The 43118-nt window shown below is 49.5% G+C and carries 39 protein-coding genes and 3 pseudogenes; 1 reads left to right on the top strand and 41 read right to left on the bottom strand.

The window, feature by feature from the left end; all coding sequences use genetic code 11:
- The first annotated feature begins 137 nt into the window (after nt 1–137).
- On the top strand, nt 138–872 hold the full coding sequence (istB, locus tag ACTNBK_RS11325) for an IS21-like element helper ATPase IstB (protein ID WP_016146601.1): 735 nt from the start codon (nt 138–140) through the stop codon (nt 870–872).
- A 246-nt stretch (nt 873–1118) separates the two neighbouring features.
- Here the strand turns inward: istB and ACTNBK_RS11320 are convergent, their stop codons facing one another.
- The 41 genes and pseudogenes from ACTNBK_RS11320 to ACTNBK_RS11120 form a co-directional block, all read right to left on the bottom strand.
- Nucleotides 1119–1502 (bottom strand): GTP pyrophosphokinase, encoded by a 384-nt coding sequence (locus ACTNBK_RS11320; RefSeq protein WP_441146143.1) that lies wholly within the window; start codon nt 1500–1502, stop codon nt 1119–1121.
- A gap of 58 nt (nt 1503–1560) precedes the next feature.
- Complete coding sequence (gene brxL, locus ACTNBK_RS11315) at nt 1561–3681, bottom strand: protease Lon-related BREX system protein BrxL (protein WP_441146141.1); 2121 nt, start codon at nt 3679–3681, stop codon at nt 1561–1563.
- A 23-nt stretch (nt 3682–3704) separates the two neighbouring features.
- Nucleotides 3705–6227, bottom strand: coding sequence for a BREX-1 system phosphatase PglZ type A (pglZ, locus tag ACTNBK_RS11310; RefSeq protein ID WP_441146139.1), 2523 nt, complete (start codon nt 6225–6227; stop codon nt 3705–3707).
- A 54-nt stretch (nt 6228–6281) separates the two neighbouring features.
- Nucleotides 6282–6503 carry a DUF3791 domain-containing protein gene (locus ACTNBK_RS11305; RefSeq protein ID WP_013274273.1) on the bottom strand — a complete coding sequence of 74 codons (222 nt, stop codon included), beginning with the start codon at nt 6501–6503 and terminating at the stop codon, nt 6282–6284.
- 3 nt (nt 6504–6506) lie between these two features.
- Nucleotides 6507–6746, bottom strand: a complete 240-nt coding sequence (locus ACTNBK_RS11300; RefSeq protein WP_005539002.1) for a hypothetical protein — start codon at nt 6744–6746, stop codon at nt 6507–6509.
- Complete coding sequence (locus ACTNBK_RS11295) at nt 6743–7225, bottom strand: DUF3990 domain-containing protein (RefSeq protein WP_013274275.1); 483 nt, start codon at nt 7223–7225, stop codon at nt 6743–6745. Before ACTNBK_RS11295 ends, ACTNBK_RS11300 begins: the two co-directional genes overlap by 4 nt.
- A gap of 21 nt (nt 7226–7246) precedes the next feature.
- Nucleotides 7247–10843: a BREX-1 system adenine-specific DNA-methyltransferase PglX gene (gene pglX / locus ACTNBK_RS11290; RefSeq protein WP_441146136.1), complete on the bottom strand. Its 3597-nt coding sequence runs from the start codon at nt 10841–10843 to the stop codon at nt 7247–7249.
- A 20-nt stretch (nt 10844–10863) separates the two neighbouring features.
- Nucleotides 10864–14517: a BREX system P-loop protein BrxC gene (brxC, locus tag ACTNBK_RS11285; protein ID WP_441146134.1), complete on the bottom strand. Its 3654-nt coding sequence runs from the start codon at nt 14515–14517 to the stop codon at nt 10864–10866.
- 18 nt (nt 14518–14535) lie between these two features.
- Nucleotides 14536–15111, bottom strand: a complete 576-nt coding sequence (locus ACTNBK_RS11280; protein WP_005929853.1) for a DUF1788 domain-containing protein — start codon at nt 15109–15111, stop codon at nt 14536–14538.
- 1 nt (nt 15112) lies between these two features.
- Nucleotides 15113–15721: a DUF1819 family protein gene (locus tag ACTNBK_RS11275; RefSeq protein WP_101871401.1), complete on the bottom strand. Its 609-nt coding sequence runs from the start codon at nt 15719–15721 to the stop codon at nt 15113–15115.
- Nucleotides 15702–15929 carry a DNA-binding protein gene (locus ACTNBK_RS11270; RefSeq protein WP_441146131.1) on the bottom strand — a complete coding sequence of 76 codons (228 nt, stop codon included), beginning with the start codon at nt 15927–15929 and terminating at the stop codon, nt 15702–15704. The genes ACTNBK_RS11275 and ACTNBK_RS11270 overlap by 20 nt, the downstream gene beginning before the upstream one ends.
- Nucleotides 15930–16238: 309 nt before the next feature.
- The gene (locus tag ACTNBK_RS11265; protein WP_441146129.1) at nt 16239–16898 is read right to left on the bottom strand and encodes a vWA domain-containing protein; all 660 of its coding nucleotides are present in this window, start codon (nt 16896–16898) and stop codon (nt 16239–16241) included.
- Nucleotides 16899–17007: 109 nt separating this feature from the next.
- Nucleotides 17008–18024, bottom strand: a complete 1017-nt coding sequence (locus ACTNBK_RS11260) for an O-acetyl-ADP-ribose deacetylase (RefSeq protein ID WP_441146127.1) — start codon at nt 18022–18024, stop codon at nt 17008–17010.
- 177 nt (nt 18025–18201) lie between these two features.
- Nucleotides 18202–19665 (bottom strand): relaxase/mobilization nuclease domain-containing protein, encoded by a 1464-nt coding sequence (locus ACTNBK_RS11255; protein ID WP_441146125.1) that lies wholly within the window; start codon nt 19663–19665, stop codon nt 18202–18204.
- 59 nt (nt 19666–19724) lie between these two features.
- Nucleotides 19725–19994 carry a protein BART-1 gene (locus ACTNBK_RS11250; protein WP_215696707.1) on the bottom strand — a complete coding sequence of 90 codons (270 nt, stop codon included), beginning with the start codon at nt 19992–19994 and terminating at the stop codon, nt 19725–19727.
- Between the two features lie 16 nt (nt 19995–20010).
- The gene (locus tag ACTNBK_RS11245; RefSeq protein ID WP_117963948.1) at nt 20011–20316 is read right to left on the bottom strand and encodes a hypothetical protein; all 306 of its coding nucleotides are present in this window, start codon (nt 20314–20316) and stop codon (nt 20011–20013) included.
- 151 nt (nt 20317–20467) lie between these two features.
- A complete protein-coding gene (locus tag ACTNBK_RS11240) occupies nt 20468–20800 on the bottom strand; it encodes a plasmid mobilization protein (RefSeq protein WP_117963949.1) in 333 nt (110 codons plus the stop codon).
- A pseudogene (locus ACTNBK_RS11235) lies at nt 20797–25239 on the bottom strand (SNF2-related protein); the annotation flags it as partial. The gene ACTNBK_RS11240 and the pseudogene ACTNBK_RS11235, both read right to left, overlap by 4 nt.
- Before the next feature lie 315 nt (nt 25240–25554).
- The gene (locus tag ACTNBK_RS11230) at nt 25555–25758 is read right to left on the bottom strand and encodes a hypothetical protein (RefSeq protein ID WP_117445223.1); all 204 of its coding nucleotides are present in this window, start codon (nt 25756–25758) and stop codon (nt 25555–25557) included.
- A 4-nt stretch (nt 25759–25762) separates the two neighbouring features.
- Nucleotides 25763–27016 carry an ATP-binding protein gene (locus ACTNBK_RS11225; protein WP_117445222.1) on the bottom strand — a complete coding sequence of 418 codons (1254 nt, stop codon included), beginning with the start codon at nt 27014–27016 and terminating at the stop codon, nt 25763–25765.
- A 185-nt stretch (nt 27017–27201) separates the two neighbouring features.
- The gene (locus ACTNBK_RS11220) at nt 27202–27420 is read right to left on the bottom strand and encodes a transposon-transfer assisting family protein (protein ID WP_117445221.1); all 219 of its coding nucleotides are present in this window, start codon (nt 27418–27420) and stop codon (nt 27202–27204) included.
- Nucleotides 27417–29543, bottom strand: coding sequence for a YodL domain-containing protein (locus ACTNBK_RS11215; protein WP_117445220.1), 2127 nt, complete (start codon nt 29541–29543; stop codon nt 27417–27419). The genes ACTNBK_RS11220 and ACTNBK_RS11215 overlap by 4 nt, the downstream gene beginning before the upstream one ends.
- A gap of 59 nt (nt 29544–29602) precedes the next feature.
- On the bottom strand, nt 29603–29911 hold the full coding sequence (locus ACTNBK_RS11210; RefSeq protein ID WP_117445219.1) for an immunoglobulin: 309 nt from the start codon (nt 29909–29911) through the stop codon (nt 29603–29605).
- Nucleotides 29908–31176 (bottom strand): DNA topoisomerase, encoded by a 1269-nt coding sequence (locus ACTNBK_RS11205; protein ID WP_441146145.1) that lies wholly within the window; start codon nt 31174–31176, stop codon nt 29908–29910. The genes ACTNBK_RS11210 and ACTNBK_RS11205 overlap by 4 nt, the downstream gene beginning before the upstream one ends.
- Nucleotides 31094–31402: pseudogene (locus ACTNBK_RS11200) on the bottom strand (AAA family ATPase); the annotation flags it as partial. The gene ACTNBK_RS11205 and the pseudogene ACTNBK_RS11200, both read right to left, overlap by 83 nt.
- Nucleotides 31403–31416: 14 nt before the next feature.
- A complete protein-coding gene (gene mobQ / locus ACTNBK_RS11195; protein WP_131743550.1) occupies nt 31417–32931 on the bottom strand; it encodes a MobQ family relaxase in 1515 nt (504 codons plus the stop codon).
- 239 nt (nt 32932–33170) lie between these two features.
- On the bottom strand, nt 33171–33467 hold the full coding sequence (locus ACTNBK_RS11190) for a DUF3847 domain-containing protein (protein WP_022030174.1): 297 nt from the start codon (nt 33465–33467) through the stop codon (nt 33171–33173).
- A gap of 131 nt (nt 33468–33598) precedes the next feature.
- On the bottom strand, nt 33599–34432 hold the full coding sequence (locus ACTNBK_RS11185) for a methyltransferase domain-containing protein (RefSeq protein WP_441146120.1): 834 nt from the start codon (nt 34430–34432) through the stop codon (nt 33599–33601).
- A gap of 185 nt (nt 34433–34617) precedes the next feature.
- On the bottom strand, nt 34618–34914 hold the full coding sequence (locus ACTNBK_RS11180) for a hypothetical protein (protein WP_022030173.1): 297 nt from the start codon (nt 34912–34914) through the stop codon (nt 34618–34620).
- Nucleotides 34915–35047: 133 nt separating this feature from the next.
- Nucleotides 35048–35242 carry a transposon-encoded TnpW family protein gene (locus tag ACTNBK_RS11175; protein ID WP_022030172.1) on the bottom strand — a complete coding sequence of 65 codons (195 nt, stop codon included), beginning with the start codon at nt 35240–35242 and terminating at the stop codon, nt 35048–35050.
- Between the two features lie 78 nt (nt 35243–35320).
- On the bottom strand, nt 35321–37195 hold the full coding sequence (locus tag ACTNBK_RS11170; RefSeq protein ID WP_022030171.1) for a recombinase family protein: 1875 nt from the start codon (nt 37193–37195) through the stop codon (nt 35321–35323).
- 32 nt (nt 37196–37227) lie between these two features.
- Nucleotides 37228–37524, bottom strand: a pseudogene (locus ACTNBK_RS11165) (VirD4-like conjugal transfer protein, CD1115 family); the annotation flags it as partial.
- Entirely contained in the window at nt 37521–38003 is a 483-nt protein-coding gene (locus tag ACTNBK_RS11160) for a PcfB family protein (RefSeq protein ID WP_215665465.1), read from the bottom strand. The gene ACTNBK_RS11160 and the pseudogene ACTNBK_RS11165, both read right to left, overlap by 4 nt.
- An 18-nt stretch (nt 38004–38021) precedes the next feature.
- A complete protein-coding gene (locus ACTNBK_RS11155) occupies nt 38022–38657 on the bottom strand; it encodes a DUF3846 domain-containing protein (protein ID WP_002576407.1) in 636 nt (211 codons plus the stop codon).
- Between the two features lie 10 nt (nt 38658–38667).
- Nucleotides 38668–39174: a hypothetical protein gene (locus ACTNBK_RS11150; RefSeq protein ID WP_195638405.1), complete on the bottom strand. Its 507-nt coding sequence runs from the start codon at nt 39172–39174 to the stop codon at nt 38668–38670.
- A gap of 13 nt (nt 39175–39187) precedes the next feature.
- Entirely contained in the window at nt 39188–40114 is a 927-nt protein-coding gene (locus ACTNBK_RS11145; protein ID WP_215665464.1) for a ParB/RepB/Spo0J family partition protein, read from the bottom strand.
- A 75-nt stretch (nt 40115–40189) separates the two neighbouring features.
- On the bottom strand, nt 40190–41035 hold the full coding sequence (locus ACTNBK_RS11140) for an ATP-binding protein (RefSeq protein WP_215665463.1): 846 nt from the start codon (nt 41033–41035) through the stop codon (nt 40190–40192).
- Nucleotides 41032–41706 (bottom strand): helix-turn-helix domain-containing protein, encoded by a 675-nt coding sequence (locus ACTNBK_RS11135; protein WP_097772875.1) that lies wholly within the window; start codon nt 41704–41706, stop codon nt 41032–41034. Before ACTNBK_RS11135 ends, ACTNBK_RS11140 begins: the two co-directional genes overlap by 4 nt.
- A complete protein-coding gene (locus ACTNBK_RS11130; protein ID WP_171032223.1) occupies nt 41687–41854 on the bottom strand; it encodes a hypothetical protein in 168 nt (55 codons plus the stop codon). The genes ACTNBK_RS11135 and ACTNBK_RS11130 overlap by 20 nt, the downstream gene beginning before the upstream one ends.
- Nucleotides 41851–42681 carry a phage antirepressor KilAC domain-containing protein gene (locus ACTNBK_RS11125; RefSeq protein WP_215665462.1) on the bottom strand — a complete coding sequence of 277 codons (831 nt, stop codon included), beginning with the start codon at nt 42679–42681 and terminating at the stop codon, nt 41851–41853. The genes ACTNBK_RS11130 and ACTNBK_RS11125 overlap by 4 nt, the downstream gene beginning before the upstream one ends.
- A gap of 195 nt (nt 42682–42876) precedes the next feature.
- Nucleotides 42877–43118 (bottom strand): hypothetical protein (locus ACTNBK_RS11120; protein WP_441146115.1); only part of this gene is annotated, 242 nt, incomplete at its 5' end.

Genomic DNA, 43118 nt, shown 5'->3' with positions numbered 1-43118 from the left:
GGACAGCCTGCGGCAGTGTTATTACATGATTGCCAAGAAGGAGTACCGCCCAGATCCGCTTAAACTCTCCGGAGCCCCATTGCTGAACTACAATCCAAACCTCTCAGCCTATGATGGCCTGATGGGAGGTGAGGCTCATGGCTGAACAGATTGAACAGCTCATGCGGCAAGTGAAGCTGGGCGGCATGGCGAAAGGCTGGCGGAGCGTCCCCTACGAAAATACCGAGCAGTATGTGACCGATCTCTTGACACTGGAATTGCAGGAACGAGAAACCAACCGGATTAACCGCATGGTAAAGACGGCTGGTTTCCGGGTGATGAAGACACTGGATGATTTTGTGTGGAACTCCGCCATTGAACTTCCTGGCGGCTTGCCACAGGAATACATGACCGACCTCCAGTTCCTTGCCCCAAAAGAGAACCTGATTTTTATGGGGAGCGTTGGGACGGGAAAGACCCATCTGGCTACGGCTATTGCTTTGAAAGCCTGCCAGGAGGGGCGGCGTGTCCGTTTCTTTACTGCGGCTGAGTTGGCAAACATACTGCTGGAAAAGAACACCAAGGGAACCTTGAACAATTACCTGGGTACGCTGAAAAAGGTAGAGCTTGTTGTGATTGACGAGATTGGTTTCGTCCCTCTGCACAAGGACGCCGCTGAACTGCTGTTCCAAGTGATTTCCGATTGCTACGAGCGCAAGAGCCTGATTATTACTTCAAACCTGGAGTTCTCTCAGTGGAACACTGTCTTTGGGGACAACCGCCTGACTGCGGCGCTCGTTGACCGGCTTATCCACCACAGCCATATTGTGATTTTCTCTGGGGAAAGCTACCGGCTTACCCAGTCCCTAAACCGCCAGAGGGCATACACTTAGGGTACTCAAAATTAGTGCAAAAGGGCTTTGGGCACCGATGTGAGCACTTGGCCCCTATTGGCACCGATGCGAGCGTTTGGCCTCCGGGGGACCGATGTGAGCATTAGGCCCCCAGGGCACTCACTCTTGCAAAAGGCCCTCATCTTTCCGGGTACTCAAAAGGTGAGCATTTGGTACTTGGGAAAAACATTGCTCACGACATGAAATCTGGTGCTGAAGGTGCTCACTTTTTTGGGGCCCTTTTGCTCACATTTTCGTTTGACAAACACAATCCTGTTTGGTAATCAAATCTGATATCATATAAATATCGTCAATAAACGCACAAACTATTCGAACGCCTGCTACATCATTGAGATATGTCTGTATATTTTCTGTTGTAAATTCATATCCCATCTTCTGCAGTTTATTGTAAATACTATTGGGCTTCTTAATTCTTGTTTTTATAAAAGAAATAGGATTTCGATTGTTCTCAACTGAAAATTCATCATCCAAAACCTCAAGCTTAGTTTGTATCTCCCGAATAGCACAACGATACATCATCATTAAATTATAAAATTTTGTAGCATTATTTAAAAACTGTAGTGATTCCGGACTGTCCATCCTGAGTTTTTTTACTTCATCTTTTGTCATGGAACTTTCCTTTCTACCTCATCCCTGATTTCAAAACATTCTTTCATTCAGAGACCTGTTACTCTACCCCCAACGCCTTAAACACCGCATCTTCCGCGCTGCTGTAGAAAATCAGATTAAAACTACCCACCAGCTCCGGCGGCACGGTGCCAAGGTCTGCTGCACTGGTAATCGGAAGCAGCACTTTCTTTGCTCCGCTATCGAGACACACCTGCAAACTATTGGCAAGCTCGTCCACTTTCAGAATCGTGCCGCTAATACTGATTTCTCCCAGCACGGCAAGTGTACTGACCGTAGGCCGTCCAAGAGCGATGCTGCATAGTGCAATCAATGTAGGCAATGCCAGCTTTCCGGTCATGCCAATGCCCTGCAAATCCTGATAGTTGATGATGTAATCCCGCATCGTAGTACTGATGCTGCCACTGATGCGATTTCCGTTAGCTTTCAGGAAATTGAACGCCGTATTCGTGGATTCCTTGCAGTCACGGTCGCTGCCAAGGCCAGTACGTTCAAATTTTCCGTTGCCGGGCAGCATCTGGCTTTCGAGGCGGAATACACCGATCATACCGGACTTACCCTGACTTACGGTATATACCTGTCCAGGATTGCAGATACCATCAGGAATGAGTTTGCCGCCGCCCTGCTCTGGCACGGAAACAAATTTTTCTTCAAAGGTATCAAGATCAATATAGCTGAAGTTCACATCATAGAATTCCATTCCACCCAGTTTTTTCAGCTGCTCCTTGACGCGACGGCGCATTTCCAGCGCAAATACAAGAATTTCTTCAATCTGTTCCTTCGTGAACTCCCCATCCGGATACAGCAATTTCACATAGCCGCCTACAATCTTGCGGACAGCAATCGTATCGCGCTGGTTCAGGTTCTTTCCAAGGCGGAAATACTTATCTAACGCATCACCATACTGTTCCTTCCGCAGTTCTCGGATAAACTCTGCCAGATAATCCGTGATAAAGCCGTAATCATTGGTAAAATGCTCCGGACGGAACTTCGGAATCTCCCAGCCTGGAATGTAGCAATGCAGACGATCAAGAAAGGCGGTGTCCGTTCCCATCTCCGGCGGGAACGGGTCAAACAGAGAGGAAGTCTTAAGCAACACATCCACGCTCTGATTGATGTTTCCTACAAAGACCATAGATGCCGATGCTGCCTTTTCCTCTTTGCCACGGGCAAAGGAGCCGGAAGCCATATAGTCTTTCATAATCTGAATGCCGTCTTTGTCCTTAAACTTGATTCCGGCAACCTCATCAAAGGCAACACAGTCCCATAAGCCTACCAAACCTACGGTTTTGCGCCCCATATTGTAAAACAGATTTGCAACGGTCGTCTGACCACCGGATACCAGGATACTGTTCGGGCTGATTTCTTTATAGATATGGGACTTTCCTGTGCTGCGCGGCCCCAACTCACAGAGATTGAAGTTGTTCTCCACCAGCGGTAACATACGCGCAAGCAGCAGCCACTTTTCCCGATTATTCAGCTGTTCCGGCTCATATCCGCAGGAACGCAGCATAACATCCATCCACTCTTCCTGTGTGAATGCCTTGCGTCCCTCTCGAACTTCTTCAATGTCGATATGGGGCATCTGAATCGGAGTCAGCTTATGAATGCTGATGGGAGAGATGTCCTTCTGCTTTTTCTGTTTAGAGGAAATCGGCTGTCCATCTATATCCGTGATTCCAAAGCTGCTGTCTCCCTCAGACTCATATTCCAGCTGCACGATGCACCAGATACCGCCGCAAAGCAGCCGGTCATATTTTTCCGGATAATCATCCGTAATCGGCACATTGGTGAGACCAAGGTTAGAGAACTCTGCAAAAAAGCAATCCTTTTTGATGTCGAGATGTACTGTCACCATATCAATAATGGTATGGCTCCCGTTCTTGCGCAGTTGTGAGAGAATTTTCTGAGCCTCATCCGGGCGGACAAAATTATCTGCCAGAATGCGTTTTACATTCTGAACGCCCTGCTCAATGATTGTCTCATCGTCTGAACTACAATACTGACCCAGCAGGAACTCCAGCACATAGACCGGAACATTCGCTCCTTCTTTTATTTTCTTTGTCAGGTCTTTGCGGACGATCCGACCGTCAAAGTTGCTGCGCAGCTTTCGACGCAGTTCTTCACGGGTATCGTCTACCGCCATATCCATCATTTCCATACGGAATTCCTGCCTCCTCTGTATCAGAATCCGAATCCAAAGTCATCTGCAAAGGCAATGTCCATGATGACAGGCTGCCTCCACTGCTCCAGACCGCTTTCTTCGTCATAAACCACAAGGTAATACTGCTTGTCCTTGTCGTATTTCTTATTCTTGAATGTGAACCGCATCCGGAAGATACGCTTCTGCGCATTTTCCTCACGACTGTCCGCCACATAACTGTTTTCGTTCGAGATTTTCTCATTGTCTTCCGAGAGGAAGAAAATGCGGTATTTTGCAGCTTTTACAGTATCGCTAACGGCATCCGACTGAATAAAGTCCATGGACGTGATCAGGTTCGTAATCTTATGGACAATGCTGACCAGAGCAATCTCTGCATTCTTTGTTTCCATATGACCGCGCTCCATCTTAAACTCCAGCACTGGCACCAGCATTTCCTGCGGTGAGGAACCGCCATGCACATAGTTAGCACCGCCTCCGGCCACCTTAAAGACATTGCTGCTGACTGGATAGGACACCACCTTGCTGTCCTCATTCCCCAGAACGCGTCCCATGCTCATATGGTCGATGCCGTCATCTTCCAGTGCCGCCTTGGAAACAATAAATCTGCGATTGACAAATGCTTTGTCCGCGCTTTTCCCGGAAATCTTGTCACTTTCTGTCAGCTTATCACGCTTGTAAATAAAGCCATGATCGGCAGTGACGATAAAATGATAGGTGTTGCCGCTGACGGAGATTCTATGAATCAGATCCATAATTTCCTGAACGGCTTCCTCACACGCATGAAATACCTCATCCTCGGTATTTGCCTTGTCTCCACGCGCGTCGATCTGATTATGATATACATAGATAATCTGTCGTTTTGTCAGCACATCTCGCAGCTCTGCCACTTTCAAATTTTTGATATCATCGAACTGTACACAGACACTATCCGGGTTATAGCTTTGCAACACCTGCTGCCGACCTGCCAGATTATCGCAAAGGATACCATCTGCCAGTACCTGAGAATCATCCGTCATTTCCAGTGTCTTATGCGGCAAAAGTGCTGCCATACCGAGCCTCGTATAAGACGGAAGAACACTCAACTGTACAGAAAGTTTTGCCGTGCATTTCGGGTCATCCTGCATTCTGGCAAACAACTCCTGTCCTACCTCGTAACGCATGGCATCCGAAATGATGACCACGGTGCGTTCTTTGGTATATCGCAGATTGGCATTGTAAAAATCCCGCTGCAACGGAATTACCGAAAATGCGGTATCCTGCTGGATTCCAGCATTCCAGGCAGGGAGCAGGCAAGCCAGATATTCGTTCGTGTAGATATTTTCCACCAGTTCCCGAAGCGGCTCAAAGCTTTCCGTGCTCTCCAGCTGGTCGTAATAATAGTAGAATTTTCGATACTGCTGATCCATATTGTAATCCGCAGCAAGATATCGGTCGATAATTGGCTTTAAGCCATCTGCGGCATGGTAATCCGCTTCCTTCACCATGTTGTACGCACTAAAAAGCAGCTGATACGTCTTCCCGGTTTTTCTTCCAAAGTGCATTTTAGCCCGTTTTTCACAGAGTTCCGGAATGGTAAATCCGTTTACGATTGCGCCGATATCTTCCGAAACAAGTCTGCCAATGAGCCACTTTACCAACACCTGATCCACGGCAAGGAAAGTGTCGCACTCCACCAAATCGTCCACTCGCATTCCTGCAAATGCCGAAAGAACATTCAGCCCTTTGGCAACGTGCGCTGACAGAGCATCGTATTTGTCCCGGTACAGGACGCTGTTCATCAGGCTATCGAGGAATGCGATGATATTGCCAGACTTGTAGGAGACAAAACTCTTCCATGCTTCCGGAAGCTCTGCCTGCACATATCGCCCAGTATAAGTAACGAACAATGTTACCAAAAGCCGTTCCAAACTCGGTTTTGTATCGGTGTATCCGAAATGCTGCTCACAGAGCTGCCAGAACGCAGACAGCAGGTCGTATTTTTCAAACTCCTGCAAGAAAGCATTGTCCACCAGCTCGCCATCCGTCAACACGATGCGCACGACTTCCTCAAAAGAGCAGGTACGCGCCTTGCAGACTGCACTCAGCAGACCGACAAGGATATTTTCTTCATTAAAGTTCTCGATTTCCAGATCATAGAACCGTTGAGTACGCTCTTTATTGGCGAAAAACTTGATGTGCTTCTCAATAACCGGCTTGTACTTTTCCTCAATACCGAGGTCAACCGACAGGAGGGAAGCACGGTCGGCAAAGAACCGTCTGGAATACAGCATTGTGTCTTCCAGATGGTTGTCCCTTACATCCGGTTTCGGAAACGGTGCATAGATCAGATAATTCGTGGTCTTATCCACACGCTCCAGAAAATACTTTGTATAGAACTGGTTATCTGGCTGGAGATGGTAGATCTTCGCATTCTGAAGCTCCGCTGTCTCCATATCCTCTGCAAATTCTGCCTTGTCATCGTACCAGAAAACCAGTTTCCGGGTCTCCCCGGTAAATTCCGCATTCAGGCGGTCTATAATTTGTTTCAGGTTCAATTCTGCCATATCAATTTCCTTTACTTGATAGATTCCGCCCTTTGGGGAATATCATACAGGCAGTTACGCCTTGATCCGTTTATTGCCTGTGATGCTGCTAATATAATCGTCAATATCCTGCACGATGCAATGATCCCCCATTGTGTGCAGTGATTCAAAATATTTTGTGATATACCCATAGATGCCATACTCTTCAAAGGTCTTTGCCACATCCGCACCAGAAAGCCCTTTGAAATGACGGTACCGCTCCATGCAATAAATCAAGAAATTGGATTCTTTGCTCATCGCTTACGCCTCCTCTGGGTAATCATAGGAGCCTGTCAGAAGTTCATCTTGATACATGGTATACAGCGTCATCGGGCTGTAATGCCACAATTTTGATTTTTCATCCGAAAGCTCCTGATAGAGCTTGGACTGATAAAAGCGGGAAATCGCCTTTTCATCATCCACATTGCTGTTTTTTGTAATCTGTTCGATGATGGGCGGCACAATGATTGCAAGCATTGCGCTGAACTGATCTTCGTTCATACAAGCTCCCTCCCTTCAAAATGCAAGTATTGCAGAGACTTCTCAGTTGCAAACACCAGCTGGTTGAACAATTTCCGAATCTTGAGTGCCGCCAGTGTTTGTTCCTTATCCAACACTCCGGTCATATACAGGGTAATGGTGCGGTACACATCGTCATTTGCCACAGCACCATAAATCAGGTCATGCTGCTTTCCCTGATAGGTTCCCTGACGGTTCTCAGCTACAAAATCCAGCCACGCTTCATCTGGGCTGTCAAAGCGCAGCAAACTGCACTCCTTGAAAGCCACTGCTTCCTCTACGGAATAAATATTCAGCGTAGCAGCTCCTGTTTTGCGGCGGTCAGTGACCTTTTGAGCGAAGTTCACTGCCTGATCGCGGTTGGTGGTGGTATAAAATCCAAAACCGAAGTCCAGATAGCGATTTTGCCGGATAAGTTTCGGCTGTTCTACGATAACATTGCTTCCGTGGTACAAAATCATTGCAAACGCCTCCTGTTCCTCTTATTTCTTTTCCTTCACCATGATATTCTTGCTGTCTGCCAGCACCTCATAGAACTTGCCGTCCTGGGCGGTCTGGAGCTTACGATAGTTGACCTTTACGCCGTCATCGAGGTCAAGCTCGATACGGGAAAGTGCCAGATGGCTGATCTTCTCATCGTATTCCCGGCATTCCTTCAGCTGCTTGGCAAGTTTATCTTTGCGCTTAGAGGCTGCTGCCACCTCGCGGGCATTCCCGCTATGATCCATCATATCCTGCATCCGGTTGATCTCGGATTCATATACGCGCTGCATCTTGTGCAGGTAGTCGATACGCAGGTTACCGATGGTATCCGGCGTATAGCGATGCAGGTAAACCAGTGCCTTGAAACCGTTCTGTTTGCCGCTGTCAAACAGCCAGTAGATCGGACGCTTGCCAGAACCAGTGACAGAGTAAGTCTGGCAGTGATCCTTGAAGAAGTCGTTCAGGAAGTAATTGCGGATGATCTCCCGGCTGGTGCTGCCCTTATTGCCGAGGGCTTTTGCGATATAATCGAGGTTTGCTTCCAGAGTATCAGCACCGTACACTGCTTTCAGCCATGCACACAGGCGCGATACAATATCATCGTCCAGATATTCTTCATCGGTGATGGGGATAACATTGTCGGCATCCGGAATATAGCTCTGGTATTTGCTGCTATCCCACTCGCCGCCTGCATAGGCCAATCCTTCCACATCCAGCGAGTAACGACCAAACATACAACCCACGGCGTAGCTGAGCAGACTCTTGATATCCCGCTGCAAGTCAGCCTTGCGTACAGTCACATCTTTATCTTCCACTTCTGGGGTCAACTCATCCTGCAAGCCGTAAATGTCAATAAAAATGCGGTTCAGTTCTTCCTCGTTGACTTTCAGCTGATTAAAACGGTCACCGCATTCTGCCTGCCACTGAGCAAGGGCTTCGGAAATCGTGGAAACATTACGGAGCAGTGGGTGCTTCTTAAAACCCAACGAAGTTTCAAACGCATTCCAATCGCATTTTGAAAGTTCAATATTGTTTTTGGCCTTTTCTATTATCGCATTATCACCAACACATAAATCAGGCAATGTCTTAATAACACCGCATTTATAATTTATTGTTGGCATAGTTAACTTTGCGATTTCGCCAAACAATTTAGAATTCAAGTAGGCAATGCAGGAAATAATATTGGGGCCCACAGCAACTTGACCGCCAGCATCAAACAAAAATCCAGAGGGGTAGTATCTTATGCCAAATCCCCCCATAGTAACTGCTGTCCATGTTCCACCTTCTCTAAAATAAATTCCCTCACTAGGGCGAACATGCCCCTTTAGCATCGCCATTTTCTCTCTGTATACTGAATCAAAACCAATAACCCAATCATTATTTCCAAACCATTTTCTGTACGCTCCCCCCTTATTGTAGGGTACCCATCGACCATATTTGTCGATGTCCTTATAAGAGGCTGCATTTTGTACAATCGTATTCGAGTTAACTTCACTCCACAGCCGCAAAAAACGCTCATTATCCGCAGTGTGAATTCCTTCTCTCATCATGTATTTTACATCGAGAGCGTCTCTATTTAAAAAGCACTTCAAAATTGTATCACTTGCCCAATATGCTATTGGCTCTCCAGGAATTATTCTGAAGCTATTTTGATTTGTAATATACCTATTCTTTCCATCAAGGAACATATCTTCTTTCCCCTGCTGAGAAGTAGGTTCAATCAAGCGACAGTAAGTGCCCTTATAACCATCCACATGGTTTGCACAGCGCACAAAGGCTGTGGTCTGCACCACCTCACCGCCAATTTCCTCAAAGGCTCTTGCGCCAAGATGCGCCATATTAACAGTTTCTGTCAGCATCATCTTTTCCCGCAACTTTTCAAAGCTGGACAAGAACATCCAGCTATGTTGGGTGATCATTGCCTGAAAACCATTATTTACAGTCATCTGACGGCAACGCTCAATAAACACGGCAAACAGGTCAGCCTTGCTGTCGGGGTAATTCTTTTTGACAAAATTATTGACCTTTGCGCTCAGGTTACTGGTTCCAGCATAGGGCGGATTCGTACAGGTAACCCAATGCTTCCGTGCCATTGTCTCGCCAATATCAATGAGCCGATTCAGCTGCTCGGCGGTATCTTCCACGCCCACGCTGTCCATACTGATCTGGCCGTCGGTATCCTCCGCTGCCGCAAACCGGCGCAGCAAATCCCAGTTATAGCTCTCCACATTCGGGATAGAGCCGTATTCCTTGGCATCGGTCAGGGTGTCCAGCAGACCTTCCAGCTGCATCTTGGCGGCGTTCTTCTCAATATCGTCCATCCCTGCGCCGAAATACTTCAGGTGCGCACGGTTAATGCTGTTGCTCTCCTGAATGGCATAGACATGGCAGGTGTTCTCACCGTTTAAGATACGGCGGTTGTACTGCCGTGCTTTCATCATCACGGCAAAGTACGCCAACTGATAGGCACGGTCATCAATATCCAGACCGTAGATGTTATGTTCCAGAATGCTCTTCGCAGCATCACGCTGGCTGTAACCGGCACTCTCGTAAATCTGCATCAGCACATCAAAGGCATATACCAGGATATGGCCGGAACCCATGCAGGGGTCGATAAGCTTGATGTCTTCCGGATTCAGTGCGGCGTACTCTTTACGAATTTCTGCCAGTTTTGCCTGCACTTCCGGCTCCTGCTGTGCCTCTTCCAGATAGTATTTCCAGTTTTCTTTCAGGCCGCACTCCGGGTGTCCTTCTACCCACAGACGACCCAGGCTGTTCTCCACCATGTAGCGGACGATCCAGTCCGGGGTGAACAGCTGGGTTACAGCAGGGATTTCCTCTTTGGTGATCTTGCCGCTTTTGGCAAAGGCAGCGGCCTTCGGTTCAGTGTTGTAATACTGGTACAGCCAGCCGATGATCTCCACCTGACCACCGCGCTCGATGTTGAAGTCATCCTCCGGGATATCGTGGATCAGATGATAAACCACACCATCCTGGTCAATGACGGACAGGCTGAGCAACAGCTCGGTGTAGTTCTTTGTCTTTTCAAACAGAGCCGGCAGAATCTCGTTCAAGGCGTTGCACTGCTTCAGGAACAGGATACGGAACACCTCGTCCAGCTCGTTGTCCTGCTTCAGCTGGAAAATCAGAGCTTCTTCCTCCGCAGTAAAGGGCAGCTCTGCGTCAAACGGCGTTGTGACCAGATCCGGCTCCAGCTTTCCGCTCTCGGAAGAAAGCACTCGAATATGGGAAGGCAGATAGTCATTGACCTCCATGAAACGGATGGCGATCAGGCGGTTAAACCATGTATAGGCAACCTCCTCGATCACATACTGATATGCGGTTTTGTAGTCGGTATCCTTTTCCTTCTGCTGGATGACCTCTATCAGCTTGTCACGCTGGCGCACGGCCTCACCGGAAATCGAATACGGTTCTGCGGTGCCGATATCGAAGAACTGAGTGCCGCCGAAGCTCTGCGGCAGCGGCTTGGCAATACCGTCCTCCGTAATACCGATCAGGCGGGCATCATAGCTAACATCTGCAATCAGCTTATTCCGCGCCCAAATCGCAAAATTCTTTATGGCTGTCTTGTTCATGGAGCCAATCCTCCTGTCATTTATAGTTCAATGTTGACGATTGTATCTTCGTCCATCTCTTTCAGCAGATTTTCACGCAATGCGGCAAGGTATTTATCAACGTCGTCCTTACTCTCCAACCGCCACGATGCAGTCTTGGCAACCGTCTTGATGGAAACATTCTTCGTGGTGCGCACCTTATATACCAGCTGCGGTTCTGCGACCTTTTCTGCCGGTTTCACGGTCTCGCCGCGTTTTTTCGCCTCTTCTTCCTGACGCTTGCGCTCTGCCTCGGCCTTTGCCGCAGCTTCCTGCACAAGACGGATATCCTCTGCGTTCATCTCATTGAGCAGGCGCAGCTTCAGTGCTTCTGCCTTATCTGCATAGCTACGCAGAGTGGAGACATTGTTGCAGTGCTCCGCACCGTCCATGATCTCCTTAAACAGTTCCAGATAACGGTTAAACCTTGCATCCTTATAAGGCTTGGTGTTCAGCACTTCAAAGACGCGGTTCCGATCCTGATTGATGGAATCCTTGACCGGCTCTGCCTGCTCTTCCAGAATGCGCATATAACAGTTCATAAACTTCTCGCGCAGCTCCGGCAGCTTCGGAATCTCCTTGTAGGGCTTCGCCATCCGGACGATGGTACGCATCTTGGTCACCACGTCTTCCAGTTCTGCATCCACGATGTAGGTCTTGCTGTCCTCGTAGATATTCAGCATATCCAGCGCACGGGTGAAGATGGTCAGCTGCTCACTGCCAAAGAAATCACGGATAGGCTCATAGTCCTCGCCAAAATCCATCAGATCGTCCTGCTCGTCAAATACAGTCTTAAAGAATTCCAGCGGTGCCTGAATCTGCACCAGTGCGGAAAGCCGCTTCTTGCCCTTTTCCAGAAGTTCCTTTCCTGGATAGGCGTAATTCTCATATTTCGGTTCCAGCCGCTCAATCTCAGTGATTCGATTCTCGCAGTAATGCTGGAAGTTCTTCATGATGGTATCTTCGTCATCGGCAGGCGGTGCCACCTTGAACAGCTCTTTCATCACGGTGCGGACGGCCTTTTTCTGGTTTTCCGGCACACGGACGCGCACTTCCGTCAGCAACTTATCCACGAACTGCTTCTTCGTGATGTAGCCGATGATTTCTTCTTCGGAGCGGTTGTTCAGATTGACACTCTCACCATTGACCGTAAAGGACAGATCTCCACGCTTAAAGAGACGTGCCACCAGCCAATGGATGTCATCTTCCACAAAGCCATAGGGTGCTTTCATAAAGCGATCCTTGATCGTTTTCATAGAAGTTTTCATGTGCATCCGGGAGTTACCTGCCACGAATTGCAGCACATCATCCAGCGCGTGGACATTGGATTCTCCGGTATCTCCCAGTGCCAGCGACAGCTGATTGCTGGTCTTGAACATCTTCCGGATGTCTGCTTCGCCCATCGCTGCGTCGATGTAGGACAGCTTGTGGTAAACCGTCTGCACCAATCTTCCGATTGCCTCGTTGATGCGGCTGGTCACTTCCTTGCCGGAAGTGTGCAGCACATCGCCATTGACATAGATGGTAGCCTCTTTCAGAGCTTCCGTCAGGTAAAGCTTGGCGTTACCGTTGCGTTCCCGCATCTCCACGCGCTTTGCCTCCTTAATGGTCTCATACTTGGCAAGCTGCACAGAGGTATTCTTGCGCAGGAACCGCTCAATTTTTAAGTATGCTCGCATTTCCGTCAGGAACGCATCATCATTCGGCAGAACCACAAGGACTTCCTTGCCCTGGCCAGAGAGTAGGCGCAACGTACCATCATCGGTGCCACCCTCATACCACGGGGTCAACACACGGAGGCCGATATCGTAATTCTGGTTTGCCTTATAGGGGCGGTCATCCACTGTCTGATTGAAGGAGAACGCATACCGTCCACCAAAGCTTGGATACTGATACTTCTTGCTGGAGAAAATGTCCTCATAGATCATCTCCGCAATCTTCGTGATGACCTCCGGCATCTCCACATTTTCTTTTTCGATTTCGTTGTTGATTTCCTGTTCCTCATCGGTCAGGAATACATAGATGGAGCCATTCTTCTGGATCAGCATCTGGCGCATCAGCACTTTCAGTGCATCCTCCACCTGTGCCTTTAAAGAAATACGATCATCGTCAATGCTGGTAATCATCAGGCTGACGATGTTGTCCACATTGGCTTCAATCTCCAGAACATATTTAATCAGGAAAAGGGTCTTCAACACATTGATGGCAAAGACATCTTTTTCCTTCTTTTCCGGGTTGATGTAGCTGTTGTCATAAGCGCGAATGATCACGCTGCTGTGGCTGTGGTCGAGGAAGTTCTCCAATGCATCATAGAACCGATAGAACGGCACGATTGCCCCCATCTCATCGTCCATCAGCTGCATGGCAGATTCTTTGAACAGAGCCAGCATGGAACGTTCACCTTCGGACAGGTGCTTGCCGGATGCACCGTGGGTACGGATGCTGGTCAGCACGCTGGCAAGCAAATTAAACTGGTATGGAACAAAAGGATAAACCTCTGCAAAGTCTTCTGCGTTGGCGTACAGTTTTTTCTCCACGCCGTCGTTGAAGACAATCAGATTTTTGATGATGGTTGCTTTCTGGTCATAGAGCAGACGCAGGCTCTGTGCTGCTGTCTCGGTCTTATCCAGAATACGCTTTTTGATAACAGCGTCCACATTGGCAGAGGACAAAGAAAGACGTGTATCGAAACGTCCTTGAATCTTGGAGAAGTCGTTACCCTTCACCTTGGTAATGGAGTCGATATCCTGCTGGCTCGTTACGATTACCCAAGCCTTGCCCATGCATTCCTTGCCCAGTTCTTCCGTCACTGTCTGAAGGTTCAGCATCAGTTTGGAATCATCACCAATGTACTGGCCAATCTCATCTACAAGGAAAACCACATGGTGGTTGTTACCTTTTTTCTCAATATAGGACTTTACACGCTTGGCGAAATCCTCAATACTGATCTGGTAGCCCTCGGTTGCTTTCTCACACCAGTTACGAGCAGCCGATTCGCTCATGAAATCCATGTCAGAAAGAACATCGACAACGGAATCCTGAATGAAATCGAAGTCCTGGCGAGAGCTTTCCCACGGATCTCCATACTCTTCTTCAAACTTTTCCTTAAACTCTTCAAAACGACCTTCCTCGGAAAGCCTGCGCTCCAGGTCGGCAAGGTGCGGCATGGAACCGCAGAAGCCCTGCATCTCATTGAAGACCTTCAGGAATACGTTCACAATGGCATCTTTATTTTCTTTGCCATTCGAATCGCTTTTGGAATCAATGTTGAAAAGAATTACGTCCGATGGGGCGTTTGCTGCCAGCTGCATATCTGCCAGCACCATCTGATTGGTAATCTTCTGATCCTCAATGAAGTAGTCGATGGCATGTTTGTCTCCGACCTGTTTATTCTGAAGCAGATAGGACAGGATTTTCAGGAAATGAGATTTACCACTTCCAAAGAAGCCGGAAATCCAGACACCCATTTTCGGTGTGGTTCCCTGAATACCTTTTTTATATGCTGCAAAGAAATCCGCAAAATGACGCTGAAGCTCACGGGTCACAACATACTCTTCCAGCTCCTGCGCTACATTTGTTTCTTCACCCTGACCGACAATGATAACGCCCTGTATCTCACGGTCAATTTTCTTTCGGAACATGTCCTTGATCTGCATAACTGTTTCCTCCATCCATTACTTTACCAGTCGGAATGCCCGGTAATAGTTATCGTCTTTAATCTCATTGAACAGGATCAGCTCCTGCTCATTATAGGTTCCCGGAAAGAACATCACGACCGGGCAGCGCACAAACGCTTGGTGCAAGTTGTTAAGCACCTTGTGGGAGCGCAAAATCGGATAGCACTTGCCGATACCGGTCAGGAACACAACTGCATTCTCCGGCGTATGTTCTTTGATATATTGCACGATCAGGCTGTCATCGTCATTCACCTTCATGGAGTTGGTCACTGCCTTGACGATACGCTCGATTCCTCGCTTTTTTTCAAAGTCATAGCACTTTTCCATAAAGTTTTTCTTTTCCAAAAAGTCAATGATGATATCATACAGGTCAAAGACCACAAGCTCAAAATCATCATCGCCCCGGTCGTTCTTATTTTTCAGATACTCTACACGCTCCCGAACTTCCAGTTCCTTTTCCGGTGGATAATCAAACACCCAATAGTTGACCTCATTTGCGCGGCCTGTTCCTTTTCGGAAAGACGGCTTATGGATTGCAAGCTCCATCTCGTCCAGTCTTTGGCTTAAATCCATTTCATCTTACCCCCGTCAGTGTTTTTACCATGATGCCAAGGTCATGGTCATAAAGCCAATGCTCAAATGCAATATCAAGAATTGGCTTCAGTATTTTTCTTGTGCTGTTTGCCTGGTTGCTTTCTAAAAGTCCTGCTTCATAAAGCTGTGTCTTATAGCAGGAACCGAGACGGCGCAGCGTATAGTCTTGAAGAGAAGCCACTTTCTCACTCTGTTCCTGCTTATTTTTGAAAAATATCCGGATATCTGCATCCGTCAGCTCATCGGAACCAAGAATCATTTTTTCCCGCACTACTTCATACACAAAATCAAAGAACAGCGTGTCATGCAAAAGAGCCGCAGTCAGCACAAATAATTTTTGTGTAGCAAGATCACTGCTCAGAAAGATTGGATAAAAGCTTTCATCTAATGTCTTGATACGGGCTGTTACGGTAGAATAAATCTGCTGCGCTCGTAGTTTTGTCGGTGCACCATAGATGTTTGTCTCTTCATTCAACTTTTTAATATCTGCAAAGCTCTTACCCTCGCTCAAAAGCTGCACGGTTTTCCGAAATTCCATGAACCAGAACGAAAATTTCACGGCTCCAGCACTATACGGTTTTCTTTCCATTTTCGTTCTCTCCATTTCCGGATTTTGTTTTAATGTATCTGCCGCTTTTGATTCTGGCATCCTTCGGCTTTTCGGCGTTAATAGGAATGACCCACTGATGGCCTAAACGCTCGGCACCATCAATTCGCCCTTCTGTGCATAATGTCTGTACTCTCCTTGTGCAGATGCCCCATTTTTCAGAAGCCTGCTTAATCGTCATGAAATCCATACGGAACCTCTTTTTCGATGTCTAAAGTCACTCGCAGCAAGTTAAAATTTCTCATTTATATTCTACTCCAAGAAACGAACAAAATCAATCGAAAGTTCTTCCAAATTTTGAACGATTTTTTTAGAATCCACTCTTCTGCAAGCAGGGCTTTCGTGACACGAAAGCGATTTTCTGCTTGTTGGGGAAATTCCCCAATCCCCATAGAACGCTGCCTGCGGCATCGGGCTGCGCATCCGTTCCGGATGCTTTAACGGCAGTTCCTGCCATAGAAAAAGCCAGAGTGAATTATCACCCCGGCTTCAAAAATATTTACTTGTGCTTGCGGCCTCCACGCTTTTTGTAGTCCTCGTCTATACGCTTTTTCCAGTCTGCACTCAGTGGGGCACTGCACCGGACAGAGCTGATTGCTTCGCTGACCACCTCATAATTCAACGCAGTTCCTTCGCTGTCGCACTGATAGTTGACTGCACGATCTGCGCCGATTCCGAACTGGCTTGCGGTCTCTACTGCGTCAATATTGGCACCAAGGAACAAAAACTCCCACCCGTATTTTGCTTTCTGCCGCTCGATCATCTGCTTCACTTTTTCGCTGTTGTAACGGCGGCTGGCATTTTCCATTCCGTCCGTAGTGATTACAAACATGGTGTGTTCCGGCACATCCTCCGGTCTTGCGTACTTATGAACATTTCCAATGTGATGAATCGCACCGCCGATGGCATCCAAGAGTGCTGTGCATCCGCGAACCGTGTAATCACGGTCAATCATTGGTCGGATGTCCCTTACATTTACACGGTCGTGCAGGACTTCGCTCACATTGTCAAACAGTACCGTTGAGATCAGCGCTTCGCCCTCTGTTTTTTTCTGCTGCTCAATCATAGAATTGAATCCGCCGATGGTGTCCCGTTCCAGTCCGCTCATGGAACCGCTGCGGTCTAAGATAAAAACGATCTCTGTTAAATTCTTTCTCATACACTTGTCCTCCCAAAAGATTATGGCTGCTCGGTTTCGTACCTTACAGCCATAGTATAGCGATTTTCTTTTGTGGAGTGGTCGCATGGAAAGCGACATTTCTTTGTCCTTATGCTCCGATCAGACTCTGGTCAAAAGCAAACAGTGCCTCGTTGATTTCATACACATTGTAGTTTCCCCGTTCGACAAAATATTCTACAATGATATCGAATTTGCTCGAATGGGAAAGGGTAAATCCTGCCTTACCCAGCATCTCCTGCATCTGGGCAAGCGGCAGTTCCAAAGCCAGGGCAAATGCCAGCACCGTAGGTTTGGATGGCTTATAGAATTTATCCGAACGGATCTTCGAGAAGAGCTTCCGGTCAATGTTTGCCTTCTTGTAGCACTGGGCATCCGTCATGCCGCTTTCGTCAATCTTCCGCAGCAGCATTTCCGAAAAACTCTCATCAATCTCTCCCAGTGCCTCTTCCAAGGATTGACTGCTGCAAGATTTACAGATTGCTTCGGACGGCAGCGGGGCAGGTGCAGCTTCAAAACAGGATTCCTCTGACAATACTTCGAGCCGCCGCCTCTGTTCTGCCCGTCTGTCGGTATGTTCCTCCACATACCGGTCATCTATGTACGCCGCGATATCAGCAAACAGTTTTCCGCTAATTTGATATGCCTTTCGGTCAAAGATAACGATGTAGACCATCATCTCATTTTCCAGCAGGAATGTACTGATGGTATCGACTGCAACCTTCAGAGCCTGGTCTTTCGGATAGCCGTAAATGCCGGAGGAAATCAGCGGAAAGGCCATCGACTGACAACCATTTTCTTTTGCCAAGTTCAAAGATGTCCGATAGCAGGATTCCAGAAGCTCCTGTTCCCGATGCTTGCCATCCCGCCAACGCGGGCCGACTGCATGGATCACATATTTGCAGGGTAAACGGTACCCCTTTGTGATTTTTGCGCTGCCGGTCTCGCAGCCATGTAGCATACTGCAGTCTGCAAGCAGCTCCGGTCCGGCGGCACGATGAATGCAGCCGTCTACACCGCCGCCGCCCAAAAGAGACGTGTTAGCCGCATTGACGATTGCGTCAACGCTCATTTTTGTAATATCGTTCCTAATAATCTGTAAGGGCACAAAGCATACCTCCCATTCATCAATTTAACTTTCTATCTGTATTATAACTTCTTTTATGTTGAGATACAAAATTCAAGTCAAGAGCAATCAATAAGCAACATCATCACAAATATTTTTTCACACAAAAAAAGCCCGGTGCAGCATGAGCATTACCCCCACACTGCACCGGACATTCCATCATCTACTATTCTCTTTATTTTCTTCCTGCCGCACTTCCTGCTCATGCAGCTGCTCTTTCTTCTGTTCGTCCTCTTTCAGGATTTCCTGCACAATCTTCTGTGCCACAAGCCAATCCTGCATTTCCGATTTGGTCTTGCGATACTCTGCATAGGAGCTTTTCTTTCGTTCCAGAAGTATCGCATACTCTGTGTTCAGCTCGCTGATGCGCGGGAGCTTTTTGTCAGAACCGTTCTCTTTCTTATAGGCATCAAATGCCTTTTTCGCTGCGCTGCGTAAGACCAGCATATCTCGATGGGCTTCATAGAACTCTCGATTGTAGCCGGATGCTTTATACGCGGCAAAAACATCTTTTGTCTTGGCATAATTGATTAGATGCTTCCGCAGCACCGACACTTCCGACATCCGTGCCTCATCTGCCTTTACAGATTCCAGCAGCGCATCGCATTTTTCAGAAATCCCATCTGCTTTTTCTTTCAGCTCTGCATAGCTCTTGATTCCATGCTCTTCCATGAACATCATAGCTTTCGCCATCTGCTTCAGATTAAAGACTTTCGCCCAACGCGCATATCCCGCGCCTTTGCCCGCCTGCATTTTGGCACGGACATCAATCAGGAACGACAGCTCCGCCTTCTGATGCACCTGTGCTGACCGTGCGCTTGTGCGGGTTTTCTCTGCAAATTTGCTTTTGTGAACCGCATTCCCGGCAATCACTCCACAGAGTTCTTCAACCGAATATCCTTTACCAAGAGAACGGAAACGAGCAAATCTGGCGTGGCCTTTCCCCCGCAAGGCAGGCTGTTTTCCATCTTTATACTCGTACCCTGCTTCCTGCAAAATTCCAATCAGTTCCTGGAAGTCTTTTGGCTTTCTTTCCAATGCTGCATCAATGGCCTCACAGATTTCATCCCGCTGCGACTTTTTCTCCGGGTATTCCGTTCTCTTCTTCCGCTCCCCGTAGGGCTTTCGGACAATGACCGACAACCGGTGTTCCAGGCAGACGATATCACTGAGCCTTGCCAGCGCAAGACCGGATAAGCGAAAATCTCGGAATTTTCTGGTGCAGTCTAATGTAGTTGAATTAAAAATAATGTGGTTATGAATGTGCGCGCGATCAACATGGGTAGCCACGATAAATGCGTGTTTTCCCTTGGTGAATCGCATGGCTGTCTCATACCCGACCTTGTTCGCCTCCTCCGGCGTGATTTCTCCGGGCTTAAAGGATTGCCGAATCTGATATGCAATCACATCATGCGCCTGGGTTCTACCGGTGATATGCTCATACTGCCGTTTAGAAAGCAGAAATTCTTCATCACAGGTCTTTGCGTCACAGGCATACGCGCTAATGTATTTTCCATCTTCCGTCTTTGCTGCATTCTCAGAATAATCAGTACGGTCAGCCAGACACTGCGCTACCGTCTTTCCTTTATTGATATGCAGCGCAATTAGTCTTGTAGCCGCCATTCCTTATTCCTCCATCTAAAAAGAGCTACCCGAAGGCAGCTCTTACCAATTCACTATTCTCATTTTAACATCCGTTCTCGGTCATAAGCTCCCTGCAAATAAACGGCCTGCTTGATGATTTCTTCCATGTCGAAATAGATGCACATGATGCTTTCATAAAGCTTCCACACATTAGATTCGCTGCCGCCCACCATTTCCATCAGCTGGTCTTCCATCTTCGATTGCTCAGACTGTTTTTCCTGATAAGCAGTCTCATCCACAAAATGATTCTCTCCATCTGTTTCCTCGTATCGTAAATCATAATAATCTTTCATAAACTGAATCTCCATCAAATCCCTCCTGAACTCAAATTGTCAAAACATCCTCTACACGCTCACATAGCCGCTCCATCAGTTCCATAATGCCACCCGCACCAACCGCAGCTGCGAACAACCCCATCTCAATCAGGGTCAGCAGGAACACATCCGTCCAGCTCGCCCGAACCACCGAATAGATGCCGCAGCCAAGAACGAACAGCATAACCGGCGAAAGCACCCACAGGGATAGCTGCATCAGCAGATTCCAGATAAAGCATAGAAATCGCAGCAGAAACGCAACCGGCAGCAACAGGATTTTCAGCACCAGCTTCAACAAAAAACATACGATCTTCATGGATTTCACCCCTTCGTTTTTCTTTTCATCTTCATTTTATCGTACCTGCTTGCCAAACACCACGATGTCAACAGGTAGACCAAAAAATATGTAACGGCACAGACAGTTTCATCTGTGCCATGTGCTGTAGAAATCCCGCACATTTGCGCCGTCAGCGAATACCAGAAAGCCTCTTCAGGATCAGCTTCTGCATCTCCCAGAGTTCATCCAGCCGTCTCTGCAAATCCCGGATATCCTCCGCATAGATGCTTCCAGATTCATTGGCGCGTTTTGCGTACTGATTCAGGTTGTTGCTGCATCGGCGAAGAAGGATGGATACCTGCGCCACATCCGACAAATCAAGATTTACGCAGTACCCGTCCATCGCCATCTTTCTCATATAGGCACCGGTATTGCGAATCCCCAATTCCTTCTGCTTTTCACGAATCCTCGCCAGCTCTTCCGGGTTTACCCGGACATTGATCCAGTGTTCCCGAACACTCATAGTGCCACCTCCTCATCATCCCGATGTGTCATCGGCGGAATGCGCCCTGCACGGTCACGCAGCTCTGCCAGGACAGACGGCTTTTCTGTTGTATTCTCACGGTCAGGATCATCATTTCCACGGTCATCCATATTCAGCAGTGCGTCCAGTTCTGCCAGTCTTGCGCTCTTCTCTGCCAGTTCTGCCTCCTGGGGAAACGGTTTTCCAAGCTCGGCCTGCGCAGCTTCCTGCTGGCTCCTAAGACTGTCCAACTGCTGTTCTGCCTTTTCCAATCTTGCAGGAATCCCGGCAAGAGCATTGTCCAGACGCTGGATATTACCCGCAGCACTGGTGCCGATGGGTACCCGGTGGGTCATCTCGCCTTTCAGCAGTACCTGATACTCTTTCTGGAAGCTGTCAAATGCCAGTTCCATCTTGAAACCTCGATAACTGCCAAGCGGTACCGGCTCCAGACTCTGATTGGCTTTACAGATTGCGAGGATTGCTTCACCGGCCTCGGCTTTTTCAGTAAATTGCGCGCCATTCACCTCCATGCCGCAGAACCCCTCTTCCGGCAGCGGATGTGCCGCCACCGTCCGGATATCCGACTGAAAGCCCTTGATGAACCCCTGCGTTTTCTCAATCTCAGCTGGAAAATATTTCATCAGCTTATCCTCCAATCGGTACTGCTGACTCTGATGGTCTGCCTTCAATACTTTCAGCCTTGCAACATCTACATCCAAGTCCATTTTTTCCTTGATCTGCGGGTCTCCTGCACAAAGTGCTTTGATCTCCGCATAGGAAAGTGCCTGTTCATCCACATCATCACAGGAACGAACCGGAGATTTGCTGGTCATGATCTGACTGATAAACTTCTGCTTATTCTCCAGTGTCTGATAGAGGTAGGCATCAAAGGTTCCTTCCGTCACATACTGATAAACCTGCACCTCTTTGTTTCGGTTGCCCTGACGGATGATACGTCCATTTCGCTGGGTCATGTCCGCAGGCCGCCAACCTACATCCAGATGATGCACGGCCACCAGCCTGTCCTGCACGTTCGTGCCTGCGCCCATCTTCTGTGTCGAACCTAACAACACCCGCACCTGCCCAGTACGGACTTTGGCAAACAGATCCTTCTTTTTTGCCTCGGTATCAGCATCATGGATAAATGCGATTTCTTCCTCCGGTACGCCGGACTGGATGAGTTTGGCGCGGATATCCTCATAGACATTGAAGGTTCCATCGTTCTTCGGCGTGCTGAGGTCGCAGAACAGTAACTGGGTCAGCTTATCCGACTGTCCTTCCTCATAAATCCGAAGCACATTCCGCACACAGGCGTTGAGCTTGCTATTTGGGTCATCCGGCAGGAGCGGATTCATCAATCGCTGATCCAGTCCCAGCTTTCTGCCATCCGATGTGATTTTCAGCATGTTATCGACCGACGGGTCTACCACACCGGAATGCACAGCCGCCGCCCGTTCCGAAAGCTCCGCCACCATCGCCTGCTGATGCTCCGAAGGCTGCACCACCACGGTTTCAAATTTTGCCTCCGGCACCGGCAAATGCAGCTGATCGGAAGTCTTGATATCTGCCACTTCCTTGAACATATTCATCAGCTCCGGCAGGTTGAAGAATTTTGCAAATCTTGTTCTTGCCCGGTATCCGGTTCCTTCCGGTGCCAGCTCAATGGCTGTGGTGGTCTCACCAAAGGTAGAAGCCCAGCTGTCGAAATGGGTCAGCCCTTTCTGCTGCAACGTGCCGTACTGGAGATACCGCATCATGGTGTAAAGCTCCGTCATGCTGTTGCTAACCGGGGTGCCGGTCGCAAAAATGATGCCGCGCCCGCCTGTCAACTCGTCCATATATTGGCACTTCATAAACATATCCGAAGATTTCTGCGCTTCCGATGTGGACAAGCCTGCAACATTGCGCATTTTTGTGTAGAGGAACAGATTCTTAAAGGCATGTGCTTCGTCTACAAACAGTCGGTCTACGCCCAGCTGCTCAAAGGTAATCACATCGTCTTTTCGGTCGGTTGCCCGGAGTTTCTCCAATCTCGCCTCCAATCCTTTCCGGGTCTTTTCCATCTGTTTGATGGAGAAACGTTCGCCATTCTGGGATTTCATCTCAGCAATGGCGTTTTCGATTTCATCAATCTGGGCAGTCAAAATCCGCTCCTGCCGTTCTGCGGACACCGGAATTTTCTCAAACTGGGAATGCCCGATGATGACTGCATCGTAATCACCAGTAGCAATTCGTGCGCAGAACTTCTTTCTGCGGGCCGTTTCAAAGTCCTTTTTGCTTGCCACCAGCAGTTTTGCACTCGGATACAGGCGCAGAAACTCGTTTGCCCACTGAAGGGTCAAATGATTCGGAACGACAAACATGGATTTCTGGCACAGTCCCAGCCGTTTTGCCTCCATAGCAGAAGCGGCCATCTCGAAAGTCTTACCGGCACCCACTTCGTGGGCCAGCAGTGTATTGCCACCGTACAGCACATGAGCAATGGCATTCTGCTGGTGTTCCCGCAGCCGGATTTCCGGATTCATGCCGCCAAAGCGGATGTGGGAGCCATCGTACTCACGAGGACGGGTACTGTTGAACAGCTCGTTATACTTTTCCACCAGGTCCGCACGGCGATAAGGGTCTTTCCACACCCAGTTCTGGAACGCATCCTTAATGGCCTGCTGTTTCTGCTGGGCGAGGGTGGTCTCCTTTTTATTCAGAACCCGCTTCTGCTTGCCGTCTGCATCCTCCACGGTATCGTAAATACGAATATCCCGCAGATTCAGCGTATCCTCCAGAATTCGATAGGCATTGGCACGGCTGGTGCCGTAGGTCATATAGGCATGAACATCATTCCGGCTCGGTGTACTCTTACCGGTGATCTGCCATTCTGCCGTCATGGGAGAGAATTTCACTTCAATATTTCTGCGCAGATAGAACGGCGGTTCAAAGGTTTCTTCCATAAACTGCTGGATATAATCCCGATTGACCCATGTGGCACCAAGGCGCACATCAATCTCCGACGCATCCAGGTCTTTCGGCTGTGCTTTCTTCAAATATTCCGTGTTTACCGCAAAGGCAGGGTCAGAAGCCGCAGCCAGTTCTGCCACGCGGAGTTTTTCCCGGACATTGCCGGACAGATATTCATCAGCCGTCACCCAGCCGGTTTCCTCGCCGCCCTGCGTCATCGGGTCTTTGAAAATGACACCATGCAGTTCCTGCTGGATTTTTTCAAATTCTCCCGGTGTACCTAAAAGCTCCGACATATAGGGCAAATCCACTTTGCCGCGCTCTCCGATGGAGATTGCCAGAGCCTCTGCCGGAGTATCTACGCTGGTAACAGCCCGTTCCGGTCGAATCGTCCGTTTGGTGAACATATCCGCCTTGGATTCCAGCCTGCCGTTTTCATCTACATTTTCCAGAGAGCAGAGCAGATAATAAGACGAATCTTCTGAAAAAGCCTGCGCATTTGCACGGGAGTTGATAAGCCCATACTGATCGGCGAATCGGTCATAGGCTACATTCAGTTCCCGCTGTTTCTGGGCAATCGCTTCCTCCGGGTAATCGTTCAGCTGATAGTCGATCAGTTCCTGCACAATGGTGCGAAGCTCCACCATGCCTTTGATCCTGCCGGTGGCTGTCGCAGAAAGGTCAGCCTTCCGCATGATGCTGTTCTCACGGAAGTAGACATCCCCATCCACTACGGCATAGGAGAAGTTCTTGACATTGGGGTCTGCCGGAATAGTTTCGCCCTGCAAGGACAACTCCTCCTCCGGTGCCAGCTCCTGTGCTTCATAGTGACCGCCGATGTGCTGCACCGCCTCATGCAGCTGGTCTCCCAGATCCTCATCCGGAATCGGAATGACCGTACATTCTTCCTTGCCGTACTGGGTACTTTCCGTTGTAATCTCACCCAGCACCATTTCCGGGTGGTCAACAAAATAGCTGTTGAGGGTAATACCCTCCGATATCAGCCCCAGATGCACCCAATCCGGTTCGATATCAATGGGATGGTCTCTCTTTTGCAGAAAAATGATATCCGACACTACATCTGTACCGGCATTGGCACGGAATGCGTTGTTAGGAAGTCGAATGGCTCCCAGCAGTTCTGCCCGTTGCGCCAGATACTTTCGCGCGTCCGGATTCTTGGAATCCATCGTGTAGCGGCTGGTAACAAAGGCCACGATGCCACCGGGACGAACCTGATCCAATGCCTTGGCAAAGAAATAGTTGTGGATAGAAAATCCGAGTTTATCATAGGGCTTATCGCTGACACGGTAGTTGCCAAAGGGCACATTGCCCACGGCCAGATCATAGAAGTCGCGCCGGTCGGTGGTTTCAAAGCCTGCCACCTTGATTTCTGCCTGCGGATACAGCTTTTGCGCAATGCGCCCGGTGATGGAATCCAGTTCCACACCATACAGTCTGCTTCCCAGCATGGAATCCGGCAGCATATCGATGAGCGCGATGCCCTTAGAACCGCGCCGCACATACCGGCGCATCGTATTGTTCCAGACGTCGAACTCCGCACAGGCGGTTGCGTCCGGGCGCTGGGCATGGATCATGACCTGCTCGTGATACGGGTATTTGTACAGCCTCGACGCGGTGGCGAGGAAGGACTGCCAGCGCTCCAGGCTTCCGGTCAGCTGCCGCTGAGCTTCTTCCGACATTCTTCGGTACTCCTGCAATTTGCTTGCCATAGATCACGTCTCCTTTCCAAAAAGAAAAGAGCGCCCACATGCCATGGACGCTCCCGATTTGAATTGTATTCAGTTTTTCCGTCTGATCTCAATCATCCGGCGCGGCTTTTTACCCGGCGCATTGTGCCGGAGTCCGAACACCATATCCGGCGTCCGTTCAAAAAAGCCAATATCTTTTTTCCAGCTCATCCCGCATTTGCAATGCTGCAGGCCGATGAACTGCTGTTTCATCTTTCGTCCGCAGTTCGGGCAGACCTTATTGCTCTTTCCCATCGTCTTAAATATCCAGACTGTTTTCATTCAGCAGGAAATCATAGACGCTCATAATCAGGACACCATTCTCATTATAATACGGTGCCGGAGTATCCTTGGTGATGATAATTCGCTTGAAGAAATCTCCGGTCAGCATCAGAGAACGCTGTTCCTGCTCCATCTTCGCCTGATCCGGAATCGCGTAAGCGGACTGGATATAGTAGCGTTTGGAGCCTTTGTTGCAGACGAAGTCAATTTCCAGCTGTTTGCGGATGCTGTTGCCCTTTTCGTTGGTATCATACTGCATGATAACACCCACATCCACATTGAAGCCGCGGATTTTCAGCTCATTGAAAATGATGTTTTCCATGCTGTGCGTTTCTTCCAGCTGTCTGAAATTCAGGCGGGCATTTCTCAGCCCCATGTCGGTGAAGTAGTATTTCACCGGGGTATCAATGTATTTTTTGCCTTTTACATCATACCGGACAGCGCTGTCGATCAGGAAGGAATCGCAGAGATAATCAATATACTTCTTGATCGTATTGCTGCTGATTTTCTTGTTCTTGACCGACCGGAAGGTTGCGGCAAGTTTTTCAGGGTTTGTCAGCGAACCGATTGCGGAGGATAGAATGTTCAGAAGCTCTTCCAGCTCCGCCTTGTTTCGGATGTTGTGCCTTCCGACAATATCCGAAATATAGGTCTCCTCAAAGAGAGATTTCAGAAACGCGATTTTCTGATCCGGAGTGGTAAAGCTCAGCACCAGCGGCAGACCGCCGTACAGCATATACTCATTCCAACCATCCTGCTTCGTGCCGGGATAAACCGACATGAATTCCGCAAAGCTGAGTGGGTACATATGCACTTCATCGCCGCGTCCTCTGAACTCTGTGATCACATCCTTGGAGAGAAAGCGGGCATTACTTCCGGTCACATACACATCCACATTTTTCATTCGGGTCAGGCTGTTCAGGATTGCCTCAAATTCCCCAAGCAGCTGCACCTCGTCAAGCAGCACATAATACATGCCGTCGTCTTTGATCTTCTCCTTCAGGTAAGGATAGAGCACATCGGGATCGCGGTACTGCTTGTTTTCATAAGCATCAAACGCAATCTCAATGATGTGGCTTTTTTCTATTCCTTCTGAAAGCAGGTAATCCTTGAAGAGAGTGAACAGAAGATAAGATTTTCCGCATCTCCTCATGCCGGTTATCACTTTAATCAATCCGTTATGCTTCTTGCTGATCAGCAGATTCAGGTAACGGTCTCTTTTAATTTCCATGCAGCGCACCTCCTATTGCGGATTTTTGCGGTTTACTGCAATTATCCGCAATAGTATTATACCACGCGCGAAGTCATTTTACAACCGGTCTACGAAAGATTTTTGCGGTTTCCCGCAAAAATCTGAAATAGGAATCAAGCCGTATTCCGAAATCCGGTGCGCCTGCACCTTTTTTCGGAATAGAATCAGATATCGAAATCGGGGTAGAGCTCCAGCTGCCCGAACTCCTCATCGGTCATTGTTGCCAGTTTTGTAAGCGTTGATTCGGTCAGCGACAACAGCTGCACCTCGTCGCGTTCCAGGTACTTCTTCATTTCCGTGAGCTTCTGTATCAGGCCGGTGCGGCTGCTGCCGGCGCTGTAGATGCACATCAGATTCATCTCGTCATTGGTGAAATTCATCATATCAGATCCCTTTCTGCGCTTTTCGTCTGCGCGGTCTTTTCGCTTCTGGACGGCGCGGGTGCATGGAGCATTGCCAACACGGAAGGCTTTTTGCCCGGTTCAGAAACCTGCTTATCTTCCTGAACGACCTGTCTGGCTGCTTCAAACAGAGCCGATAAATCGGGAGCCTTGGGTTTGGTCTCCGGCTGTTCCTTTGGACCGTTGTTGATGATGCCGTCGATCATCCCGTAATCGTCCTCCATGGACATCTCCGCATTTTTCAGGTAATTGTCCGGAAGAAACGCCGGAAACTGAACAAAGCCCACGCTGTCCACATAATGAGAGCTTACCGCACCCTGCTGCTTTAAGACAACAATGTCGCTGACAGACAGGCTGTGCCCGGTAAAATCCTGCGGGTGGGCAGTGTTGAACTTCATGTACAGGTCATCCAGGCGGGCTTCTGTACTGCCGTCAGACGGAAGAGAGCCGGAATAAACCGCCTCATAATGGTCAAATGCAGGCTCAAGACCATGTTCCCGGAGATACTGAGAATTCATAAAGCGAAGCTCGGCCAGTTCCGGATCTCTGCGGAGCTGATAAATGCAGTAGCTGTCTGCCGGATTCTGCTGGAAGGCTTTCTGCCATCTGTTTTCCGTGGCGACAGGAAACTGCTCCTTTACCGCCTCCCAGTCTGCGCGGTCAATGCCGAAAATGCCGTCATGATTCAGAATCTCCGTCTGTTCAAAAGCCATCGCCTCGGTATTGTCCCCATAGAGAAGATATACCGGCACATCGCGTTCAAACAGCTCCATGGCGCGTTCCTTTGTCAGCGGGAGCATCGCATCATCCGTATAGCCGTAAGCGTTCCGCGCCTCCACGGAAATTGCCGGGTCAGCCGGAGTATCCGTCTCCGGCTCCGGGTTTTCCTGCACAGGCGGCTCAATGGCAATCACCGCATCCTGCGCGGCCTGCAATTCATCCAGTATCCCGATGTCCGCAACCTGAAGCGGGGCGTTCTGCCCGATTCCATGGGAGTTGCAGATTTCCAGTGCCGATTCGGCCAGCGTGCTGATCTCCATATCCAGCTGACCGCCGTCGAGTTCCTTCATGGATGCCTTATCGTAAATCGTGTAATCCACGCCGGTGTCCGTGCGCTGAACATGAAGATACCGGTCATCCACGGCATAAAGGCGCTCCATCGCCATGGCAGGTTCAGCAGCAATCAGCTCCGCCTCGCGCTCTTTCAGGATTTCCGCATAGTGCCGGTCGATATCGTTGATAAGGCCGTCGGCGGTCTTGCTGATCACCTCCAGGCTTTCCCGCAGCTCCGGCAGGGTTTTATCCTTTGACCAGGACGCGATATAGCCGAAACTGTTATCACCGGTGGCGATGCCGTAATAGGCGCACACTGCATAGGAGATGCTTTCCGCCTGCACCTCTTCGGTACTGCGGGAGAGTTCTGGTGTTTTCTCCTCAGTATCTTTGGTTCGATTGTGAAGCAGCGCGTGCGCCATCTCATGTATGACCGCAGATACCGTCTGCACCTCGCTCATGCCTTTGCGGATGGCGATATCCTGATGCTCCAGATCAAAGTAACCGTCCATACCGCCGCCCATTACCTCAATGGAAATGGGAACCGGAGAGGAGCGGCGCAGCGCCTCCATGAACACATCGTAATTCGCCACATTGCCCGACAGGTCATGGGCCAGCTGAGGCAACGGCCTGCCCTCGGTCTGCGAAACGTCGAACACCGTCACCGGCTTGTACATGGGAATCTGGATGGTCTTTTCCTCCGTAATGATTTTCCCGTCCGCATCCAGCATGGGAAGCTGCGTATCCGGGTCGAGCTTTTCCTGCTCGATTTTCTTCTTGAAGGGAGTCGGGGCAATGATTTTTATGCCGTGTTCTCCCTTGATGACATTTCTGCCGAACTGATTCTTCCATTTGTTGAAGCCCGCCACCAGCGTGGCGTCCGGTTTCTGCATGTGGATCAGCACCTGATTGTTTACACTGTAATGGTGAAACCGGCTCATGGTCTGAAGATACTGCGCATAGCTCTCCGACTGGAACAGCTCTTTGATGCCGTCCTCAATACTCGCCGTGATCTCCTTCAGCCTGTCCCGGCTGCTCTGTTTTTCTGCCATATACCATCCTTTCCGGGAAACAGGGCGCAGAGCCGAAGCCCTGCGCCTATCTCCCTGCATTATTCGTCCGAATCGCGGCCTTTACTTCTGTCCGGCGGGACGGTGCCGGCCTCCTTTGCACGCCTGCTGGCCGCCTCGCGCCGCGCTCTGGAAAACGGCTCACGGACGGAAACACAGCTTTTCGGCACAATATAGCTTTTCGCACCGGCAGAGGAGCGTTTTTTCTCCTCATACACTTCTTCCGGACATTTTTTGCAAAGGGCGTCCAGCTTTTTAATCAGCCTCCTGTCATAGGTGTAGACGCTGGCGGTATCGTCTGCATCGGAAAACAGGATGATCGTTTCGCGTTCTGCGGGGCTCAGCTTCATGCGCCGGTTTTCTCCCTGTCAAACTCCAGAGCATAGCTGGATTTCTGCCCGTCGTCCGTCAGTACGAGGTAGGCGGAATAGCTTTTTCCGGTCTTTTCGGAATACATGCCGCTGACAAAAGTTTTTCCATCCTTCAGAAGCGCCTCCGCCATCTTTTTTGTCAGAATGATGTGCTTTGCGGACAGATAGCGGTTGTCCTTCCAGAGTCCGAAGCGGCAGTCGCGGCGCTCACAGAAAAAGCCGGTCTTGCTCTCCGTAACCGGACCGCCGCAGCGAGGGCATTTTCCAACCACCGGGCGTCCTGACGGGAACAGCACCTCTGCACCGCTCACAGGTTCGTAGTCGCGCACCAATTTGGAAACCATGCGGCTGATCTGCTCCATGAACGCCTCTGGGGAGAGCTCGCCGCGCTCGATCTCTTTCAGCATGTTCTCCCATTCCGCAGTCAGAAGCGGAGACTGAAGCTGTTCCGGAAGCACCGTGATCAGGGAGATACCGATGTCCTGCGGAACCAGGCTGACCGCCTTTTTATTCTTCTTTCGCTCCACAAAACCGGAGGAAACCAGCTTCTCCAGAATCCCGGCGCGGGTGGCGGGTGTGCCCAGCCCCTTGCGCTCGGCATCATCCGGCATCTCTTTCGCCCCGGCATTTTCCATGGCGGAAAGCAGCGTATCCTCGGTGTATCGGGCAGGCGGCTTTGTCTTTCCTTCCTCCAGCGAAACATCAAAACTGTCAATGGACTGTCCTTCCGTCATCGGAGGGAGTACCCTTTCCTTCTGTTCGCCCGCCGCATAGCTTTTCCAGCCGGTGTTCAGCACCGTTTTTCCCTTTGCGGTGAATACCTGCCCGCCGCATTCAACAGTTACTACCGTTTCCAGATAGGAATACGGCGCACTGACCGCCATCAGCACCTGACGGGCAACCAGCTTCAAAACCTCGCGCTCCCCGGCCGTCAGCGCAGAGAGTTCAGCTTCTCCGGCAACCATCGTGGGAATGACGGCATGGTGATCAGAAACCTTACGGCTATCACAGACCTGCTTTGCAGATACATCTCCGACCGATACGCCGAGAATCCCGGCGGCGCAGGCAGCGACGGCCGGAACCCCGCTTTCCATATCGTCCGTCAGGAAGCGGCTGTCGGTTCGCGGATAGGTACAGAGCTTTTTCTCATACAGGGACTGAAGGTAGCCGGAAGTCGGAGAGGGGCGCGGAGCTTGGTCTATCCGGCGGCGGTGCGGCTCCCTTTTCTCCTGTGAGAAGTTCAACGGCTTCGGTAAAACTCTTGCCAAAAAACTCCATGACAAAATCAATGGGGCCGCCGCCCTTGCTCTGGCTGTGGCGATACCACTTGTTGCCCCGGACGGTCAAGCTGTCGTGCCGTTTCCATCGGTATTCCTGTCCGGCGCGTTCCAGCGGTTCCCCCTGCGATTGCAGGAACAAAACAAGGTCGGCTTGGTTCGCCCGGTCTATCTGTTCTTGGGTGTAGTACAAAAAACTCACTCCTTTCATCGGTCTATGTCGTGCCGCTTTGTGCGGGTCTGTGTCTGCTCCGGCTGGTCGGCGCGGAGTGCAATATCCACGCATTTGCGGATTTTTTGAAGTTCGGAAACATCGGCGCGGGTATCTTTCAGTTTGGCATAATCGCTGTCCCTCTGTGTTTTGAGGTCGGCATATTCCTGTTCCCATTCCGCAATAGGCAAGGTCTTTGTTCCTTTCGGCAGATTTGCATGGAGATAGCGGCTTGCTGCGTTCCATAGGGTCAACTCGGCGCGGTGGGCTTCCTCGTACTTGTCGCGCTTGTTTGTCCAGCCGTTTTGCAGCTTTTTCAGCTCATCGTGAACGGGCTTGTACTCGGTGTAGTTCTTCCCGTATTCAATCAGCTTTTGCAGCTTCTTCATGCGTTCCTCGGCGGTTTTCATTCCTGCCCGGATAGTGTCGGCCTGTTCGCTGACAGAGGAAAGGGCTGCGTCCAGCTCATCAAGGGTAGAGATACCATGCTCGGTCAGATAGTTGACCGCTGCCGCTATGGTTTTCAGTTCATCGGCTGTGTGCTGTTGTTGCCAACGCTGCGAATACTTCCGGCTCTTTTCTCTCTGAACGCTCAAATACTTCATCAGCAGATTTGCAAGGCCGGGGGATTGTTGCGGCTGTTCCGGGGCGGTTTCCCACGCTTTGAACAGGTCGGCAATCCATTCTTTGAGCTTTCCAATCTGCGCTCGGATTTCCCGTATAAGGCGGTTTGCCTTTTGGATATTCCGGTTCAGTTCGCCTTTCTCGGTGGCAATACCTTTCTTCTCCATCTGGCAAGCCGCCACGCCCATGTGGACGGTGGGTATCTCGCCAATGCCGCGCTCGGCGTTGCTGCGGTGGTCGATACGCTCCGGGCTTCCGGCTCGTTCAAGGTAGGCGTTTGAAATATCCGCCCATGCCTTACGCCACAAGAGGGCGTTGCCCTTGTCGTTCCAGCCGGTCAGGTCAACTTTGTGCGTCTTGTATCTGCCGCTTGGCAAGCGGATACGCTCGCCGTTTTCATCAAGGTCATATTCCTTTTGGGACTTTGCCGCCCATGCGCCGCGCTCGTCAAGGGGGCGCATGGTAAGCATGATGTGACAATGGGGATTGCCCTTGCCGGTGTCGTGAATGGCATAATCAACGCACATTCCTCTGGAAACAAATTGAGAGGAACAGTATTCCCGGACAAGCCGGATTTGTTCCTCTCTGGATAACTCTATGGGGAGCGCCGCGTCAATCTCTCTGGCAAGCTGGGCGTTCCCGGCTTTCTCGTAAAGCTCCACGCTGTTCCACAAGGTTGAACGGTCAGAGAAAGAGGGCGGGGCGTGGGGTGGCAGCATAATTTCCGTATGGACAACACCGCCTTTGCGGGTGTAGTCGTGTGTCATTCCGTCCCACTCATTTGTCAGCTTTTCGCCGCTTCGGTAGGCGGCTGCGGCAACGGCTGATTTGCCCTTGCCCCGGCTGACAATGCTGATATTACAATGATAGATGGCTATGGGTATCACCTCCCGGATAAAATGAAAACCCGCAAAAATGGTACAGACGCCAAAGGCTGGTATACTGTTTTTGTGGGTGTGCAGGGATAGCCGCGTAAGCGGCGCAAGGGGTGCAGCCCCTTGTTGCGGCAAAGCCGCCAATGTCGGTCAGAGAGGGAAGCAAGCGGCTTTCTCTCTGTGCCGACAAGCCCTCGGCAGAGCGCACGCACCCGTAAGGGTGTATAAGTGCGCCCTTTGTACCAAAGGGATTATTCGCTTTTCCCGCCCTCGGTGCGTTTTTTCAGATAGCCCCGCGCTTCCTCGCTCGTCAGGGCAAGCCGGAGAAAGGCGGCGGCTTCTTCGTCGGTCATGGTCTTTGCTTCTGGCACAATGCTCTCAAAGACCGCACCCCGGACGATCAGCCGATGGCTGCGCGTCCTGCGTTCCTCTTGGGATAACTTTTGCCGCAACACCTTTTCCCGATTTTCAAGCTGCCGGATTTTCTTCTTCCCGTCCTCAATCTCGGCTTGCAATTCCTCGCGTTTTTTTTCTCTCGGTTTCGTCATGGGTGGTCACTCCTTTCTACCTGTCGGCATAGAAAAAGGACAGTCGATTTCCTCGGCTGTCCTTTTGATTAGGGTGTTTGGTTTACTCCGTTCTGCTCAATAAATGGGAATATTAAATATCAATACGCCCTTTAATACATTCCTATTAAAACATCAGCTTCGATTGTCAAATGTGTGAGAGTACGCCAATCAACGCAATCTTTTTCAACGCAAAAGAGAAGCGGCGTCATTTCAATAAACGACATTCTTTGTTCTGATGACAACTGTACGGTGGCTGAAACCGTTTCTCTTGAAATGGTTTTAAGATATTTCTCAAAATATTCAACGACAGACTCATTTGAATAATCTGGATTTTTCAAGTGTGCTTGCACTTTAGTCCTGATTTCCCTCAAATGATTTTTCGTAGGAATTACTTTCACAACATATCCGTTAGGAGATAGCAATCGCTGAAATTCTTTGTAGTGTGCAGGCGAAAATATGTCTAAAATACAATCCATACTTCCGTCTTTCAAAGGGATTTTTGATAAGTCAGTAACAAACCACTTCACTGCTTTGCGCTTGTCTTTTTTTGATGCAATCTGTATTGCCTCCCTTGACAAGTCAAAGGCAAAGATGTTTCGTTCTGTTCTTTGCTGTATCTGCCTTGCATAGAAACCCTCGCCGCAACCAACATCTAAAATGTTTCTTATAGATGGCGTATCAGAAATAAACTGTATGATTTTCTCCAACACAACATCATACATGCCATACTCCAAAATTTGGTGCCGGTTTTCAAAAGACCGCTTGCTGTAGTTGGTTTTGGGCGATGATTTTAACAACAAATTTACATACCCATATCTTGAAATATCAAAGCAATGTCCATGTCTACAAATTAGGCTATTGCCTTGTATATCCATTGATTTTGTGCAAATTGGGCATTGAAAATAAACCTTGCTGTCTGCAAAGCGTGATAAATTATTATTCATTTGTTTTTCCTCCGTAATTACATCTCTGCTTCAATAAGCGAGTTATGCAATACGGATAACCGCAACATAACTCGCGGTTTTATCTTAATCTCATAAATGTAACAATTGTGTTGTCCTCCAATCAATTCCGCAGTATTACTCTGCTTTTAGAAAAAGTATAGCACAAAACTATGAACATTTCAACTCTATTTCAGCCTGTCGGCGACGTTGCTCTCTCTGGCATACCGCCGCGCCGCTTCCCGCCGTTCCTCGCTGTATGGGGCGGTCAGACGGAAAGAGAAGCGGCCTTTCTCAATGTCAAACTCCATGCAGCCCGTTTCCGGGTCTGCGTCGGTCTGGCGGCACACATCGGGGTGCTGCTCGGCATAGGCGGCAAGCCGCTTCTTCAAGTCGGTGTTGTGGGTACGGATATGGATCAACGGGTCTTTCTCATCAAACCAGATGTCTGTGATCTTTTTTTGCTTGGGAAGCCCTGTTCGCATAAACTCTCCTTTCTGCGCCCTCGTTTGGAGAGAGGGGCATTTTTGAGGGAATTTTCCCGGCTCTTGACTTGGGGAAAATGGGGATTTTCAAATAGAAACCGCCCCGGCGAACCATTCTTCGTCCGGGCGGTTCCTATCGCGTGATTTTCGTTTTTTCCGGCTCTTGACCGTCCTGCAAGCTGTCGGCAAGTATCACTTTGAGCAGCTTGTCGCGGAATGTTTCTGTGCCGCTGTGGTTGAAAAACAACTCCGCAACGATGGTCTGTCCGTCCCTCTGTGTCGTGATAACACTGTCGGGGGATTGAGGTGTCCCGTTCTGTTCTGCCATAGGCGGCTCCTTTCTCTGGGTGCAAAAGAGGGATTTCCCGTAGCCCGGAAAATCCCTCTTGGTTGTCAGTATTCGGTTTTACTGTGCGGGTGCTGCGGCGGCTTCCTGTGCCTTTTTCTTTGCCCGGTATTCCCGTGCTTTCATGCGGTCATACTCCCGTCGCTTTTCAAGGTTACGCGCCCGGTACTCCCTTGAATACTGCCGGTGGTAGGCGCGGCTCTTTTCCTTTTGGGCTTCCTCGATTTTCTCCCGCATTTGCCGGATTTCCTGCTCCGTTGGCTCTGTAAGCTGTGTCACTTCGTTCTCAAATTTGCCGATATAGTTGAAATATATCCCGATGTGCTGAATGGCTTGTTTTGCCCTTTTCTTGTCGCGCTCATGCACTTCAATCCGGCTGATAAACTCGTTGAGAATGGCGGGGGTCAGGTCGGTAAAGGCAGCGTAGCGTTCCGTCAGCTTCAAAAACTTCTGCGCCCGTCCGCCCGCGTTCTCAAAAGCGGATAGCTGCTCTTGCAGCTCGGCAAGCTCCGCTTTCAGCGCATAGTATTCTTCTGAATACTTCTGCGACATTTGCTCATAGCGGTCTTGCGGGATCGTGCCGAGGGCGTTGTCCTCATAGAGCTTGTTCAGCACCTTGTCAATCTGTTCAAGGCGCGTCGTGATTTGCGGGATACGCTTCTGCTGTTTCTTGGTCTTGTCGGTCTGCTGCATGGCAAGGTTCTTTTTCACTAAGGCTTCAAATTCCGCCCAGTTGCTGATAGAATAGTCCTCGATTTTCTTCAGCACTTCCGCGATGGTCTGCATGAGCAAATCCGCGTCAATGATGTGCGGGGAATTGCATTTGGGGTTTTTGGCTTTTCCCTTGTGGTACTCGCTGCAATAGGCAACATGACGCTTGCCGCCATTCCGATAATCTATGCGAATGTGCATTTTCGCACCGCAATCCTTACAGAAAAGCAAGCCCGACAAAGGGTGGATTTCCCCGTCCCCGTTGGGGCGTTTGACGGGCGCATTTTCCAAAATCCGCTGTACGGTTTCAAAGTCGGTGCGGTCAATAATCGGCTCATGCACATTTTCGGTTATCTGCCATTGGCTCCGGTCTACATAGTGGTTCCGCTTGTCGCGGAAGTGCTTTGTGGTCTTGAAGTTGACAACATCACCGCAATACTCCTGCCGTGTGAGGATATGGGTCAGGGTGGCTTTGTTCCACTTATAGCGGTTGGCCTCATTGAGCGCCCTGTTTTTACAGGTTCCCCGCCCGCGCTCTTTCATGTAGAATGTGGGCGTTGGGATTTGCGCCTGCGTGAGATATACGGCAATTTGGTTTCGGTTTTTTCCGTCCAGAAACAGGCGAAAAATCAAACGAACAACTCCGGCGGCTTCCTCGTCGATAATCCAAAAATCCTTGTTGTCCGGGGATTTGACATAGCCATAGGGGGCTTCGGTGGCAATCGGCTTTCCACTCATGCCCTTCGTCTTAATGCCGGTCTTTACTTTCTTGCTGATGTCCTTTGCGTACCACTCCGACATGATGTTGATAAAGGGCGCAAACTCCAATGTATCGGGCTTTTCGCTGTCTATCCCGTTGTTGACTGCGATAAAGCGCACATTGTTCCGTCTGAATATCTCCATCGCATTGCCGACTTGGAGATAGTCACGCCCCCAGCGTGTCAGGTCTTTCATAATGCAGACACCGATTTTCCCGTTCTCTACATCGTCCATCATGCGGGAGTAGGCAGAACGGTCAAAAAATCTGCCGCTTTCGTCATCGTCAATGTAGTGCCGGATATTGGTTAAGTGCTGCCCTCTGGCGTAGTTCTCCAAAAAGATTTTTTGGTTCTGTATCGAGTTACTCTCACCGCCGTCCCTGTCCTCGTCGCCCACGGAAAGGCGGGAGTAAAGGGCTGTAATTTTACTATAATCAGTCATGTGCATAACCTCCTGTGCGTCCATATAGGCTTCCTTTACACTTAAAATTATGCACTCCAACGAGCAGAGCCGTACTCCATGCCATGACGATATTTCTTGGCATTTTTTCCTTTCAGGTACACGGCAAGCCGCAGACCTGCTCCGCAGCACACACCAATCAGCAAATCCATCGGATGCAGACTTGGCATCGGATTGGAAAAAGCTACACCCAGGGCAGAAAGAAAGCCGAGGACCTTTTCAGACATGTCTGCGCCCTCGGCAATTCTCCACGCTTCTCCCAGATTGGTACATACAAGACCGGCAATGAAGTACGGCAGGTTCAGGATCAGCAGCTTCTTGGTCTTATTATTCATAGATCACGCTCCTGACTTTTGTGACGAACCTTATCCGGCAGAATTGCAGCAACCAACTCTTTGAGCTTGTTAAGCTGCTCCAGAACACTCGGTTTTTCCTTTGCTTTCAGCTTGCGGTTGGTGAATTCCTCAAAAGCGGAAGTCAGTGCATCCGCATCCTTCGCCTTAAAGAACACCGTGTATTTGGGTGGAACCACATTTTGGTCTTTCGTAATGGCATAATCCACGCCGTATTTCCGCGCTACCTGTTCAAAGCCTTTCAAATCCGTTTTCTCAATGGGGATACTGCTGACTCCCTGATTCTGACCGATCAGTTCTTTGATGCTCTGCTTTCCAACCGGAAGCTGTGCTGTTTTCTGAGCCACTTTCGACTGATGGTGCCGTTTCCACGCATTATAGCCATTCACAATGGTGCGAAAGGTCAGTTTCGTGGTACTGATTGCCAGATTGACGGTACGATTTTCAACTTCTTCCTGCATGAATCTCCGCCTCCTTCCTTACAAACTGTCCCGGTCCGGTGCCGGTTTACTCTTTTCCTGGGGCTTTGCAGCCTTTTCCTCCATCTTCTTCACCATGTCATCCGGAACCGGAATCGCCATGATGCTGCGCCCCATGCGAACGAACATCTGGGGCTGATGGAACTGCTCCTCAAATTTCTGCATCTGCTCCGAGGTCAGAGAACCAAAATCATCCTCTGTCAGCCCAACCACCAGAAAATCACCGGCATAAATGTCCTGCATATCTCCGTCTTCGGTGTAAATTGCACGGTTCAGCGGCAGTCCATTGATTTTACCGGATTCATTCAGAATAATGGCTACTTCATCCTCAAATGGGTAGGTTACTTCAATATCGCCGCCAACCATTGCCTGCAAATCTTCCAGCTCCGTGCCAACACTGATTTTCTTCGGGTAAGCATTGGGCTGTACCAGCAGCACATCCATTGTCCTGGTCTCTGCCAGTTCATGTTCTCCCACGGTCTTGAAGTCCACACCGGTGAAATCGCCGGAATCCAGAACATAATCCTGATTATTCCACGCCTGCGTCACCATGCGTTCCGCGTCTTCCTGTGAGGCAGCTTCCACAGAAACCTTTCTCTGGAGAGTCTCTGTAATCTCCACATCAAATTTCTTCATAGGCACCTCCTTAGATCAGGCGCAGTGCCGGAACCAACTCGCCGCCAATGGAAACCACCGTCAGGTTTTCGTTCACATAGTCGATGGTGCGTTCCAGCGTAAACAGATTGATGCTGCATTCGTTGCCGTTCTGGTCGATTTCCGAAACTTCCGCAGCTCCCAGCAGATAGCGGGTTCTGTCAGTCTCGATCACATCGCTCTTATCATAATGGAGAAGCAGTTCCCCATCTGCCACCAGATCAGCCTCCATCTCATCGTAAACATCCTCAAAGATGTCTCGACTGCCAGCCTCGGTCAGAAGTTCGCCGCCAGCCCCCGGCAGGATCACCATCACAATGCGTTCCTTCGGGTGATCTTCACGGATTGCCTCCAGCATCACCCAGTTATGAAGCATCGCAATGGACTTCTCAAACATGGAATCATCCATCGGATTCGGCTGCGATGCACCGTGCGGGCAGTTCTTGCAATCCATGCTGCACACTGCGTTGTTCTGATTCTTCTTAAAGTTCATCATCATAAAAATCTCCTTCTCATCGTTCCATATCTCGTTGTTTACTTCGCTGCCACTTTTCCAGCAGCCGGATAATCGTGTCCTGCATCTGCTTCGGCGTATAGGATTTCGGGAAATACTTCCGAAGAACCTCGTTTTTAATCGTCACATGGTCAAGCTCATCCTTTTTGATTTCATTCATCACTTCACACATGGCATCCAAGGTACAGCCGCCCTCCTGCGAGAGCTTTTTCAATCGCTGTGCCTGCGACAGGGATGGGGATGCCTGTGCATAGTCCATTGCCTCCAGAAATTCTTTCTGTTCGGACGGTTTCAGGTAAGACAGCTCTACCGCCGGATTAAAGGCGATTTTCTTCTCATCCACCATGTCCAGAATTTCTGGAATCAGGTTGGTAAGGCGGATAAAACGTTGAATCTGCCTTTGACTTTCTCCCATCTCCTCAGACATTACTGCCACCGATGTTTGTAACTTCTCGCCAAGTTGGCGAGAAGTTGTCTCAGGCTGTAAATCTGACCTTTCTCCCTGATGCTTCATCGCCTCCAACTTCATCTTGTAGGAAAACGCTCTCTCGCTGGGAAGAATATTCTCCCGCTGCAAGTTGCTGTCCACCATAAAGATGATTGCTGCATCATCGTCCATTTCCTTAACGATGACCGGCACAGTCTCCAAACCTGCCAGCTGCGCCGCATGAAGTCTGCGGTGTCCTGAAAGAATTTCAAATCCGCCTTCCGGGTCAGGTCGGACAATCAGTGGTGATACCACACCGATCTGCTTGATGCTCTCTACGGTCTGTTCCATCAGCTCGTCATCCAGCACCTTAAAGGGATGCCCTTCAAAAGGATGCAGGTCAGAAAGCGGCATCTCCGTCCTCTTCTCCTTAGCCGCAGCGTCGGCAGCTGAGCCACTGCGGTTTTCTGTTGTAATACTGGTTTTTGCTTTTGCCATTCAGCTTCTTAACCTCCTTCCAGCGGTGATAGATGTCATTCTTACCTGCGAAAAACGCCTTTTTTGCCTTGCACTTCATAGATCAAGTACCTCCTTAACGACCTGCTGTTTTTCTTTTCCAATGCTCTTTCTGCGGTCCTCTCCGCTGATTCGCACCGGCGTACACATTTCCAGAATCCTGCTGTAAATCCGGGCGTATGCCACATCCTGCGGATTGCGGATTTCTGCAATTTTCAGATTGGTTGTGATAATGACTGGAAGCCCGGACTTATACCGCTCATCAATGACAGCGTAGACCTGCTCCAGCGCATATTCGGTGCTGCGCTCAATTCCCAGATCATCCAGAATCAGCAAAGAATAGTTGGAAAACGAAGCAATATACCTGTATCGTTCTTCCGAATACATGGCTCCCATCTGGTTCAAGATTTTGGAGAAGTTCGTCATCAAAACCGGAATGCCCTGTTCCAACAGCGCATTGGCAATACATGCCGCCACAAAGGACTTTCCAGTTCCGACATCTCCCCATAACAAAAGGCCAAGGTTTTCAGCCTTGACCTTTTCCCACTGCTCCACATAACGTTTTGCCATTTGGATATCCTTGTTGTCTTCTGCAACGGCAAAATTCCATTCCAGAAGATGCTTTTCCTGAATCCCCGTTGCTTTCAGCTGCCTGATTTTACGCTGCCGCTCCAGCAGCTCATCCTGGCGTTTCTTTTCCGCCATCGCTTCCTGCTGACATTTGCAAAGGCAGGGAACAATCTTGTCTCTGCCCCAGAGCTTTACCCTGCACTGCACCGGCGTGCGGCAGTTTCTGCAATACAACAGTCCGTCATCGCCCTGGTATTCCAGCTCTCCGGGTTCTTTCGGCGTAAAGAGCGAATCCAACGCCGCATTCAATACTTCAGGCACCATGTCGCTCATAGGCTGTCTCCTTCCTCAAATGTGTAGTCTGCCGGGTTATACTTTGGCTTTTCTCTCTTTGCCCAGCTTCGGATTGTGGCAAGGTGATTTTTGTAGCTCCTACCGGTGGAGGCCATATACTCAGAGAGCCGTTCCACCCGCATCTGATAATCTCCTGGGAACTCCTGCCGGAGCTTGCCGTATTCCGTGTCAGAGAGAAGGACATTTTCGTATGAGCCATACCGGTGCTGGATTTCCTTCTTCTCTCTTTTATTGATTGTTTCAGTACTTGTTCTATTAGTACTTAATTGCGCGGGATTTTCCGTAACCGGTGTGTCCGTATCCGGATTTACCGTATACGGCTTTTCCGTACACGGTGATTCCGAACACGGCTTTTTCCTTGGCATCTCATAGATCACATACTCCGCTCTGCCCATCCGACCGTTACTCTCACGCTGCTGGTTCCTTTCCAGATATCCAAGACGTTCCAGTTCTTTCAGAGCTGTAAGCACCCCATCTACGCCATCCGGTGTAATCGAAGATAATCCCCGTACCGAATAGTTCCATGTGTCCGGTAAACTAAGCAGCATAGAGAGAAGTCCTTTTCCTTTCAGACTGAGACCCTGATCCCGCAGGTGGTAATTGCACATCGTTGTGTAATTGCTGTTTTTCTCAACCCTGAATACCGGCATGGTGCTCACCATCCTTTTTCGCAGGCTCCGTTTTTTTCTTCGGACATTTGCGCGAACGATCTTCGCTGTCCTCCCGTCGATGGTATTTGCCGGTATCCTGCATCATGCGTTCAAACGCCTGAAGGCGTCCCTCTGTAAAAAGCGTCATTCGATCACACCCCATTTCTTAAACAACTTGAAGAGATGATTCTTTCCCTTGCAGGTCACTCTCGTCTGCTGCACCAGTTTTCCGCTTCTGCCGTAGCAATCCCGGACAATAAAATAGCCCCTTGCAGATTTGTCTGCAAAAGGCATCAGCCAGCCGCTTGGACTGCGGTACAGATAGCGGTGATCCAGTAAGAGAGCTACTGCCGTCTTCTCTGGGATTCCGATTTCCTTACAGAAATTCCGGATGCAGGTGCAATCTTCCGAATTTACAAAGGTGTCGAAGTAGTCTGCCTTGGGCTGTGCCGCATCCAGCTGTTTGCGGATACCCTCAAGCTGCTCTCTCTCGGCTACAAGCTCCTGTGCCAGGGTGTAGATGACCTCCGGATGCTGAATCACCTGATCCAAAATGGAATCGCTCATATACACACCATGCTTGCGGATAGAAGGGAGAACTTCATCAAACACCCAGTGTTCAAATCGTTCTGCCGATGGCAGCTTGCTGTGAACGATCAGCCGGTAAACATCGCCTTCTGTGATAAAGGCGATTTCAACGACCTGCTCTCCAGCATCCCCATACTGATTCACCTTCTGAACGACCCCCTCGCGTTTCGTTAGAGGGCCTCTGCAATGGCGTTTCACTGCGGCGTAGGGATTCACATACCCCAACGCTTTCGCCACATCGCTTGCACAGAAGAAAGTCTTGCCTGCCTCCTGTAACAACCGGATTGAACCAAACTCCTGGTTCTCGAACACCTCCATCATCTGCCTCGACTGTCCGCCATGACTGCCCACATCGGTGTCATGGGTCTTCTGATTGAAATCCGTCATACCTGTTACCTCCTACTCAAATTTGTCTCGCCGGATTTCGGGCGAAAAAAATAGAGCCTCGACCCATTCTCGTTTTCAAAGAATGAGCCAAGGCTCTATGTAACAGGATACCTGATATTATTTTTTTGCAGAATTCGTCAGAACTCGCCAAACGATCCTGACACTGTTTTTCATTCCATTTCAGCCGGATTTTTATCAAAAATCTGTCAAGGATGTGGGGCTAATTTCCCCTCCAAAATGGCCTTCTGTAAACCCATTTTCCCACCCATTAGACTCAAAAATAGGCCGTAAACCCATGGTAAACCCATCAAAATGGGCTAATTTGAAGGTGCCGTCAAGATTTATGCGCAAAATTATTTGCAGGCTCCGGCTGAATGAAGTCAACCGGCAATAGAGGCGTCGTCCAGAGCCGCCTCCAAGTGCTTCATGTTCATGTA

Source organism: Intestinimonas sp. HCP28S3_D6 (assembly GCF_052065695.1).
Lineage (GTDB): Bacteria > Bacillota > Clostridia > Oscillospirales > Oscillospiraceae > Intestinimonas.
This window is presented reverse-complemented; position numbering and strand designations above follow the sequence as displayed.

Bases quoted from the DNA above. Each gene is read 5' to 3' on its own strand.
- istB (WP_016146601.1), top strand. From the start codon at position 138: ATGGCTGAACAGATTGAACAGCTCATGCGGCAAGTGAAGCTGGGCGGC.
- ACTNBK_RS11320 (WP_441146143.1), bottom strand. From the start codon at position 1,502: ATGACAAAAGATGAAGTAAAAAAACTCAGGATGGACAGTCCGGAATCA.
- brxL (WP_441146141.1), bottom strand. From the start codon at position 3,681: ATGGAAATGATGGATATGGCGGTAGACGATACCCGTGAAGAACTGCGT.
- pglZ (WP_441146139.1), bottom strand. From the start codon at position 6,227: ATGGCAGAATTGAACCTGAAACAAATTATAGACCGCCTGAATGCGGAA.
- ACTNBK_RS11305 (WP_013274273.1), bottom strand. From the start codon at position 6,503: ATGAGCAAAGAATCCAATTTCTTGATTTATTGCATGGAGCGGTACCGT.
- ACTNBK_RS11300 (WP_005539002.1), bottom strand. From the start codon at position 6,746: ATGAACGAAGATCAGTTCAGCGCAATGCTTGCAATCATTGTGCCGCCC.
- ACTNBK_RS11295 (WP_013274275.1), bottom strand. From the start codon at position 7,225: ATGATTTTGTACCACGGAAGCAATGTTATCGTAGAACAGCCGAAACTT.
- pglX (WP_441146136.1), bottom strand. From the start codon at position 10,843: ATGAACAAGACAGCCATAAAGAATTTTGCGATTTGGGCGCGGAATAAG.
- brxC (WP_441146134.1), bottom strand. From the start codon at position 14,517: ATGCAGATCAAGGACATGTTCCGAAAGAAAATTGACCGTGAGATACAG.
- ACTNBK_RS11280 (WP_005929853.1), bottom strand. From the start codon at position 15,111: ATGGATTTAAGCCAAAGACTGGACGAGATGGAGCTTGCAATCCATAAG.
- ACTNBK_RS11275 (WP_101871401.1), bottom strand. From the start codon at position 15,721: ATGGAAAGAAAACCGTATAGTGCTGGAGCCGTGAAATTTTCGTTCTGG.
- ACTNBK_RS11270 (WP_441146131.1), bottom strand. From the start codon at position 15,929: ATGGATTTCATGACGATTAAGCAGGCTTCTGAAAAATGGGGCATCTGC.
- ACTNBK_RS11265 (WP_441146129.1), bottom strand. From the start codon at position 16,898: ATGAGAAAGAATTTAACAGAGATCGTTTTTATCTTAGACCGCAGCGGT.
- ACTNBK_RS11255 (WP_441146125.1), bottom strand. From the start codon at position 19,665: ATGGCGGCTACAAGACTAATTGCGCTGCATATCAATAAAGGAAAGACG.
- ACTNBK_RS11250 (WP_215696707.1), bottom strand. From the start codon at position 19,994: ATGGAGATTCAGTTTATGAAAGATTATTATGATTTACGATACGAGGAA.
- ACTNBK_RS11245 (WP_117963948.1), bottom strand. From the start codon at position 20,316: ATGAAGATCGTATGTTTTTTGTTGAAGCTGGTGCTGAAAATCCTGTTG.
- ACTNBK_RS11240 (WP_117963949.1), bottom strand. From the start codon at position 20,800: ATGAGTGTTCGGGAACACTGGATCAATGTCCGGGTAAACCCGGAAGAG.
- ACTNBK_RS11230 (WP_117445223.1), bottom strand. From the start codon at position 25,758: ATGGGAAAGAGCAATAAGGTCTGCCCGAACTGCGGACGAAAGATGAAA.
- ACTNBK_RS11225 (WP_117445222.1), bottom strand. From the start codon at position 27,016: ATGGAAATTAAAAGAGACCGTTACCTGAATCTGCTGATCAGCAAGAAG.
- ACTNBK_RS11220 (WP_117445221.1), bottom strand. From the start codon at position 27,420: ATGATGAATTTCACCAATGACGAGATGAATCTGATGTGCATCTACAGC.
- ACTNBK_RS11215 (WP_117445220.1), bottom strand. From the start codon at position 29,543: ATGGCAGAAAAACAGAGCAGCCGGGACAGGCTGAAGGAGATCACGGCG.
- ACTNBK_RS11210 (WP_117445219.1), bottom strand. From the start codon at position 29,911: ATGAAGCTGAGCCCCGCAGAACGCGAAACGATCATCCTGTTTTCCGAT.
- ACTNBK_RS11190 (WP_022030174.1), bottom strand. From the start codon at position 33,467: ATGACGAAACCGAGAGAAAAAAAACGCGAGGAATTGCAAGCCGAGATT.
- ACTNBK_RS11185 (WP_441146120.1), bottom strand. From the start codon at position 34,432: ATGAATAATAATTTATCACGCTTTGCAGACAGCAAGGTTTATTTTCAA.
- ACTNBK_RS11180 (WP_022030173.1), bottom strand. From the start codon at position 34,914: ATGCGAACAGGGCTTCCCAAGCAAAAAAAGATCACAGACATCTGGTTT.
- ACTNBK_RS11175 (WP_022030172.1), bottom strand. From the start codon at position 35,242: ATGGCAGAACAGAACGGGACACCTCAATCCCCCGACAGTGTTATCACG.
- ACTNBK_RS11170 (WP_022030171.1), bottom strand. From the start codon at position 37,195: ATGGACGCACAGGAGGTTATGCACATGACTGATTATAGTAAAATTACA.
- ACTNBK_RS11160 (WP_215665465.1), bottom strand. From the start codon at position 38,003: ATGCAGGAAGAAGTTGAAAATCGTACCGTCAATCTGGCAATCAGTACC.
- ACTNBK_RS11155 (WP_002576407.1), bottom strand. From the start codon at position 38,657: ATGAAGAAATTTGATGTGGAGATTACAGAGACTCTCCAGAGAAAGGTT.
- ACTNBK_RS11150 (WP_195638405.1), bottom strand. From the start codon at position 39,174: ATGATGATGAACTTTAAGAAGAATCAGAACAACGCAGTGTGCAGCATG.
- ACTNBK_RS11145 (WP_215665464.1), bottom strand. From the start codon at position 40,114: ATGGCAAAAGCAAAAACCAGTATTACAACAGAAAACCGCAGTGGCTCA.
- ACTNBK_RS11140 (WP_215665463.1), bottom strand. From the start codon at position 41,035: ATGAGCGACATGGTGCCTGAAGTATTGAATGCGGCGTTGGATTCGCTC.
- ACTNBK_RS11135 (WP_097772875.1), bottom strand. From the start codon at position 41,706: ATGCCGGTATTCAGGGTTGAGAAAAACAGCAATTACACAACGATGTGC.
- ACTNBK_RS11130 (WP_171032223.1), bottom strand. From the start codon at position 41,854: ATGACGCTTTTTACAGAGGGACGCCTTCAGGCGTTTGAACGCATGATG.
- ACTNBK_RS11125 (WP_215665462.1), bottom strand. From the start codon at position 42,681: ATGACGGATTTCAATCAGAAGACCCATGACACCGATGTGGGCAGTCAT.